Annotated in this window: 52 protein-coding genes and 1 pseudogene (2 of these 53 cut by a window edge); 13 read left to right on the top strand and 40 right to left on the bottom strand. The window is 46.9% G+C overall.

From position 1 onward, the window contains the following. From ACWJJ5_RS04050 to ACWJJ5_RS04090, 9 genes and pseudogenes are all read right to left on the bottom strand, one after another. A protein-coding gene (locus tag ACWJJ5_RS04050; protein ID WP_007407785.1) for a DEAD/DEAH box helicase crosses the window boundary here: on the bottom strand, positions 1-1,152 show its 5' portion. It extends 288 nt beyond the left edge of the window; the window shows 1,152 of its 1,440 coding nt (coding positions 1-1,152); it begins with the start codon at positions 1,150-1,152; its stop codon lies off the left edge, out of view. Positions 1,153-1,206: 54 nt separating this feature from the next. Beyond that, positions 1,207-1,581, bottom strand: a complete 375-nt coding sequence (locus tag ACWJJ5_RS04055; RefSeq protein ID WP_025853663.1) for a hypothetical protein — start codon at positions 1,579-1,581, stop codon at positions 1,207-1,209. A 57-nt stretch (positions 1,582-1,638) separates the two neighbouring features. Then, entirely contained in the window at positions 1,639-1,899 is a 261-nt protein-coding gene (locus ACWJJ5_RS04060) for a DNA-binding protein (RefSeq protein WP_454022212.1), read from the bottom strand. Between the two features lie 16 nt (positions 1,900-1,915). Then, positions 1,916-2,281, bottom strand: coding sequence for a YxiJ family protein (locus ACWJJ5_RS04065; protein WP_454022213.1), 366 nt, complete (start codon positions 2,279-2,281; stop codon positions 1,916-1,918). Next, positions 2,275-2,436, bottom strand: coding sequence for a hypothetical protein (locus ACWJJ5_RS04070; RefSeq protein ID WP_454022214.1), 162 nt, complete (start codon positions 2,434-2,436; stop codon positions 2,275-2,277). Before ACWJJ5_RS04070 ends, ACWJJ5_RS04065 begins: the two co-directional genes overlap by 7 nt. Before the next feature lie 102 nt (positions 2,437-2,538). Next, positions 2,539-3,366 (bottom strand): hypothetical protein, encoded by an 828-nt coding sequence (locus ACWJJ5_RS04075; protein WP_454022215.1) that lies wholly within the window; start codon positions 3,364-3,366, stop codon positions 2,539-2,541. A 42-nt stretch (positions 3,367-3,408) separates the two neighbouring features. Continuing rightward, positions 3,409-3,888, bottom strand: coding sequence for a hypothetical protein (locus tag ACWJJ5_RS04080; RefSeq protein WP_454022216.1), 480 nt, complete (start codon positions 3,886-3,888; stop codon positions 3,409-3,411). Positions 3,889-3,955: 67 nt separating this feature from the next. Next, a pseudogene (locus ACWJJ5_RS04085) lies at positions 3,956-4,150 on the bottom strand (YxiG family protein); the annotation flags it as partial. 20 nt (positions 4,151-4,170) lie between these two features. Then, positions 4,171-4,506 (bottom strand): PWWP domain-containing protein, encoded by a 336-nt coding sequence (locus ACWJJ5_RS04090; protein ID WP_164672389.1) that lies wholly within the window; start codon positions 4,504-4,506, stop codon positions 4,171-4,173. A gap of 367 nt (positions 4,507-4,873) precedes the next feature. Between ACWJJ5_RS04090 and ACWJJ5_RS04095 the strand changes: the two genes are divergently transcribed. Beyond that, on the top strand, positions 4,874-6,310 hold the full coding sequence (locus ACWJJ5_RS04095) for a hypothetical protein (protein WP_070082592.1): 1,437 nt from the start codon (positions 4,874-4,876) through the stop codon (positions 6,308-6,310). A 498-nt stretch (positions 6,311-6,808) separates the two neighbouring features. Here the strand turns inward: ACWJJ5_RS04095 and ACWJJ5_RS04100 are convergent, their stop codons facing one another. The 6 genes from ACWJJ5_RS04100 to ACWJJ5_RS04125 form a co-directional block, all read right to left on the bottom strand. Further along, positions 6,809-6,976, bottom strand: coding sequence for a hypothetical protein (locus ACWJJ5_RS04100; RefSeq protein ID WP_164672403.1), 168 nt, complete (start codon positions 6,974-6,976; stop codon positions 6,809-6,811). A gap of 144 nt (positions 6,977-7,120) precedes the next feature. Next, positions 7,121-7,585, bottom strand: a complete 465-nt coding sequence (locus tag ACWJJ5_RS04105; RefSeq protein WP_061581608.1) for a DUF2716 domain-containing protein — start codon at positions 7,583-7,585, stop codon at positions 7,121-7,123. Between the two features lie 8 nt (positions 7,586-7,593). Continuing rightward, on the bottom strand, positions 7,594-14,604 hold the full coding sequence (locus ACWJJ5_RS04110) for a DNRLRE domain-containing protein (protein WP_454022217.1): 7,011 nt from the start codon (positions 14,602-14,604) through the stop codon (positions 7,594-7,596). Between the two features lie 161 nt (positions 14,605-14,765). Further along, complete coding sequence (locus tag ACWJJ5_RS04115; RefSeq protein WP_454022218.1) at positions 14,766-15,830, bottom strand: polysaccharide lyase family 1 protein; 1,065 nt, start codon at positions 15,828-15,830, stop codon at positions 14,766-14,768. 141 nt (positions 15,831-15,971) lie between these two features. Next, complete coding sequence (locus ACWJJ5_RS04120) at positions 15,972-16,883, bottom strand: DMT family transporter (RefSeq protein WP_070082594.1); 912 nt, start codon at positions 16,881-16,883, stop codon at positions 15,972-15,974. Between the two features lie 148 nt (positions 16,884-17,031). Beyond that, the gene (locus ACWJJ5_RS04125) at positions 17,032-17,478 is read right to left on the bottom strand and encodes a universal stress protein (RefSeq protein WP_039253283.1); all 447 of its coding nucleotides are present in this window, start codon (positions 17,476-17,478) and stop codon (positions 17,032-17,034) included. Positions 17,479-17,729: 251 nt separating this feature from the next. Here ACWJJ5_RS04125 and ACWJJ5_RS04130 point away from each other — a divergent pair, with 251 nt between their 5' ends. After that, entirely contained in the window at positions 17,730-20,861 is a 3,132-nt protein-coding gene (locus ACWJJ5_RS04130; RefSeq protein WP_454022219.1) for a DUF3427 domain-containing protein, read from the top strand. Here the strand turns inward: ACWJJ5_RS04130 and ACWJJ5_RS04135 are convergent. Both ACWJJ5_RS04135 and ACWJJ5_RS04140 read right to left on the bottom strand, forming a co-directional pair. Further along, a complete protein-coding gene (locus ACWJJ5_RS04135; RefSeq protein WP_007407807.1) occupies positions 20,850-21,239 on the bottom strand; it encodes a (deoxy)nucleoside triphosphate pyrophosphohydrolase in 390 nt (129 codons plus the stop codon). The genes ACWJJ5_RS04130 and ACWJJ5_RS04135 overlap by 12 nt on opposite strands. A 184-nt stretch (positions 21,240-21,423) precedes the next feature. Continuing rightward, positions 21,424-22,836, bottom strand: a complete 1,413-nt coding sequence (locus tag ACWJJ5_RS04140; RefSeq protein WP_454022220.1) for a glycoside hydrolase family 43 protein — start codon at positions 22,834-22,836, stop codon at positions 21,424-21,426. Between the two features lie 241 nt (positions 22,837-23,077). On the opposite strand from ACWJJ5_RS04140, the gene hutP reads away from it, so the two are divergent. The 6 genes from hutP (at position 23,078) to ACWJJ5_RS04170 (ending at position 30,535) form a co-directional block, all read left to right on the top strand. After that, positions 23,078-23,524 carry a hut operon transcriptional regulator HutP gene (gene hutP / locus ACWJJ5_RS04145; RefSeq protein ID WP_004393292.1) on the top strand — a complete coding sequence of 149 codons (447 nt, stop codon included), beginning with the start codon at positions 23,078-23,080 and terminating at the stop codon, positions 23,522-23,524. A 112-nt stretch (positions 23,525-23,636) separates the two neighbouring features. Beyond that, positions 23,637-25,175: a histidine ammonia-lyase gene (gene hutH / locus ACWJJ5_RS04150; protein WP_198863412.1), complete on the top strand. Its 1,539-nt coding sequence runs from the start codon at positions 23,637-23,639 to the stop codon at positions 25,173-25,175. Beyond that, positions 25,172-26,836, top strand: a complete 1,665-nt coding sequence (gene hutU / locus ACWJJ5_RS04155; protein ID WP_102422090.1) for a urocanate hydratase — start codon at positions 25,172-25,174, stop codon at positions 26,834-26,836. The genes hutH and hutU overlap by 4 nt, the downstream gene beginning before the upstream one ends. A 1-nt stretch (position 26,837) precedes the next feature. After that, a complete protein-coding gene (gene hutI / locus ACWJJ5_RS04160; RefSeq protein WP_454022221.1) occupies positions 26,838-28,103 on the top strand; it encodes an imidazolonepropionase in 1,266 nt (421 codons plus the stop codon). Then, complete coding sequence (gene hutG, locus ACWJJ5_RS04165; RefSeq protein ID WP_173612905.1) at positions 28,096-29,046, top strand: formimidoylglutamase; 951 nt, start codon at positions 28,096-28,098, stop codon at positions 29,044-29,046. Before hutI ends, hutG begins: the two co-directional genes overlap by 8 nt. 70 nt (positions 29,047-29,116) lie before the next feature. After that, positions 29,117-30,535 (top strand): amino acid permease, encoded by a 1,419-nt coding sequence (locus ACWJJ5_RS04170; protein ID WP_004393284.1) that lies wholly within the window; start codon positions 29,117-29,119, stop codon positions 30,533-30,535. Positions 30,536-30,575: 40 nt separating this feature from the next. On the opposite strand, the gene ACWJJ5_RS04175 is transcribed toward ACWJJ5_RS04170, so the two are convergent. The 7 genes from ACWJJ5_RS04175 to ACWJJ5_RS04205 form a co-directional block, all read right to left on the bottom strand. Then, positions 30,576-31,877: a pyrimidine-nucleoside phosphorylase gene (locus ACWJJ5_RS04175; RefSeq protein WP_102422091.1), complete on the bottom strand. Its 1,302-nt coding sequence runs from the start codon at positions 31,875-31,877 to the stop codon at positions 30,576-30,578. 27 nt (positions 31,878-31,904) lie between these two features. Beyond that, complete coding sequence (locus tag ACWJJ5_RS04180) at positions 31,905-33,086, bottom strand: NupC/NupG family nucleoside CNT transporter (RefSeq protein WP_004393280.1); 1,182 nt, start codon at positions 33,084-33,086, stop codon at positions 31,905-31,907. A gap of 92 nt (positions 33,087-33,178) precedes the next feature. After that, positions 33,179-33,847 carry a deoxyribose-phosphate aldolase gene (deoC, locus tag ACWJJ5_RS04185; RefSeq protein ID WP_004393277.1) on the bottom strand — a complete coding sequence of 223 codons (669 nt, stop codon included), beginning with the start codon at positions 33,845-33,847 and terminating at the stop codon, positions 33,179-33,181. A 90-nt stretch (positions 33,848-33,937) separates the two neighbouring features. Further along, positions 33,938-34,879, bottom strand: a complete 942-nt coding sequence (locus ACWJJ5_RS04190) for a sugar-binding transcriptional regulator (protein ID WP_060673809.1) — start codon at positions 34,877-34,879, stop codon at positions 33,938-33,940. Positions 34,880-34,949: 70 nt separating this feature from the next. Then, positions 34,950-35,762 (bottom strand): sugar-phosphatase, encoded by an 813-nt coding sequence (gene yidA, locus ACWJJ5_RS04195; RefSeq protein ID WP_071392479.1) that lies wholly within the window; start codon positions 35,760-35,762, stop codon positions 34,950-34,952. A gap of 68 nt (positions 35,763-35,830) precedes the next feature. Continuing rightward, positions 35,831-36,355 (bottom strand): hypothetical protein, encoded by a 525-nt coding sequence (locus ACWJJ5_RS04200; RefSeq protein ID WP_014306122.1) that lies wholly within the window; start codon positions 36,353-36,355, stop codon positions 35,831-35,833. Continuing rightward, positions 36,345-36,764 carry a lipocalin family protein gene (locus ACWJJ5_RS04205; RefSeq protein ID WP_060673806.1) on the bottom strand — a complete coding sequence of 140 codons (420 nt, stop codon included), beginning with the start codon at positions 36,762-36,764 and terminating at the stop codon, positions 36,345-36,347. The genes ACWJJ5_RS04200 and ACWJJ5_RS04205 overlap by 11 nt, the downstream gene beginning before the upstream one ends. Positions 36,765-36,875: 111 nt before the next feature. On the opposite strand from ACWJJ5_RS04205, the gene ACWJJ5_RS04210 reads away from it, so the two are divergent. Together ACWJJ5_RS04210 and ACWJJ5_RS04215 are read left to right on the top strand one after the other, a co-directional pair. Next, entirely contained in the window at positions 36,876-37,262 is a 387-nt protein-coding gene (locus ACWJJ5_RS04210) for a hypothetical protein (RefSeq protein ID WP_004393267.1), read from the top strand. A gap of 160 nt (positions 37,263-37,422) precedes the next feature. Next, on the top strand, positions 37,423-37,785 hold the full coding sequence (locus ACWJJ5_RS04215; RefSeq protein WP_007407823.1) for a hypothetical protein: 363 nt from the start codon (positions 37,423-37,425) through the stop codon (positions 37,783-37,785). Positions 37,786-37,835: 50 nt separating this feature from the next. Here the strand turns inward: ACWJJ5_RS04215 and ACWJJ5_RS04220 are convergent, their stop codons facing one another. Further along, positions 37,836-38,228 (bottom strand): hypothetical protein, encoded by a 393-nt coding sequence (locus tag ACWJJ5_RS04220; RefSeq protein ID WP_060673802.1) that lies wholly within the window; start codon positions 38,226-38,228, stop codon positions 37,836-37,838. 129 nt (positions 38,229-38,357) lie between these two features. Here ACWJJ5_RS04220 and ACWJJ5_RS04225 point away from each other — a divergent pair, with 129 nt between their 5' ends. Then, a complete protein-coding gene (locus tag ACWJJ5_RS04225; RefSeq protein ID WP_065180350.1) occupies positions 38,358-39,320 on the top strand; it encodes an iron-hydroxamate ABC transporter substrate-binding protein in 963 nt (320 codons plus the stop codon). A 40-nt stretch (positions 39,321-39,360) separates the two neighbouring features. Here ACWJJ5_RS04225 and ACWJJ5_RS04230 read toward each other — a convergent pair whose 3' ends face one another. The 15 genes from ACWJJ5_RS04230 to iolA all read right to left on the bottom strand — a co-directional run bounded on the left by ACWJJ5_RS04230 (position 39,361) and on the right by iolA (position 55,531). Then, on the bottom strand, positions 39,361-39,708 hold the full coding sequence (locus tag ACWJJ5_RS04230; RefSeq protein ID WP_004393256.1) for a YxeA family protein: 348 nt from the start codon (positions 39,706-39,708) through the stop codon (positions 39,361-39,363). Between the two features lie 13 nt (positions 39,709-39,721). Continuing rightward, positions 39,722-41,590 (bottom strand): ABC transporter permease YxdM, encoded by a 1,869-nt coding sequence (yxdM, locus tag ACWJJ5_RS04235; protein ID WP_326360613.1) that lies wholly within the window; start codon positions 41,588-41,590, stop codon positions 39,722-39,724. Continuing rightward, positions 41,565-42,338 (bottom strand): ABC transporter ATP-binding protein YxdL, encoded by a 774-nt coding sequence (yxdL, locus tag ACWJJ5_RS04240; protein ID WP_071392484.1) that lies wholly within the window; start codon positions 42,336-42,338, stop codon positions 41,565-41,567. The genes yxdM and yxdL overlap by 26 nt, the downstream gene beginning before the upstream one ends. A gap of 144 nt (positions 42,339-42,482) precedes the next feature. Beyond that, positions 42,483-43,460 (bottom strand): two-component system sensor histidine kinase YxdK, encoded by a 978-nt coding sequence (gene yxdK / locus ACWJJ5_RS04245; RefSeq protein WP_326243694.1) that lies wholly within the window; start codon positions 43,458-43,460, stop codon positions 42,483-42,485. Beyond that, positions 43,457-44,146: a two-component system response regulator YxdJ gene (gene yxdJ / locus ACWJJ5_RS04250; RefSeq protein ID WP_004393241.1), complete on the bottom strand. Its 690-nt coding sequence runs from the start codon at positions 44,144-44,146 to the stop codon at positions 43,457-43,459. The genes yxdK and yxdJ overlap by 4 nt, the downstream gene beginning before the upstream one ends. A gap of 107 nt (positions 44,147-44,253) precedes the next feature. Continuing rightward, on the bottom strand, positions 44,254-45,126 hold the full coding sequence (gene iolJ / locus ACWJJ5_RS04255; RefSeq protein WP_454022222.1) for a 6-phospho-5-dehydro-2-deoxy-D-gluconate aldolase: 873 nt from the start codon (positions 45,124-45,126) through the stop codon (positions 44,254-44,256). A 2-nt stretch (positions 45,127-45,128) separates the two neighbouring features. Beyond that, positions 45,129-45,971 (bottom strand): 2-keto-myo-inositol isomerase, encoded by an 843-nt coding sequence (iolI, locus tag ACWJJ5_RS04260; protein ID WP_012118841.1) that lies wholly within the window; start codon positions 45,969-45,971, stop codon positions 45,129-45,131. Between the two features lie 87 nt (positions 45,972-46,058). After that, a complete protein-coding gene (locus tag ACWJJ5_RS04265) occupies positions 46,059-46,928 on the bottom strand; it encodes a sugar phosphate isomerase/epimerase family protein (RefSeq protein ID WP_146275897.1) in 870 nt (289 codons plus the stop codon). A 19-nt stretch (positions 46,929-46,947) separates the two neighbouring features. Beyond that, positions 46,948-47,982, bottom strand: a complete 1,035-nt coding sequence (locus ACWJJ5_RS04270) for a Gfo/Idh/MocA family protein (protein ID WP_077723071.1) — start codon at positions 47,980-47,982, stop codon at positions 46,948-46,950. Positions 47,983-48,004: 22 nt separating this feature from the next. Beyond that, positions 48,005-49,300, bottom strand: coding sequence for an MFS transporter (locus tag ACWJJ5_RS04275; RefSeq protein ID WP_454022223.1), 1,296 nt, complete (start codon positions 49,298-49,300; stop codon positions 48,005-48,007). Between the two features lie 12 nt (positions 49,301-49,312). Beyond that, entirely contained in the window at positions 49,313-50,209 is an 897-nt protein-coding gene (gene iolE, locus ACWJJ5_RS04280) for a myo-inosose-2 dehydratase (protein WP_146283919.1), read from the bottom strand. A gap of 15 nt (positions 50,210-50,224) precedes the next feature. Next, positions 50,225-52,138, bottom strand: coding sequence for a 3D-(3,5/4)-trihydroxycyclohexane-1,2-dione acylhydrolase (decyclizing) (gene iolD, locus ACWJJ5_RS04285; protein ID WP_014306130.1), 1,914 nt, complete (start codon positions 52,136-52,138; stop codon positions 50,225-50,227). A gap of 24 nt (positions 52,139-52,162) precedes the next feature. Next, entirely contained in the window at positions 52,163-53,155 is a 993-nt protein-coding gene (gene iolC / locus ACWJJ5_RS04290) for a 5-dehydro-2-deoxygluconokinase (protein ID WP_454022224.1), read from the bottom strand. A gap of 23 nt (positions 53,156-53,178) precedes the next feature. Beyond that, positions 53,179-53,994, bottom strand: coding sequence for a 5-deoxy-glucuronate isomerase (iolB, locus tag ACWJJ5_RS04295; protein ID WP_015387476.1), 816 nt, complete (start codon positions 53,992-53,994; stop codon positions 53,179-53,181). Between the two features lie 73 nt (positions 53,995-54,067). Next, entirely contained in the window at positions 54,068-55,531 is a 1,464-nt protein-coding gene (iolA, locus tag ACWJJ5_RS04300; protein ID WP_014306132.1) for a methylmalonate-semialdehyde dehydrogenase, read from the bottom strand. 444 nt (positions 55,532-55,975) lie between these two features. On the opposite strand from iolA, the gene ACWJJ5_RS04305 reads away from it, so the two are divergent. Continuing rightward, the gene (locus ACWJJ5_RS04305; protein ID WP_004393223.1) at positions 55,976-56,731 is read left to right on the top strand and encodes a DeoR/GlpR family DNA-binding transcription regulator; all 756 of its coding nucleotides are present in this window, start codon (positions 55,976-55,978) and stop codon (positions 56,729-56,731) included. 77 nt (positions 56,732-56,808) lie between these two features. After that, positions 56,809-57,671, top strand: the 5' portion of a protein-coding gene (locus ACWJJ5_RS04310) for an aldo/keto reductase (RefSeq protein WP_077723075.1). It continues 70 nt past the right edge of the window; only the first 863 of its 933 coding nucleotides appear in the window; the start codon lies at positions 56,809-56,811; the stop codon falls past the right edge of the window.

Raw genomic sequence — 57,671 nt, forward strand, 5'->3', positions numbered from 1 at the left:
TTTTTCCGCAAATGCCGCTTTCCGTTCCGCTGTTTCTTTTTCCGACGGCGCTTCCCGCTTTTGGATGCGGAAACCGATATATGTCTCAATGTCATTCAGAAACCGCGATTCAGACGGCGTCACAAACGTAACGGCCCGTCCGCGGTGTCCGGCGCGGCCCGTTCTGCCTGTGCGGTGCACATAGCTTTCTTTTTCAAGCGGAATATCATAATTGATGACGAGGCTGATGTTTTCGATATCAATTCCTCTGGCGGCAACGTCGGTCGCAATGAGATAGCGGAACTCGCCGCGCTTGAATTCATTCATGACGTCAAAGCGGTCTTCCTGCACCATGCCGCCGTGAATTTTATCGCAAGGGTAGCCCAGCCTGTCCAGCTCATCGGTTAACTGGATGACCCTTTCTTTTGTCCGGCAGAATATGATGCAGCTGTCCGGGTTTTCGGTGATCAGAACATCACGCAGCAAAGATGTTTTGTCCTCTTCTTCTGTTCTGGTGACAAAATGCTCGATGTCTTTTGTCGTCAGGCCTTCCGCTTTTACTTCAATCAATTCAGGGTCTTTCATATATGTGCGGCTCAGCTTCTCGACGTCATCCGGCAGCGTCGCTGAAAACAGCATGGTGACTCTGTTTTTCGGCAGATGCTGAATGATGGCTTCCACCTGTTCAATAAATCCCATATTCAGCATTTCATCCGCTTCGTCAATCACCACATACGCCAGCCGCTCAAGCGGCAGCGTCCCTTTTTCTATATGATCAAGCACACGCCCCGGTGTTCCGGCAACGACGTGGCTTTTTTGCTTCAGTTCGGTTTTCTGTTTGTCAAAAGAAGCTTTTCCGAAAACCGCCGTGGCTTTTATCCGTTTGAAACGGCCGATATTCGTGATATCTTCTTTAATCTGCGCCGCAAGCTCGCGGGTCGGCGTTAAAATCAGGGCCTGCGGTTTGTTTTCCTCCCACTCCGCAAGTTCGCAGATCGGAATGCCGAAAGCCGCGGTTTTGCCGCTGCCCGTCTGCGATTTGACGACGAGGTCTTTTTTTTGCAGCGCGGCGGGGATGACGCGCCGCTGCACTTCAGTCGGCTCGGTGTATTGCAAGCCATTCAGCGCCCGTCGGATCTCGGGGCTGATCGCATATTCATTAAACTCATTCATGACTAAACTCCTTCTCTGTCCGGCTCCCCTCATTATACGCGAAATGCCGCCGCTTTACCCTGACGTTTTGCCGGGCCGTTCGGGGGACTGCTTTTTCTTCATGTCGAGCACGACCCATTTGGCGCAATAAAAGCTCATGCTTCCTTCCCCGTCATTGACATAGTAGCGGATCGATTCCCAGCCGCCGTCGACCGGGCTGATATCCAGATGGATGTCGGTGATGCTTTCAAGATCATCCAGCCGGGCAGACCTCACATCCTCAAACCGCAGCACGGCATCATACTGTCCGTCAGTCAGCTTCAGCTCAAACACCGGGATTTTATCATAATACTCGTTATACCCGGTATAGAACGTAAACTCCGTCAATTCAAAACAACCCGGCGAATCCGGCCCCGGCAGAACTGCTTTCTCATGTTTGTGCCATTCCATTTTGCGCCTCCTTTTTTTCACCTGAATTGACATGTCTGACTCAAATGAATTTTTTTCTTACAAACCCCCATGAACTTCTTTATATTCCTGCATCCAATCTCTTAATTCTTCTAACGTATGCAGATACGCATCAGGCGAATCTTTCAGATCAAACCCGCTCAAATATACGAGCATCTCCCAAACGGTTTCGTCCTCAACCGCCGGATCACCTGCACTCACATACTCAGACGCCCAATCCGACACTTCTTCCCTCGCCGCTTGACCGTTCAGGATCAGACCAGCCTTCTTCAGACATTCTGCTCTTGTGGGTTCTTTCACGTCAGAAGCCTGCCTTTCATTTCTTGTTTAAAATGCTGACTAACCATTTTCTTGCCCGTTCATGCCGCCCGATTTCCCGGCTGAGCTCCGGATAATCCATTAAAGCGTTTTTCAGCTGCGCATATTGCGGATACAGCTCAAAAAAGGATTTATATAAGGCTTTACGCTGCCGTGCAGGCATTTGTTTATTCGCCAACACAAAATCTAAGCTGCCGCAGACAAGTGCGAAGTATTCATAAAAATCCCCAGCGCAGGCAGCACCCTCAAAGTCTTCTTCGAATCTCCCTGCATCTGAAGGCAGCGGCCCCTCTAATTCTTTTTTGTATAATTTCAGGTTTCGGATGACGTCATCATTTAAAGAATATCTGTTGGATTTTAACATCTCAGAATCACTCGAATATCACCTGATTCATCGATGATCGTAATCGAAAGCCCGCCATTCTGATGCCGTCCGAGATACAGACGCCCGCAGTTATCAAAATGACAAAACCATCCTTTTACTGATTCTTCGACTATCTTATTCATTTTTATTTTCATATAATTACCCCTTGAGTCTTGGATGGTATTTTATTTATATCGATCGTTCACTCTGTAAAATGATATGCAGATGGCTGAAAAAAGCCATCTGCATAGGATTGATCAATACTTTACCATATATAAATCGTTATCACTAAAGATAAAAATACGGTCCTGTACGGCTCTGTACGTTGTTTCTCCTTTTCTATCAATACCGTGTATCATGACGTCAGTCTCTGATAAGCCTTTGTGCTCTTCATGAAATGAAAATAGGGTATCCTCGTGACTCTGAATCAGAAGCACCCTTTTTTTCGAAACGGATAGCTGATCACAATAGGAGTATTGATCGCCGTCCAGCACATATTCTGCAACAGTACGAATTCTGTCCTGTTCAATCTGATAATGCCCGATGACACAGCGGTCCTCTCCCTCGAAACATACATACAAATCAGATTTGATCGATTGTACGGCATAGCATTCATGCATCATTTCTTTAAAATCGTCTTCAAAATAAAACGTTCTGTCTTCTGTATGAAAAGCAAATATCGCTTTTCCTTGAGGATTTCTCTCATCATACATACCCTCGTCCGTTAATCCGATCCATAATAAACCATCCTCACCCAGATGAAATACATTGGCGCTTAATAGAAAAGAACAAATCGGATTGATTTTATTACTGTTTATGCAGTATGCGGCTAATTGACACGTATGATTTTCCAGGTAAACGATCACGATTGTGTTATCATACGAATCAATGAGATAGAAATGGGCATCTTCAGAAAATCCGTGTAACTCTTTTTTGATTAAAAGAGAGCTGCCTTTCATAACCTCCAATATTACTTTGTGATCGTGCACCGACACAATAAATACCTGATCATCCCGACCCGCATTGAAATAGATGATGTGCTCTCTTTTATATGACCCAACCCGCTCCGCGGTAAGTTTCAACATCAGCAACACTCCATAGATTAAGAATCTGGAATTTATATCAAATTAATCAATGATATATAAATCTGCTGCATCAAATTCAAACCAAATGATTTTTTCATTATTTTCAGTAGTTACATCAACCTTTTGAGTGTTCAGGTTCATATAGGACTTATTTTTGGCAGGATTTGCCATTATAACAACAAAGTCATTGATCGATGCTAAAAAATATAATTCATCTAATAAGTGATCTGCCATCAATTCTTCTTTGGTTAGGGCACATTCAATATGAATGAACTTTTTCGATACAGTATTCATATTTATCATTTTCTTTTCAACCTTCTTCTTCCATTCTTCAATAAAAGAAGGTGATGCCATTACTTCTATCAGAACTGTTTCGAATTCTAAGTCATTCATTAATTGAGAAAAAGTATCTTTACTCACTAGATCACATGAATAAATCGAATTGTATTTAAGCGGATTAATCACATCCAGATTCCCTATAGCCCTCAATGATTCTTTTTGTAAATTTAAAGGAGTGTTCATGTTTGCCTCCGCGAACGATTTCGTTATGTAAGAAAAGAGAGGCTGGGAACCTCTCTTATTTGTTTATTTATGATTTTGAATGATACGCATAAAATGATTGGTCGTCAAAGCGAACTGTTTCAGCTTCTACAGCAATCAGCATTCTGTTCATGTCAATGAGAAAATTAGCATTTGATTGATACTCCGGAATTACAAGTTCCAGACAGACGTCTCCAATTTTGGCCATGCTGTCTCCTCGTTTTGGGTGAAAAGAGGCTGGGAACCTCTCTTCACATTAATAGACTAGGATTCATTTAACATTTCAATCATTTCTACCGCTTCTAAGTACAATTCATCAATTCTGTTTTGAATTTCTTTTGAGATTTCTTCATCACTTTCTAGATCTGATAAATATCCCGCTTTCCCCGAAAACAACCTTCTTTCACAAATCCATATATCTAGGTGGTCTACACAATAGCCGACTTCATTATCGTGAAAGCCTGCGCCGTCCACATAAGCTGCAGAAAAAAACACCAATGAATGATAGGTATTCTCAAAACAATCTGAGGGCTGTACCTCTTTTCCGATCTCCTTTTCGTCTCCGATTCTTCCAAAAGCAGCTTCAATTTTCAATCCCATTTTTCTAAACTTTTCTTGATTCTTATTTTGTTTAATGCGATTCGTTCAAATTGTTTTTCTATTTGTAGTATCTCTTTCTGTGTAATAGAATTCAGGTTGATTTTTTTCATGCTACGCCTCGTTCAGAATTCAAAACACTTACTACTGTCAGTTTCTGTACAGTAAGTATCCTCTAACATAATTGCAAGAATGTAAGGAATCAGTCTTTTAACATTCATAAATTTTTACGAAATGTAAGGGTTCTTTTGCTTGCTCTCTCCTCGTAAGAGTTTACAAAATTTATGTATGGCATAAATTTTACAAAGTCTCTTTTTAGAATTAGATATTATTGTACAATCTATTTATAAAAGATTAAAGGGGAATAACTATGTCCTTAAATGTAGTCAAAGAATTAAGAAGAATAGAAGATTCTATTGATGAATTCACAATTAACCTTAGCAATTCAGATTTTGTTGAATTAATAATAGGGTTCCGAATGTACAGATTAAAAGGTTATGACAAGCTGTATCTTAAACTGGGGAACGAACAAGGAAGTTGTAAAAACTCTACCGAAAAGATACCCTACCTAGAAAAATTCAAAATGATTTATCGATCTGAAATAAAAATCTGCAGGCGAATATTGAAAAACTTAGATAATGGATTAGTAAATATAATTTACCCCAAAGTGTATGAAGAGCTTTTAAAAGGAGTGATAGTAGATAGGGGTCTATATAATAACGAAGAGTCCGTATACGAAAATATAAAAAATTACTTGAAGATGATGATAACAAAAGAGTTAGAGGAGACAACTCAGTTATTATATAATGTGAAAAATTATCCAATTCAGTACACAAACATGTTTAGTACTTTTATTTGCCCAGAACAGGTTTATAGATATCCTAAAGAAACAATTATATACAAAGATGCATTCATTGCGACATATCAGTCACATTACGCTGTTTTTTCTAATGAAAGAACGACTGAATCTACAAAAAATACATTGTTAAATATTATTGCGTATCTAAGTGGACGTCCCTACTTTTACTTCACAGAAAACCCTGCTTTTAATAACAAGTTACTTAATTTATATGAACAATTTGATTTACTAGACATGCTTAGGTTAAGAAGGAAGAGCTTCCTTGAAGGTACAGAAGAAGAACCTTTACACCTTGAACTACCTATTTTAAAACAGGTAAAAGGCTACTCTACTGTCCGTTTCGAGGATTCTCTACATGAGTCATTATTTGAGTTATATCATGCATCTTTAAAGCAGTTTGAACCACTACCAAGATGTGTTTTTTTATTTAGAGTTTTTGAATATGGTGTGCAAAATCATTATAAACCTTTAATGAATCCATCAAACTATAAAGTAGAGGATGCAATTCATTATTATATAAATGAAGTTATGAAGCATAATTATAACCCTCTCTATTATATTGATTATGGTACATACATAGATGAAGAAAGCAAAAAAGTAATAAGAAAAAGAAAAGCTAAATATGTAAACCTTATAACAGAACTAAAGAAAGAATCAAAGAAAATAAAGAAAGAGTGGAACGAACATCCTTATCTAAAAAATAAAAGTCTAGGTGAGATAATCTACACTCACGGTCGAAATGCGGCTGCACATGGGGGAAGTGGTCGAGGAAATGCCAGGTATGATTATTCAACTAACTATAAGCTTTTAAACAACGTTAACATTTACTTAGAATTAATAGCAAGATACTTAATAGAACTCTTTAATCCTCAACTTAAAAATATAGTTGAAAGAAAAACTTGGCGTTATATAAAAGAAAACAGGAGTCGTGCTTTTTCTAACGATTGAACATACTTAGTAAGAAAAGGCACATTTTTTGTGCCTTTTCTTATATATCAAAAAAATCTTCTGCTTTTGAGTTAGGATCAATAGTTTTTAAGACATTCATTATTCTTTTTATAGTTTGTCGCGATTCCCTCAAGTTTTCCCTCTGGTATGTAATTGGAATCAATGAACACCTTAGTAATTGTATTTTTATTTAATCCAGTCTGACTGGATAATTTACTTTGACTATAACCTTTTTTATCTAAGAATCTTCCTCACTTACTTCTGCTTGGGATTTATTCTCGCCATGAGATTACCTTCTTTCTATGCAGGATAGACTTTTCTTTATTATACCTTAAATTGACATAACTTAAAAATATTTACATAAAATAGATTCTGCAGATGAATGTCCAAATATACCTAATGGGTTAGGGAATGTGCTTGCCCGTTTTCTCATCTGCCTCTGCTAATTCATCTTCTGATGCAAATGTATCGCCTTCACTCATGAGATATTTACCGTCTTCATATAAAACAAATTTTAATTGAGAATGACTGTTTTTCTCTATTATCTCTTGAGGCATCTTGGATATTACTTTCCAATCTCCTTGCAGAAAACCTGTGTGCTTTTTTCATACCGCTCATACCCTGAATATGATTGTGTTCCACTTCTTTTGCTTGAGCATAAGCCATCTTAACTACTTCTTTGACTTTCATAAACTGTATTTTTTGTCTTGATTAAGAAGCCCAATGGTGGTGATAAACCAAGTGGGCTTTTTGTGTTTGTCTAGGTCTACTTATTAAAAATCTTATTTTCTTTACTTTCGGATTAGAATATTATTTGTTTTCTCTAAAAATTGTCGGTTTATCACGTTCTATTTGATTTAGTAGTTTATCACCAAAAATGGTCATTGTTTGATGGCAAGGATCACCTAACACTCCCCACTTGAAATTCTTATGAAAAAAGAAATAGTAATCCCCATTTGGAAAAATCGGTACAGGCCACTCTCCGAATTCATCTAGCTGAAACTGTTCGTGGGGATGAAAAATATAAGATTCATGCTGCCAATCAAGTGCATACATTGTCTCCTGCTGAGTGGTGCATGCCTTGAAAGCTTTTAACATCTTTAACTCTAAATCATCTATCGCTTCTTCACTAATATTTACAGTAATATCGAAAACACTATAAGGTTTAGGAGGCTTTATTTTATAGATTCTACTACCTGGTTTCCATTTAATGATTCTATTAACTTTATTCCATATATAATCATTTGTTTCCTCATCTAATACATACCAACTCATAATTAGTGTCACCTTATTCTTCTAAAGGTTTTGTAATGATTTTTTGTATAATACATTCTTCCATTACTCCCATATACGATCCTTTCAGCTCCTCTATTAACCCCCTTTCTATATGGGTGAACATCATATTCTCTGTAACTATGTTTCTTAGGTAGTCTCCAATGACTCTTCTTTTTTGGTTTATTCCGATAAGACCTTCCACCTTTATACCCCTTTGGCGCGTTTCCTTTTTTATATACATGATGTGCTACCTTTCGAACATGAGCTGAGGCTTTATGCACTTTGTTAAGACGGTAAACACGATATGCAATTTTAACACCTTTATATGCAGCCCCTCCAATTAAACCAATAGCTGCAGCTTTAGCAACACCTCGCCAGCCCTTACCAGATTTATATGCTTTGTAAGCATCATAAGCCGCAAAGCCGGCGTTAATGGCTAGCCATACCCAATGCCCATCCGGATCGACGTTCATGACTGGGTTGTTGTTTCCGTATGCATACCCATTCTGATCCAGTGAATCGCCGTCACTTCCCGGGTCTGGATCGAGTGATAAGAATACGCCGTTTCTTGGTTCGTAGTAGCGGGCCATGAGATAGTACAAGCCGGTTTCTTCGTCGTATTGGTAGCCTGCGTAGCGGTAGCGGTTGTCTTTTACTTCGTCTCTTGCTTCGGTTTTTGTCGGATTTCCCCACGCATCGTACTGATATTTGGCAACGGTTTTTCCGGTGCTGTCTGAGATCGCGATGACGTCACCGTGTGCGTTGTAGTGATAGAAATATTTCTTGCCGTTCTCTGTATAGGATAACAGCTGGCCGCTGTCACCGTACGTGTATGATTTTGTGACGTTGTTGTCGGCGTCTGTTTCATACAGGACGTTCAAGCTGTCTCCGTCGTAGAAGTAGTTCGTGACGTTTCCGTTGACGGTTTTTTGGATTCTGTTTCCTTTTTCATCGTATTTGTATGTTGCGAACGGCTTGTCTTCGCCTTTTTTCGTGACGGCGGTCAGGTTGTCTTCCGCGTCCCACGTATATGTGTATTTGCCGTCAGATGTGCGGTTGCCGTTTTTATCATAGGATAGGTCTTCGTCATTCACCTTCGTCAGCTGGTTCATGATATTGAATGATGCGTTGACTGATTTGCTTGCGCCGTCCTTTGTGGTGGTGACGTTTGTCCGGTTGCCGAAGCCGTCGTACGTATATTGAATGACGGTGCCGTCTTCATGAGTTTCTTTGACGAGCTGGTTGAGCTTGCCGTATTCGTACTGCACCTTTCCGCCGGCTGAGCTGTCGATGACCGTGCGGTTGCCGTTGGCGTCGTATTCATAGCTTTCCCGGAAGATGCTGCCGCCGTTTTTCGCTCCGATATGAAGAGAGCTGACAAGATTCCGCTCATCATATGAGAAGCTCGTGCCGACTTCATTTCCGCTGATGAATGTCTGGACATTGCCGTTTTCATCATAATCAAATGTATAGGCTGAAGTGCCGTCTTTCATTTCAATCATTTGATCAAGTTTGTTGTACGTAAAGCTGTTTGTTCCTTTTTGGCCGCCGTGGCTCCATGAGAAAGTTTTCAGCTTATCCGAATCAGCCGGATACGTCCAGCTTTGGCTGCCGCCGCGGTCGGTTAATTCGGTCAGGCGGTTTTTGTTGTCAAAGGTGCGTTTTTTCGTTGTATTTTGTTCTTTGTTTGTGACTGACGTTTCATTGCCGTTTTTGTCATAGGTAAAGTTGTATTTTTCAGTGCCGTTATACGCTTTTGACTTAACCCGGTCGGTGCCGTCATAGGTCAGCGACACTTCATTGCCGTTGGCGGAAACGGTTTTCGTCAGGTTGCTGTTGGCGTCATATTCACTCTTCAGTACATTGCCGAGCGGGTCGGTTGTTTTGACGAGCTTGCCCATGACGTCATATTCATATTGATAGGTCTGGTCTGCGCCGGCCCGAATCGTTTTTGTCAGCTCATTTCCTTCCTTGTCATAGCTATGAAGGATGGATGTGCCGTTTGACAGGATCAGCTTTGTCAGCTGGTCGGCCTGATCGTATTCGTAGGCGGTTGTTTCGCCTTTCGCATCGGTTTCAGACATTTTCTTGCCAGTCTCGTCATATGAAGCAGTGCTTGCATACCCTAGTTCGTCTTCTTCTTTTGTGACGTAGTTTCCTTTTTCGTCATAGGTGTTTTTCGTCAGGATGCTTCCTTCGATTAAACGGATGTCATCAAACCACGCCGTTCCCGTTGCGCTTTTTTGAAACAGAATGCTGATTTCGATTTTATTGATCGGCTTTGTTTTCGGAATGACTGCCGCCGCCCGGTTCCATTCCTGTGTCCCCTGCGGGAATTTGGCGGTGTAGACGCCTGTCGTGCCGTCCGCATAAGTGACGTCAGCCTGAAGCGCGTAATCATTGTCGTTCGTTAATTTTACGCCGTCAGCCTTGGACATCCCTGTCAGCGTGATATATACCGGCTTATCGTCCGCGCTTTGGCCTAATGTAACGGTTTGTTTTGCGGCCGCATTGGCTTGTGATGCATTTGTGCGGGACGCTTTTAATGAGCTGTCATCATCGAAGCCTTCATCAAGGTCAGCGGCGGTTCCGCTTGTGCTCCATCCGTCTGTTTTGGCCGTGAAACTGCTGTTTTGAACCTGGTTATAGCTTGAAGAGACTTCGCCTTTTTCCAGCTGAACCTGATCAAACCACGCTTTTCCTTTGCCGTCCTTGTCTTTATGATCCACTTCCATATAGACGATGGCTTTTCCTGCATTGGCCGGTGTTGTAAAGGTAATCTGCCGTTTCGTCCAGTCATTCTTTCCGGCTAATGCGCCTGATTCATTGTGAATCCATTGAATGCGTTTTTGGTCTTTGTCACGCAGATCAATGTTGAAATACGCTCTCGCCTTTGTCAGATCCGTTTTGATCTGGCCGCTGAGTGTATACGTCGTATTCGGCTCAAGCTGCACTTCCTGCGTTGCGGACGCATGGCCGTGCTCTGTTCCGGCTGAAGCGGATTGTGAGGTGATCTCCAGTGCTTTTTGTCCGGACAGCGCGCCGCTTCTTGCTTTTACAGACGCGATGCTTCCGCTGTCTCTCGTAGCGGTGAGATTCCAGCCCAGCTTTGTTGCTTCAAAGCTGCCGTCTTTCAGCAGGCTTGCCGAAGCTGCCAGCTCTTTGCTTGATTGAATGAGATTACCGTATTTGTCATACACGGCGGCGGATGAGGATTTTCCGCTTTGATCCGTTTCAGAAACGGCATCCAGTCCGTCGTACGCAATATCAGTGATGTTCCCCTCGGTATCCTTCATTTTCGTTAAGTCATTGTTTTTGTTGTACTGATACGTTTCGGTGCCGTAGTTGTCTTTTACGGCTGTGACGTTGCCGTCTTTATCATATTGATAGCTTTCTGTCGCTTTGCCCGCATCCGCGTCGTTCGGATCGGTGTCCTGAATGACGTTGTTGCCTTCGTATACAGTGTTGGTCGTGATTTTCAGCCCTTCGGCATCATCGATCATCTGAATCGGGTTGCCCGCCTCATTATAGCCGTACTGCACTTTGCGGCCGTTCGGCTGCGTCATGAGCAGCGTTTTTTTGTCCGCGTCATAGCTGTAGTCGTACGTTTCTTTTTTCGCATTGACGGCTTTGGTCAGACGGTGGCCGCTGTATTGGTATTCAGTGAACAGCGGTTTGTCATCCGTGCTGTTTGCGGAATACTGCTTGACGAGGCGCCCTTCGGCATCATAGTCGTAGCTTGTGACGCTGCCGTCAGTATCCGTCACCTTTTTGAGAAGGTCTTTGTCATATGAATACGAAATCTTTTTGTTTTTCGGCCCTGTAAGAGATGTGACATGGCCGTTTTCATCATAGGTAAATGTCAGCTTGCGCCCTGATGCGTCTGTTATGGCGGTCAGCTGATTGCTGTCGTTATATCCGTATACGGTTGTGTTGTTGTGTCCGTCAACGACTTTTTGAAGCTTGCCGCCTTTTTTGCTGAAATAAGCGTTCGTCTGATCCTTTGTTTTTAATACAAATTGGTCGCTTGTTTCCGTCAATTCGAGATAAACGCCCGTAGGCGGCTGATACGTGCCGTCAGATTTTTTCGTGAAGACATGTGTTGTCGCGTCCTCATCAATATAAACGGCTCTGCCGTCTTCAGAAAGAATCGACGTTTCCGCATCGGCATACCAGCCTTGGCCGAACATATGGTCAGAGCTGTCAAGGCTGTTGAAGGTCCGGGAGAGTCCGAGCCCCGGTCCGCGTCCGTCGATTGACATATCTTCTTCATTGACGATGACATTTCCCGTCGCTCCGTTCAGCTGTCCGTCCGGAATGTCGATAATAGACCAGAATTCTTCCGTTCCGAGGAATTCCGCACCTTCATGGAAAACAGGGTTAAAAGGTGCCGTCGGTATGCTGTCACCGTTTGCGTCATAGGCGGTCAGCGTAAAGGAATAGTTCTTCTTCCCTTTGTAATTGCCGTTTGCGTTTTCGTAAACAGGTGAAGGGTCAAGCGCCAGTTCGCCGCCCTTTCCGTCCGTGTGAAGCTGGAATTTTCCCGCTTTCACTTCATCGGCTGACGGCCAGATGTGTTTGTTTTGGGTCGTCCAATGATCGGTATCCCCGACATCGAATGATTGATAGTCTTTTCCGTTGTAGATGTTGATTTTGTAGCCTTTGGCGTTTTTGACTTTATCCCATATGAGATTGACATAACCCGTTTGGCTCGATTTCGTGTTCGTATAGACGTAGCCTGTCAGATTTTTCGGCTTTGCGATATCAGGCAGCGCCGGGCTTGATTCCGGTGAGGCGATCGCTTCTCCGTCTTTGTTATAGGCAATGACTTTAAATCCGTAGGTTTTCCGATTCGCATCTCCGCCGGCGTTTTTATAAACGGGGCCCGGGTTAATCGGCAATTCCGCGCCTTTTTTGTCTTTCAGGTGAAGCGCATATTTTCCGGCGCTGATTTCCGCCTTTGTCGGCCAGATGTTTTGATTTTTTGTGGACCAGGATGTTTTATTTCCGAGGTCAAGCGTTTCAAAGCTTTTGCCGTTAAAGACTTGCATTTTATACCCGGCTGCGCCTGATACGGCTTTCCAGGAAAGATCAAACCAGCCTGTGGCGTTGTTGTTATTAAAGCCTTTCGTGCTTGGTTTCTGAACTCTGCCAATATTCGGAATGACGGGCTTGGCGGCCGCAGACATGGCGCCTTCTCCCTGGTCAAACACCGCGCTGACCGCGACCCAGTAATTTTTACTTGCCGGATAGCTGCCGCCGGAGTTTTTATAGACCGGCGAAGGATTAAGCGCTAATTCACTTCCGCCTTTTCCGTCTGTATGCAGCTTATATTTGCCGGAGTCGATTTCCGCTTTTGTCGGCCAGATGTTTTTTCCTTTTGTGCTCCAAGAAGTTGCATTGCCGACAGAAATGGCCTGATATTCTTTCCCGTTATAAAGCCACACTTTATAGCTTTTGGCGCCTTCAGCTTTTTTCCAGCTGATATTGAAAAATCCTGTCGAATCTCCGTTATGATACGCTTTGACAGACGGCGTGTCCGCCTTCGGAATCGTGTATGTCACTTCAATGTATGGTTTTTTAACAGAGTTTGCTGATGACATCAGCTTCTTCCAATATTCTTTTCCGTTGCCGTTTGCGTGAAGCTTAAAGCCGTAATTGGCGCCGCCGCTGTTCCACGACTTGACTGCGGATGTGACATCGAAGCTTGCCCATTGGCCTTTATAGACCTCGGCTTTGCCGATGTTTTTGGAGCCCGGCTTGTTTTTCCACGTGATCTTGGCATTGTCGTAATTGCTGTTTACGGTGTCGAGCCAAAGCCCCGTCGCCTTTGATCCGTAATAGGAGTGGACTGTGTATGCTTTAAGCGTCGCTTTTGTCACCGTCATGTTTTTGATCGGCTTTAGATTATCAAACTTCATAAATGCGTAGTTCGTTCCGGTTGTGCCGTCATAATATCCAGTTTTCAGCACGTACGCTTTCAATCCGGCATCCCATTTCTGCGATGCGGCAGAGTAGTTTGTCGTCGGGTACGCGCTCATGACAAAGGTATCGGATGACACAGATACTGATGTTGAAGGGTCAATAGATACCGGATAAACCCGCTTGGGATCTTTCAGCCATTTTTCATCGGCCGTTACATGGAGCAAGTAGCCTTCGCTGTTTTTTTCAAGTTTGAAGCTGACATCTTCTGACCTGTTGACTTCACCTGACTTTTCGTCGAGATCTGAGTCGGTCATAAAAGGCTTCGGCACGGTGTAGACGACATTGTCTTTGTCATCAGAAAACGCGATCGAGCCGTCTTCCTGTTCTTTAGCCTGAAGGTCGGTTTTGATTTGAAAGGTGAAGGAATTGTAGCCTTCATATTTGTGAAGCACAAGGTCTTCTTTTATGTTTTCGTTAAATGTGTAGGTTTGTAAATCAATAGCAGGAAACACTTGCTGATACGTAAGCTCGTTGCTGTCTTCCTTCACTTTTGCTGAGGCATCTGTCGGAGTGATTGCAGCCTGATCGGGGCCTTTTGCGCCGGTTAATGAGTATGTGAGCTTATGATCACCGTGTTCAAATGTAGCGTATAATCCGTTTTTCATTTGCTTCAGAAAATCGGAGTTCAGCACTGTATTTTCCGTCCCGACATCCTTTGAGCCGGTTTTCAATTCAGGAGAAATGTCTTCCCAGTCCGCATTGGCGGTTTCTTTCGTATGAATGGGGTCTGTGTAGATTTCCTGTTTGTATACACCCTCGCCCTCATAATAAAGTTTTGAATTCTCAGTTCTTTCAGACGTGATCTCACCGTCTTGATTGATATCTTTTTGATCAAATGGCATCTGCTCGGATGCTTTTTCCGCCGGAAGATCTTTTTCCGGGTCTGCTGCCGGAATGGCGGCGGTTTTCGCTTGATCTTGTTTTTCACGCGTTTCTGCCGCAAATACATCGGCAGGCGCAATGGAAATCATAAGCGTTGCCGCAAGAGTGCCGGCCAGCCATTTTTTCCACTTGTTCTTTTTTCCTATTTTCATAGGTTCTCCTCCTTCTTTTGTAATATAGGCTTAACAATAGTAATATTATTGAAATTGTTTATCAATATTTTCCTAGGTATTTAAGGTTATTTTAAGGATTATAGGAATTTTGAACCTTTTATTCATATAAAAAAACCGCCGGCTGCCGGCGGTTTTTCGTATTATGGATAGCGGAGATTTGTATTTTGCGCTCCCGCGTAGGATTGGGCGAAGTTTTTGGCGTCCTGGGCTGAAAACGTGCCGTAGCTGTAATTTGATCTCGGATTCCAGCCGGTGCGCGGTGATTTCGGGGCTTTGAGCGACGGGAATGAACCGATGTCGGTGAATTGGGCCGTCCCGTAGTCGTCTATCATTCCGCCTTTTTCATTTCCGTTACCGAAATAGTTGGCTTCTGAGAAGACAGTCGCGTTTGTATGAATGGTGAATCCTAAATTAAAATTGGTCACATAGTTGTTTTTTGCGTGAAAATAGCCGTATCTCATCAGGCCCGGTGAACGCACATAGACGTTATTAAAATAGTTGTTGGTGATCGTCATATGCGGATAGCCGATATAATTGCGTCCTTCGTTATCATCATTCGGATAACCGAGAATCAGGCCGTACAGATGGTCTGTGAATTTAGAGTTAGACAGTGTCACAAAATCCGCTTTGGCGCCGACATACAGAAGCTTTCCCAAATCGCTGTGGCTGGTCGGATTGTAGCTGTGTCCTTCAAACCACACGTGGTCAATCCAGTAATTCTGTCCGTTCGCTATGTACATCGGAATGTCGTTGTTGCCTGTAATGGCGGCATTATGGCTGATAATGAGATTTTTGAAAATCACATTGTTTGAGCCGGAGCCGGTGGTCAGATAGATGTTGGTCAGCCTGTGGCTGGTATAAGAGCCGACGATGGTTTTATTGGCGCCGACTGTCACAACGGCTTTACCCGGGGAAGAAATATCACTTGTGATGACGATGGTTTTGCGGTCCGTTCCGCCCGCATTGTTTTTCAGATCATTGAGATTGCTGACGTAGACGACGGGGCCGCCCTGGCCTCCCGATACGGCGGATTTTGCTTTTCCGTTATGATCCTTCGCATTGCCAGCGAATCCGGTAAGTCCCTGCATCACATCCGGATAAGCCGCTGCCGCTTCTGCCTGCTTGGATGCGGAACATACAATGGCCAGACAAAGCGCAAAGCCGAGTGCAGCCAAGAAAGCGAGATGACGCGTCTTCTTTTTCATGCCCTTCACTCCTTTAATCTCTTAAATTGTAAACACATGAAGTATTATACAATTACTATCCTATTTTTCCATGATCTGTTTGTCTGCTTTTTCGTTATGGCTGAAAAGCCCCAAAACAAAAAAAGCAGCCGATACGGCCGCCTATATACGGGTGCTGTCTGCCTGAGTTTCCGCCGGCACGGCTTTTTGCTTTCGAATCAAGGACAGCGCCATCCCCGCAAAAATCATCACAATCCCCAAAGATTGATAAAGGTCGGGGCGAAATCCCGTAAATACGGTGTCAAGCACAATCGCCACCGCCGGATCAAGAAATACGATGATTGAAATAAACCGGGTGGATAAAAACCGCAAGCTGTCAAAAAAGAGCAAATACACAATTCCCGTATGAATGATACCGGTTGACACAATCATGATCCAGTTCACATGCGACAAATCAGAAAAAGCGCCGAAACGGACGAACGGGAGAAGAATGATAACGCCCAACCCGGTCTGCAAACAGGTGACCGCATATGGACTGAGACTGTTGATGCCTTTCCCGGCCAGTGTCGTAAAGGCGTAAAAAAGGGCGGCCAGCACGGCCCAAATAATACCCGATCCCATCAGCTGAGAAAATGATGTACTTCCGTTGATGCCGGAAATCAGGGCGGTGCCCAGAAAACAAATCACGATGGAAGTGACGGACACAATATGCAGTTTCTCCCGGTATATAAGGCTCCCTAGAAGAAGGACGAGAACCGGAGCCAGATGATAAACGGAAATCGCTATCGTCACTGATGTCTCCTCAAATGATTTAAATAAAAACACCCAGTTCAGCACGAGAAAAAATCCGCAGGCCAGTGTCTGCAGCACCTCACGCCGGTTCCATTGTTCGGTGCGATACCGTCCGGAACCAAACCAGCAAACGCCCAGAAACAATGAGGCGCACAGACATCTCACAAAGACCAGTTCAATTGAAGGCACATTCGTATGTTCCGAGAAAAAGCCGATTGATCCGAAAATGACCATGGAAATGACCATTTTGATGACGGCATTTGATGTTTGTTCAGCTTGCATTGATTCGCTTCCCCCATATCATTGACTGTTTATTCAGACAAATACTAACAGCCATTTTACTTGATTCAGAGGAAGATTTCATCCTATTTTTCGAAAGACGGCGGTCTTTTCTCATTAAAAAAAGCCCCGCATCAGCAGGGTCTTCTGTTTAATGAACGATCAGTACAGGACAAGGAGACAATTGTGAGACCTTATGGCTCACGCTTCCGAGCATCATTTCTTTAAATCCGCTGATTCCGCGGCTTCCGACGACAATCAGATTGAAATGCTGTTCTTTCGCTATGTTTAAAATTTGATGCGCAGGTTCGCCTTGGACGTATAGGCTTTCCGCATTTACCCCGCTTTCAGCCGCTTTCTGCTTGGCCTCTTCCAGAATGGCCGCTCCTTTTTGCTCGACTTCATGTTTGATGTCTTCAATGAAGTTTTCCGGAACATAGACAATCCCTGTTAAGGCTGATGTGGAGACAACGGCTTCACGTCCCGCATAGAGAATGGTGAGTTCAGCCTGCTGTTCTTTCGCCAGATGGATCGCTGCGTCCAAAGCTTTGCTGCTCATGTCTGAACCGTCTACTGCTGCAAGAATTTTTTTAAACATATGAATCCCGCCTTTCTGCTTTTATTGTCCTCCTCTCTTTGCTGAATGTCAATTTTGCCGGCTTTCTCCGGAACATTGCGCTTACAGACTTTCTCCGTTTGTGGCGATGACGTCTTTATACCAAACCAAACTACCTCAGCGTTATTTTTTAAGCGCTTAATAAATAGGACTTTATTCTCTTCTTTTTCAGTATTACCTATTGGTAAAAGTAGTGATAAAATGGAATTATTGATATAAAAAAGGAGATTATGATGAGAAATCATAGAGGCTTCCATGAGGAAATTCAGCAACAACAAAAACTTTATCCAACATCACATCGCATTCAACCGGTCAGCCCAAAAGAATATGCAGAGGTTTTGACTTTACATACGGCAAAACAACTGAGCGAGACATTTCAAACACTTGTGGATCAAGATCAATATGAACAAGCGATTCAGCTGAGCGAGAAGGTTGCCTCTCAGCTTGGACAACATACGAATTTTTCATTACCACTTTCCACAGTGCTTTTTAGTTTAAATGAAATGGAACTTCCTATTTCAGAGGAATTTTCTCTACATCGTCTGAAACTGCTAGGAAATCATCAAACTCATGATAACTTTTTCAAAGCATTAAAACACGAAATGTTAACGGCGGATCGGGTAGACTTTATGGTTAGTTTTACAAGGTGGTCTGGTGTTCAGCTTTTGATCCCTCCGCTTCAGGAGCTTGCTAAAAGACATGTCCCTGTACGCATCATTACATCTACCTATATGGGTATTACAGAACCGAAGGCGTTAAGACATCTTCTTCAATTTGAAAATGTTGAGTTGAGAATTGTAAATGAATATAAAAAATCTTTCCATACGAAAGCATACTTATTTGAACGCTGTTCTGGACAGCATAGTGTCATTGTAGGATCTTCAAATCTATCACAAGCTGCCCTTACGACTGGGTATGAGTTAAATGTGAGACTACCTGAAACCAGATATCTCCCCGTTTATCAACAAACAAAAGATTTGTTTGACACTGTTTGGAATGAAAAGACACAGCCTGTTGACGAACAATTTTTACAAGCCTATGAGGAATTCCAAGCTGGAAGCCAAAAGGTAAGTGCTTCCTTTGCTGCTCAAAACTCTCTTTACAAAACGAAAATGTCCCCGAATTCCATGCAAAAGGAAGCATTACGAAACCTTAAAAAAACAAGAAACGAAGGGGAGACAAAAGCAGTCATCATCGCCGCCACTGGAACCGGAAAAACATTTTTAGCAGCATTTGATTTTGAGCAATTTAAACCAAATAAATATCTTTTTCTTGCCCACCGGGAAGAGTTACTTTCAAAAGCAATCGAAACATTCAAGAAAGTCACAAATAATCATGAAGATTTTGGCTTATTGACTGGCACGAAAAAAGAAAGAGATAAGCGTTTTTTATTTAGCACTGTACAAACGTTACATAAAAAAGATACTTTGGAATCTTTTTCAACAGATGAGTTTGACTACATTGTGATTGATGAATTCCATCATGCAGAAGCATCTACCTATCAAGCTGTATTAAACTACTTTACACCAAAGTTTTTATTAGGTTTAACCGCAACACCAGAGCGTCTTGACGGTAAAGATGTGCTTCAGATTTGTGATCATAATGTTGTTTACGAAATTAGACTCCGCGATGCCCTAAAGGCAGAGCTACTTGCGCCCTTTCACTATTTTGGAATTTCAGATCATACTGTAGATTACGAAAAAGTAAAAGTGAAAAATGGACTGTACGAAGAGAAATCGCTAGTCGATCATTTAAAAACGCATAAACGAGTAGAATATATCATCAAGATGATCAACATGTATGGATTCCACGGCGAGAAAATGGTTGGCTTAGGTTTCTGTACAAACGTCGAACACGCAATATACATGAGTGATGAATTTAATAAATTGGGCTTTTATACAACTTACTTAACAGGAAATGATTCTCCTGCAAAAAGACAAGAGGTCATTCGTCAATTGGAGGATCCGCACCACAGTTTAGAACTTATATTTACAGTAGATATTTTCAACGAAGGAATAGATATTCCAAAGCTCAATCTACTATTGTTCCTTAGACCAACAGAATCACCAACGATTTTCATTCAGCAATTAGGACGGGGACTTAGAAAAACTGACGACAAAGAGTTTGTAACGATACTGGATTTTATCGGAAACTATCAAAAGTCATTCGTTATTCCACTCGCACTATCTGGACAAACAAGCCAAAAATCTTTTGATAAAGATTCCCTCCGAGTGGCCGTGACGCATGAGTTTTCAGATTTACCTGGAGGATCTTATGTTGACCTTTCAGCCGTAACGAAGAAAGAAATTTTAAATAAGATCGATCATATTAAACTAAATTCAGATGCCATGCTGAAAACGTTATATAAGCAATTTAAACAAGAGCTAGGGCGCTCTCCAGAATTAATTGATTTTCTATACTCTGAACAGGCACCTGGGCTTACCTTTTTTATAAAGAAATACAAATCGTGGGTACAGACCAAAAAGAAAATGGACGATTTGAATGTTACAGATGAAGGGATTCTCAATAACCCCTTGGTTGTAGGGATAGTAGCAAAATTAGAACAGCAATTACCTATTAAATGGCCTTATGAATGGTTAATTTTACAGAGCGGTTTTCACAAAAATATCATCACAATAGAAGATGTAAAAGAATCGTTAGAAAAACAGTTTCATATTCAAACCACAACAGATACACATGATGACCTCATTCAGCGAGCAATGGAGCGTTTAACGAAATCAGATCAAAAACAGAATTGGCGCTTTGGTACATTACAAGGTGATACATTCAAGTTAGATCCAGAAGTAAGCGAGATTTTAACCGATCCATTATTCGGACCGTATATTAAGGAGCGCGTCCACTATGGACTGATTGAATTTAGACGCATGAACAATATAGAAGCCCTTGCTTCAAAAGAGATTAAGCTAACATTGTATCAGACCTATACAAGAAATGAGCTCATTTATCTTTTTCAGTCAACTGATCAGGAAGGGACTTGGCGAGAGGGTGTACGTAGAGTTAAAAATCACTATTTAATCTTTATCAATTTGAATAAGTCAGAAAAAGTAGACGATCATTTGCTATATAAAGATTATTTTATTGATCCTAGCCATTTTCACTGGCAAAGTCAAAACCAAACCTCACATACATCAAGCGTAGGGCAAAACTTTATTCACCATAAGGAAAAAGGATATCATATTCATTTATTTGTGAGGAAATTCACTGAAATGCACAACATCACTTTACCATTTATTTATTTAGGAGAAGCGGATTACGTATCAAGCCACGGAGACAAGCCAATGAATGTCAAATGGAAGCTCCATCAGCCTGTCCCAGAAAACTTGTATGTGGATTTAACGAATTAAAGCAGATACGGTCGGAAGATCAGCGGGTGCCCACTCTAGTGATTCTAGCTCACGAATAGGCACCCATCTGAATTCCGCATGCTCTTTTGCTACCGGCTTCCCTGATACAATCTTCGCTTTTATTGAAATTAAATTGACGATGACCTTCTCATATTCATGATGAATATCAGCTATCACATCGCCCGCAACAATTTTACAATCAAGTTCCTCTTCAATTTCTCTTACAAGTGCTTCCCGAGCATTCTCCCCTTCTTCAAGCTTTCCACCAGGAAACTCCCACAGATTAGGAAGAGACATTGTTGGAGAACGTAGAGCGCATAGAATTTCATTGTTTTCATTTTGTATAACTGCGGCGGCTACTTTTATTGTTTTTTTCAAAATTAAACTTCCTTTCGTTTTTTCTTAGGTATGTATTCATATTTTTATTATCAATTTTATACTGTTCACTGTAAACGATAGAGGTTGAGTCCATCATAATTCAAATGGTTTATTAAAAGCAACAGAAGGTCATTCTCCTAATTAGCAAGAAAAAAGCACCCTCCAAACTGGAGTAGGTGCTTTTTCACTTCACACCCCAAACAGCCTCCCCATCACCGCTCAGCACACTAAACGTTACAACTTCTTTCTCTCTCGCTGAGTCCCATTCTTTCAGGAAGACGCCGTCATAATTTGTGCCATTCAGGTTGATTCGGGCTTTGCTGCTGTCCGTTATTGTCCAGGTTCCGGTCATTTCCCCGGAAATGGTGCCGTCGTTGTTAAGCCAGATGTTTTTTGGGGTTTTGATCGTAGCTGTAATGTCTTTTCCGTGCTGGATGAGTTTGTAGGCTCCGGATCCGGATGCGGCGGCTGCCGATATGTGTGTATCCGGTTCTTCCGCGTAGCGGTACGGCGCTGCAACGGGCCATCCGTCTTTGTTCATGTACAGCCGATGCACTCTGACTTCGTGCTCTTCTCCTCTGTTCGGGAAACGGGTGTGGAAAATGAGGTATGATCGTTTCGTTTTCCCGTCGTAAAACACGGAGTTGTGTCCCGGTGAGACGTAGCCCGTGCCTTTTTCAGATTGTGAGGCGAAGCTGTAGCCGCCCATGAGTTTAACCCCGTACGGTTCAATTGCTCTGTCATCGAAGAAACTGCCGTCTTTTCCTTTAGCATCAAGCATGTTATGACCTGCGGCGTCATAGTACGGACCGTCCGGATTTTTGGAGCGCGCCACACGCATATTGTAACCGCCGGCTGTGTCAAGTCCGCCGAATGACAGATACAGATAGTAATATTTCGTTTCCGGATTGTAGCTGATGTACGGGCCTTCGATTCTGCTGTGATTTCCGCCGAGCAGTTTTTTTCCGTATCCTTGGTTCGGGAGCGGGAAACCGGTTTTCGGATTCATTTCCAGTATGAAAATTCCGCCGGAGTAAGAGCCGTACACCATCCAGAGCTTGCCTTTATGGTCAAAAAACGTTTGCGGATCTACGACGTTCGGGTGAACGTTTGCATTATAAGTGGTGCCGTCTTCGCTTTTTCCTTCCATGCCTGATTTCAAAAAGATGCCTTTGTTTTTGTAGGGTCCTTCGATTTTGTCACTCACGGCGACACCGAGAGCGGATCGCGGCGAGTCTCCTTTACAGGCGTTATAGTACATGTAATATTTCCCGTCAGCCAGCTGAGCCACATCCGGCGCCCACAGCGTATCAGACTGGGCCCAGTCGAATGTCTCTTTTAATTCGGAGTAGACGTTCGGGATCAGGGGATTATTGGGATTGACGCTTGAAGACAGTTGCTGCCACTGCATCAGGTTTTTCGACTTGGCGGAAGCCAAATGCGAGCCGAATACATAGTATGTATCGCCTGTTTTGATGACGGACGGATCATGCACGCTGACCTCTGAAAACACCGGATGCTGGGCTTTTGCCTGCGGCAGAGTGAACCCGATAACCGCTGCTGAGACCAGACACACACGAAAGAAACTGGTTTTCATTTTCTGAAATCTCCTCGCTCTCTTCTTTTCTTAAAACGCTTTCAAGACAACGCTCCATTTTATGACGCGGATGGCGGAAATATGTGATCAACAGCGCCAGCTTCCCGATGTACCGCTTTACTTCGATAGCAATCTGATTTGTTAAAGACTGGAAAAAAAGTTTTGACTTCTGATTCGCAAACACTTAATATAAAAAACAGTTACTAGTTATCAGAATATTTAAGAATTGAGTGAAGCATATATGACCTTACACAAAGACCGCCGCATCGGGCGATTGTCCGTCCTTCTTCTGCTTCATGAGACTGAAGAAAACCAGCAGATCAGCCGGCTGGAACGGGACGGCTGGAAAGTCTGTCTCGGCAGGGTGGGTTCAATGGATGCGCATAAGGTGGTAGCTGCAATTGAAACCGCTTCCAAAAAGAGCGGCGTCATTCAATCTGAGGGTTATCGCGAATCACATGCGCTGTATCATGCCACAATGGAAGCTTTGCACGGAGTGACGCGGGGCGAAATGCTGCTTGGCTCGCTGCTTCGTACCGTGGGCCTGAAGTTTGCCGTCTTGCGGGGAAATCCGTATGAAAGCGAGGCGGAAGGCGATTGGATCGCCGTTTCCCTTTACGGCACGATCGGAGCTCCGATTAAGGGGCTTGAGCACGAAACATTCGGAGTCGGAATTAATCACATATGAATCAGCCCATAGATATCAGATGATAGGGGGCTATGCGTGAAACATCATTTTCATGGCATAGCTCCTTTTTGTATGGGCGCTTTACCAAAGTAAAGAAAAAGGGGTTGAAATGATGGTAACGTTAGACGGTTCCTCACTGACAACCGCAGATGCCCAGCGTGTGCTGTTTGATTTTGAAGAGGTTCAAGCATCTGCCGAAAGCATGGAACGTGTGAAAAAAAGCAGGGCGGCGGTTGAACGGATCGTTCAAGAAGAGAAGACCATTTACGGGATTACGACGGGGTTCGGCAAGTTCAGCGATGTGCTGATTCAAAAAGAAGACGCCGCGGATCTGCAGCTGAATCTGATTCTTTCTCACGCGTGCGGCGTCGGTGATCCGTTTCCGGAATCTGTATCGCGGGCCATGCTGCTTTTGCGCGCCAATGCCCTGTTGAAAGGCTTTTCCGGCGTGCGGACTGAGCTGATTGATCAACTGCTCGCGTATCTCAATCATCGCATTCACCCGGTCATCCCGCAGCAAGGGTCACTGGGGGCGAGCGGAGATTTGGCGCCGCTTTCTCATCTCGCACTGGCGCTTATCGGGCAAGGCGAAGTCTTTTACGAAGGGGCCCGGATGCCGGCAGCTCATGCTTTGGAAAAGACAAACCTTCAGCCGGCCATCCTGACCTCTAAGGAAGGGCTCGCGCTGATCAACGGAACGCAGGCCATGACCGCGATGGGACTGATCGCTTACCTCGAGGCCGAAAAGCTGGCCTATCAGTCGGAACGGATCGCGAGCTTAACGATCGAAGGCCTTCAGGGCATTATCGATGCGTTCGACGAGGACATTCATGCCGCCCGCGGATATCAGGAACAGATGGATGTCGCAGAGCGAATCCGCTATTACTTGTCAGACAGCAAGCTGACGACCGTCCAAGGGGAGCTGCGTGTCCAGGACGCCTATTCGATCCGCTGTATCCCTCAGGTCCACGGCGCATCATGGCAGACATTAGCGTATGTAAAAGAAAAATTAGAAATTGAGATGAATGCCGCGACAGATAACCCGCTCATTTTCGAAGACGGCGCCAAAATCATCTCAGGCGGAAACTTTCACGGACAGCCGATCGCCTTTGCCATGGATTTTCTCAAAGTGGCGGCGGCCGAGCTTGCGAATATTTCTGAACGCCGTATTGAACGGCTTGTGAATCCGCAGCTGAATGACCTGCCGCCCTTTCTGAGCCCTCAGCCCGGCTTACAATCCGGAGCGATGATCATGCAATATGCGGCGGCCTCCCTCGTGTCAGAAAATAAAACCCTGGCCCATCCCGCCAGTGTCGATTCCATTCCTTCATCGGCAAACCAGGAGGATCACGTCAGCATGGGAACCATCGCCTCAAGGCACGCCTACCAGATCATCGCGAATACGAGACGGGTGCTTGCCGTTGAAGCCATTTGCGCGCTGCAGGCTGTGGAATACCGGGGTGCGGAACATTGCGCCTCGTACACAAAACAGCTCTATCTCGAAATGAGAAACATCGTGCCGTCCATACAAGAAGACCGCGTGTTTTCTTATGACATCGAGCATCTGAGTGACTGGCTGAAGAAGGAGTCTTTTCTGCCGAATGAGCATCACCGAAAACTGATGACCAATGAAGGGGGACTTACAAGATGACTGATGTAAAGAAATCAATCCGCGCCGGCCGCGGCACCGAACTTGAATGCTTAGGATGGGAGCAGGAAGCCGTGCTCCGCATGCTCCGAAACAACCTTGACCCGGAGGTTGCCGAAAAGCCGGAGGATCTGATCGTATACGGCGGCATAGGCAAGGCCGCGCGAAACTGGGAAGCTTTTCACGCGATTGAGCGCTCCCTCAAAACGTTAAAAGATGATGAAACACTGCTGATCCAATCCGGAAAACCGGTCGGACTGTTCCGCACGCACAGCCGCGCGCCCCGCGTCCTGCTGGCTAATTCGGTTCTCGTGCCGAAATGGGCGGATTGGGAGCATTTCCATGACCTTGAGAAAAAAGGACTGATGATGTACGGGCAAATGACGGCCGGCAGCTGGATTTATATCGGTTCACAAGGTATTTTGCAAGGCACCTATGAAACCTTTGCGGAGCTTGCGAGACAGCATTTCGGCGGCAGTCTGAAAGGAACCCTTACGCTGACGGCCGGACTTGGCGGAATGGGAGGCGCCCAGCCGCTGTCCGTCACGATGAATGATGGCGTCGTCATCGCCGTTGAAGCGGATGAAACACGGATTGATAAACGGATAGAAACAAACTATTGCGACCGGAAAACCGCATCAATTGACGAAGCGCTGCGCTGGGCCGAAACAGCCAGACAAGCCGGAGAACCTTTATCGATCGGCCTTCTCGGCAATGCGGCAGAGGTGCATCATGAGCTTTTGAACCGCGGCGTCCATATTGACATCGTGACCGATCAGACTTCCGCTCACGACCCGATGATCGGCTATATTCCGGCAGGATACTCACTTGAGGAGGCCGACCGCCTGCGCCGGGATCAGCCTGATTTATACGTAAGGCTTTCCAAGCAGAGTATGAAAAAGCATGTGGAAGCCATGCTCGCCTTCAAGAAAAAAGGTGCCGTCGTCTTTGATTACGGCAACAATATCCGCCAGGCTGCCAAAGATGAGGGGCTCGCCGATGCTTTTGATTTTCCGGGATTCGTTCCGGCCTACATCCGGCCTTTATTTTGTGAAGGAAAAGGGCCGTTCCGCTGGGCCGCGCTGTCCGGTGACCCTGAAGATATATACCGCACGGACGCTTTATTAAAAGAGCTGTTTCCAGAAAATCAAGCCCTTCACCGCTGGATTGACATGGCGCAGAAAAAAGTCACGTTCCAAGGCCTGCCGTCCCGTATTTGCTGGCTCGGCTACGGTGAACGGGAAAAGATGGGGCTCGCCATCAATGAATTGGTCAGAAACGGCGAGCTGAAAGCCCCGATCGTCATCGGAAGAGACCATTTAGACTGCGGATCTGTCGCCTCTCCGAATCGGGAAACAGAAGCGATGAAAGACGGAAGCGACGCGGTCGGCGATTGGGCGGTGCTGAACGCGCTGATCAACACGGCCTCAGGCGCAAGCTGGGTTTCTTTTCACCACGGCGGGGGCGTCGGCATGGGGTATTCCCTTCACGCGGGAATGGTCGCGGTCGCTGACGGCAGCATCCTTGCGGAACAACGGCTTTCCCGCGTTCTGACAAGCGATCCGGGAATGGGCATCATCCGCCATGCGGACGCAGGTTATGAAAAAGCGGTTCAAGTCGCCGAGGAACAAGACATTATGATACCGATGAAAAAGGAGCGGTAACATGCCGAAACAAATAGATACCATACTCACCAACATCGGCCAGCTGCTGACGATGGAATCCGGCGGCCCCCGATCCGGCGGGAGCATGCAGGATCTTCATGTCACGGAAAATGCCGTCATCGGCGTTCACGACGGGCGCATTGTTTTTGCCGGACATCAAGGAGCGGAGAAAGGATACGAGGCAAGAGACATTATCGACTGCGGGGGACGGCTCGTCACCCCCGGCCTCGTCGATCCCCATACCCATCTTGTATTCGGAGGGTCCCGCGAAAAAGAACTGAATTTAAAAATTCAGGGCATGTCTTATTTGGATATTCTGGCGCAAGGCGGCGGTATTTTGTCAACGGTCAAAGACACGAAAGCCGCTTCCGAAGAAGAACTGATTGAAAAAGGGCTTTTTCACCTCGGACGCATGCTGTCATACGGCATCACAACCGCGGAAGTAAAAAGCGGGTACGGACTCGACAAAGACACGGAGCTGAAACAGCTGACCGCGGCGAAAAAACTGGGTGAGCGCCAGCCGGTCGACCTTGTCACGACCTTTATGGGAGCACACGCCATTCCGCCTGAGTACCGGAACAGCCCTGACGAATTTCTGAATCGCATGCTGCAGCTTTTGCCTGACATAAAAGAAAAAGGCCTTGCGCAATTTGCCGATATTTTCACAGAAACAGGCGTCTTTACCGTCAGCCAGTCACGGGACTACCTGAAAAAGGCGGCTGAAGCTGGTTTCGGCCTGAAAATCCATGCTGATGAGATTGACCCGCTCGGCGGCGCGGAATTGGCGGCAGAGCTGCATGCTGTTTCTGCCGATCATTTGGTGGGGGCGTCTGATGCAGGCATCGAAAAGCTTGCGGAGGCCGGAACGATCGCCGTCCTGCTGCCGGGCACGACTTTCTATCTCGGAAAACACACTTATGCGAGAGCCCGGGAGATGATTGATGCGGGCGTACGGGTCAGTTTGGCGACTGACTTCAACCCGGGCAGCTCACCGACGGAAAATCTCCAGCTCATTATGTCAATTGCCGCGCTTCATTTAAAAATGACTGCAGAAGAAATCTGGCACGCTGTCACCGTTAACGCAGCGTATGCGATCGGAAAAGGCGAAGAGGCCGGACAAATTAAAGCCGGACGGGCGGCTGACATTGTCATTTGGGAAGCGCCGAATTACATGTATATCCCGTATCATTACGGCGTCAATCATGTCCGCCGTGTTATCAAGAACGGGAAGACGGTCGTTTCAAGGGAGGGAGCCGCTCTTGGATAAGTATCCGTTTCTGCAAAAAGCCGGCTCCCTCTTCAACGACCGCCATGTGACAAGGATCGGCGATGTGACGGAAGCGTGGGCGGGACAAACGATCAAAGGGCCGGCTTTGATCGGCGTTCCGCTTTCTAAGTCGTCAATCAGCCATTCCGGCGCCTGCTTTGCACCCGGTGCGATCCGCCGGGCGCTCGGCGGCATTTCCGCATATTCCGCGGAGCTGCGGGAGCATGTCATTGACCATCTGTACGATATCGGCGATATTCAGATTCACGTCACGGATGTCGTCAAATCTCACGAACACATTTATCGGACCATTTATGATATTCTGACGGACCAGCCTGACTGGGTGCCCGTCATTCTCGGCGGCGACAACTCCATCAGTTATTCCACCATTAAAGCCATTGCGGAAACGAAAGGAACAACGGCCGTCTTTCAATTCGACGCCCACCACGACGTCCGCAACACAGAAGACGGAGGGCCGACAAACGGTACGCCATTCCGCCGTCTGTTAGATGAAAACATCATAAGCGGACAAAACCTGATTCAGCTTGGAATCAGGGAGTTCAGCAACAGCTTGGCATATGAACAATATGTAAAAGAACGTCAGGCAGACGTGCATACAATGGAGATGATCCGGGAGAAAGGGCTCCTCCGAACGATACAAGACACTTTACCGGCCGTTCAAAAAAGAGCCGACGCCATTTTTATTTCGGTTGATATGGATGTGCTGGATCAAGCTCATGCGCCCGGCTGTCCTGCGATCGGCCCCGGAGGCCTGTATACCGAGGAACTGCTTCAGGCGGTCAGGTATTTAGCCCAGGAGGCTGACATCTCGGGTATTGAGATCGTTGAGGTTGATCCGACACTTGATTTTCGAGATATGACAAGCAGGGCAGCCGCACACGTCATTTTACATGCATTGAAGGGATTTAAATTGTCACGTTAAAGTCAAACCCGGCACGCGTGCTCTCGGCTGCCGGAAGATTCTCATGCCACGCAAAAAGGGGGAGATCACGATGGATGTTGATCAAGGCGGCAATCAACTAAAGCGCACGATGAAAAGCAGGCACTTATTTATGATTTCATTGGGAGGGGTCATCGGCACGGGGCTGTTTTTGAGCACAGGGTATACATTGAGCCAGGCCGGGCCGGGCGGGACGATCGCCGCTTACCTGATCGGCGGCTTGATGATGTATCTTGTCATGCAGTGTCTCGGAGAATTGTCAGTAGCCATGCCTGTGACCGGTTCATTTCAAACGTATGCGACAACGTTTATCGGGCCGTCCACGGGTTTTATGGTCGGTATCATGTATTGGGTGAATTGGGTGGTGACGGTAGGATCGGAGTTTACAGCTTCCGGTATCCTCATGCAGCGCTGGTTTCCCCACAGCAGCGTCTGGATGTGGAGCGCGATTTTCGCGGCTCTCCTTTTTGCCGCCAATGCATTCTCCGTTAAATTGTTTGCAGAAACAGAGTTTTGGTTTTCCAGCGTCAAAATCGTCACCATCCTTTTATTTATCATCTTAGGCGGCGCCGCGATGTTCGGTTTGATTTCATTGCACGGTTCGGGTGAAGCTCCGATGCTGTCGAATTTCACCTCACACGGCGGACTGTTTCCGAACGGCTTTCTTGCGGTTTTCATCGCAATGATTTCCGTAAGCTTTGCCTTTTCAGGGACGGAGCTGATCGGAATTACAGCGGGTGAAACCGCCAATCCGGCAAAAGATATTCCGCGTTCGATCCGAAATGTCGCCTGGAGAACGGTCATCTTTTTTATCGGCGCCATTTTTGTGCTGTCCGGACTGATCTCCTGGAAGGAAGCCGGTGTGATTGAAAGTCCGTTTGTCGCGGTCTTTTCCCAGATCGGTATCCCATACGCCGCAGATATCATGAACTTCGTGATTTTAACGGCTTTGCTTTCGGTCGCCAACTCCGGACTGTATGCTTCCACCCGGATGCTGTGGTCTCTTGCGAATGAAAACATGATCAGCGCCCGGTTCAAAAAAGTCACGCCGAAAGGCATTCCGCTGAATGCCCTGCTCGCCAGCATGGCCGTTTCCTGCATATCCTTGATCTCAAGCATCGCCGCCCCGGGCACGGTCTACGTAGTGCTCGTGGCAATAGCCGGATTTGCCGGCGTCGTGGTGTGGATGAGCATCGCCCTGTCTCAGCTGTTATTTCGAAAACATTATGTGAAAAACGGCGGACGCGTCGCGGATCTGACCTTCCGCACACCGTTATACCCTCTCGTTCCGATCGCCGCTGTGATCTTATGTTTCGCTTCATGCGTAGGCCTTGCATTTGATCCCAATCAAAGAATCGCCCTCTTCTGCGGAATTCCTTGTATGATCCTGTGCTATCTCATTCGTTTTTTGAGAAAGAAACAGCCGAAACAATCCGTCCGTGACATTCATTTGGATAAAACCATGCCATAAAAAAAAGGCGCATACTGATGAGGTATGTGCCTTTCTTCTGTTATTCCGTAATCAGCGTATGAATCAGTTTCGGCGCTGCCGCTTTTTCTGAGATGCGGATGTTGTCATAGACTTTGGCGGTCACGTCGTCAACGTTTTCGCGGTTGGCGTAAAGGGTGACGAGCGGCTCGCCTTTTTCAACTTTGTCACCGACTTTTTTGCGGAGCATAATACCGACGGCTAGGTCGATTTCGTCCTCTTTTGTCGCACGTCCCGCGCCTAACAGCATCGCTGCGACACCGATTTCGTCAGCGACGATTTCTGAAACGACACCCGCTTCTTTTGCCGGAACGTCAATTTTGTACGCCGCCTGCGGAAGTTTGGACGGTTCGTCAACGACGGAAGCGTCTCCTCCCTGATTGCTCAGGAACTCTTTGAACTTTTCAAGCGCTTTGCCGTTTTTCATGACTTCCTGAAGCTTCGTTCTCGCTTCTTCCAATGTCTCAGCTTTTTTCGCCAATACGACCATTTGGCTGCCGAGCGTGAGGACGAGTTCGTTTAAGTCTTCAGGCCCTTCCCCTCTTAATGTATCAATGGCTTCTTGTACTTCCAGGGCATTCCCGATCGCAAAACCGAGCGGCTGCGACATGTCAGAAATCACGGCCATCGTCTGGCGGCCGACGTTGTTTCCGATGCGGACCATTGCTTTGGCGAGGTTCACGGCGTCTTCATCCGTTTTCATAAACGCGCCGGCTCCCGTTTTGACGTCAAGCACGATGGCATCTGCTCCGGCGGCGATTTTTTTACTCATAATTGAGCTTGCGATCAGCGGGATGGAATTCACCGTACCCGTTACATCACGCAGCGCATACAGCTTTTTATCGGCAGGGGTCAAGTTCCCGCTTTGTCCGATGACGGCTACCTTGTCGCGGTTCACAAGCTTGATGAATTCATCTTTTGACAATTCCACGTGGAAGCCTTCGATCGCTTCCAGCTTATCAATGGTTCCCCCCGTATGCCCAAGGCCGCGGCCGGACATTTTAGCGACGGGAACGCCGAGCGCCGCGACGAGCGGAGCGAGTACGAGAGTTGTCGTGTCGCCGACCCCGCCCGTAGAGTGCTTGTCGACCTTAATGCCTTCAATGGCGGAGAGATCAATCGTTTCCCCTGAATTGACCATCGCCATTGTCAGATCGGCGCGCTCCTGATCCGTCATATCCTGAAAGTAAATCGCCATAGCAAGGGCGCTTGCCTGGTAATCAGGGATGCTTCCGTCCGTGTATCCTTTTACGAAAAATTGAATTTCTTCTGTTGTCAGTTCTTTTCCATTTTGTTTTTTTACAATAAGATCTACCATTCTCATGATCTATCACCTGTCCTTCATTTATGTTCAGTGAATCAATCCGACGATCGCCGCTGTCAGGAAGCTGACGAGCGTTGCGCCGTACAGCAGCTTCAGCCCGAACCGCGCGACGACGTTTCCTTGTTTTTCATGCAGCCCTTTCACCGCACCGGTAATGATCCCGATAGAGGAGAAATTCGCGAATGAGACAAGGAATACAGATACCACTGCCTGTGTATGCGCGCTGAAATGGAAATCGCCGGATGAGAGCGTCTGCATCGCCACAAATTCATTCGATACCATTTTCGTCGCCATAATGCTTCCGGCGCTCACCGCTTCATTCCACGGAATACCGGTTAAAAACGCAAACGGCGCGAATACATATCCGAGCAGCGCCTGGAATGTAATGCCGAAAACCGCGTTAAAAACGCCGTTGACCAGGGCAATGAGTGCGACAAATCCGATCAGCATCGCCGCTACGACAACGGCGACTCTGAATCCATCCATTATATACTCACCGAGCACTTCAAAAAAGGATTGCTTTTCTTCTTCAGGAACGACGATCAAATCCTCTTCTTTGCTGACGGTGTACGGGTTGATGATAGAAGCGATGATAAATCCGCCGAATAAGTTCAGCACAAGCGCCGTCACGACGTATTCAGGCTTCAGCATCATCATGTAAGAACCGACGATCGACATTGAGACCGTCGACATTGCGGACGCGCAAAGCGTGTATAAGCGCTGTTCAGTAAGATAACCGAGCTGTTTTTTCAAACTGATAAAGACTTCTGATTGCCCTAAAATCGCGGATGCGACAGCGTTGTAAGATTCGATTTTCCCCATTCCGTTCACCTTGCTTAACGCAAGTCCGATATACTTCGTGATAAAGGGGAGGACCTTCCAATGCTGCAGAATTCCGATTAAAGCGGATATAAAGACGATCGGCAGAAGCACGCTCATGAAGAACGTCGTCTGTTTCGCATTCACAAGCCCGCCGAATACAAAGTTAATCCCTTCTGATGCATATTCCAGCAAGTAGTTAAATCCTTTTGCAAAACCGCCGACAAGAAAATTCCCGATACCGGTGTTGAGGAGAATATAACCGAGAATCAGCTGCAGCACGAGCATGACGGCGATCGGCCGGATTCTGATTCTTTTTTTGCCGTTGCTGGCAAGCCAGGCAAGACCTAAAAACACAATGATTCCGATAATTCCGATGAGATACTTCATATGTGTTCTCCTTTTATTTGTATTCGCTTACAATTTTTTATGCATCAACAAAGAAAGAGGATGGCAGAAGCTTTCGGCTTCCGCACTGCTGATTAATAGTCGCTGCTGCCGCTGTCTCCGCCGCTCACGATAGAGACGCCCGCACTTGCGCCGATCCGGCTCGCGCCCGCTGCGATCATGCTGTCAACATCAGCTTTTGTTCTGATGCCGCCTGATGCTTTGACCCCGATGTCCGGTCCGACTGTTTTTCTCATAAGAGCGATATCTTCAGCCGTTGCCCCGCCTGTAGAAAAACCGGTAGACGTTTTGACGAAATCGGCGCCTGCGGATACCGCTAAGCGGCACGCGCGCTCTTTTTCTTCATCTGTCAAAAGGCATGTTTCGATGATCACTTTGACGAGCGCTTTTTTATCAGCTGCTTCAACTACCGCGCGGATATCAGCTTCAACCGCTTCATCATCGCCGTCTTTTAATGCGCCGATATTGATGACCATGTCCACCTCAGTGGCTCCTTTTGAGATGGCATCCTTCGTTTCAAATGCTTTTGTTTCCGATGTCGTTGCGCCGAGAGGAAATCCGATAACGGTGCAAACGTCAACTCCCGTGCCTTTCAGTTCCTCCGCTGCGAGTTTGACCCAAGTCGGGTTCACACAAACGGAAGCGAATTTATATTCTTTTGCTTCTTTTATCAGTTGTAAAATATCCGCTTTTTGTGTATGCGGTTTCAAAGCAGTATGGTCTATTTGACTTGCAATTGACATTGTATGCACTTCCTTTTTCCTAGGATACGTTTAGAATAACCGAATTTTGAACATATGTAAATTGGTAATTGAAATTATGTTCATGAATTGTCACAATTCTTGAATGAGTTTTTTGGCCGTATGCTGATCGGTAATCAAAACGTTGGCGTACTTTCCTTTCAGGGCACCGTGAATGGCCTTGCATTTTCTGCTGCCGCCCGCCACCAGAATCGAACGCTCTTTCATTTTCAAGTCGCTGAGCTCGACTCCGATCGTCCTGCCGTTAATGCTGCTGCTGCAAATCCTGCCTGCCTCGTCAAAAAAGCGCGAACAAATATCGCCGACTCCGCGTGCTTTCAGCAATTGTTTCTCTTCTTCCCGGAAATAGCCGAGTCTGAAAAGCAGCGCCTCATCCCGGACGGTTCCGACCGTAAACAGGGCGATATTGGCTTGTCTGCCCATTTCAATGATCCGCTTAATATGTCTGTCCCGCTCGACCATCTGTTTCACATCGGCGCTGTCAAATATAACCGGCAGCGGCAAATACCTCGGCATGGTCTGAAATGCTTCGGCGAACAGCTGAATCGTTTCTGACGAATACGTATTGACATTGGAATGACTGATGCCGCCTTTCAGCTGCACGACTTCAACGCTCTTTACCTGCTTCGGCTCCATGCGGCTTGCGATCTGGTACATCGTCGTCCCCCAGCTTACGCCGAGTATATCGCCGTCCTTTACGGTTTTATGCATATAGTCTGCGCCATAGCGGCTTAAGTAATGTGTAATGGCCTGGTAATCGTCGCTTGGAGAAAAGACGACGTGCGCCTCAAGGAGCCCGTATTTTTCTTCCAGCTTTGCGCCGAGTTCGTCCAGATCCTCAAACGGGTCCATGACGCGAATTTGAACATACCCTTTTTCCTTTGCGTACTGAAGCAGCCTTGAAACGGTGGGGCGTGACAGATTAAGCCGTTCGGCGATCTGCTGCTGGCTGTAATCTGATTGATAATATAGTTTTGCCGCTTCTATGCTGAGCTGCTGTTTTTCACGATCCATGTCGCGCCTCCCCTCTCCGCTTATCATATCACCAAAACACGCGGTAAAAAAGCACCCTCTGATGGGGTGCCTATTTTTTCAGCACAAGCTCCTGAATCGCATGCGCCACGCCGTGTTCGTTATTTGATTTCGTTTCAAAATCAGCAATCTCCCTTACTTCCGGGATGGCATTGGCCATTGCCACACCGCAGCCGGCCCACTGAATCATGGACATGTCGTTGCCGTTATCGCCGATTGCCATGACGTCTTTCTGTTCAATGCCGAGTTTTTCGGCCAGCAGCTTGACCGCGTTTCCTTTACTGACTTTCGGATGAAGAATCTCATGGAAGAATGGCGCGCTTTTGACCATTGTGTATGTTTCCCTGAATGATTCCGGAATGGAAGCGATCGCTTTCTCCAGCTTGTCCGGATCGTCAATGAACATGACTTTCGGAATCAGAATATCCTTCGGCACTTCATCGATCGTGCGGAAATGAAGCGGCACTTTCGTGATATATGATTCGTAAACCGTGTATTCACTGATATCCCGGTTCGGCGTGTACAGATTGGCTGTGTCAAAGTAATGCATCGGGGTATCCAGCTGTAAGCTCAGCTCGTAAAGCGACTCCAAATCTTCAAAGCCTAATGACTGCTCGGCCACGACACCGTTTGTATACGTATTTTGGACGAGTGCGCCGTTATAGGCAATCACAAAGTCGCCTTCTTCCTGTAAATTCAGCTCTTCCAAATACCGACGCACGCCGCCGATCGGCCGTCCCGTGCACAGGACGATATTGACCCCTTCCGCTTTGGCGGCATCAAGCGCCCCGCGGACTTCAGCCGTCACTTCATGATGATCGTTTAATAGTGTTCCGTCCATATCTATTGCGATTAACTTGTACATCCTGCATCTCCTTTGTATCCTTTTCTGCTTATGCTTTCATCATATCGTTTTTTCGTTTCAATGAAAAATCAAACGGACAAGTTTCTCCGCCTTCTCTTCGTATACCGGGCCTGCCTCCGGATGCGGGGCCGTCTTTTCCCCTTGTCAGCTTGTTCGCCGCCGTCATCTGTTTTCTGCTTCAAGAGCATCAGCCCCGCCGCAAAGAAAGGGACGGCCGCTATGTCCAGAAGGGCAAGCTTTATTCCCATCGCTGCGGGAAAGTATGCCCATAATGAACGGCTGTTCCGCCTGATCATGATATAAGAAACGATTTCCAGCAGGATAAACAGAGCGTTCACCCATAAGTAAATGAGCATCGCCGCAAACAGAAACAGCAGGAGCGTATTCCGCAGCGTGCCGGAAAACAGAAGAGCGCGCATCATATCAAAGAATGAAAAAGACTGCATGCTGCCGTTGACGACATTGGGATTATAAATGGTAAAACGCCCGAACTGATCAAAAAGCATAAAAAATAACCATAACAGTGAAAACCATTGAATGATATGTACGATGACACCCGTCAAAACGAGTCTGTCGGCAGCCTTATTTCTCATGTGCATCCTCCCCGCCGGTTTTTATTCTTGTCATTGTTTTTGTTTCTCCGTATATCTTCCAAATGAGCGTATCGTTTTTTCCTCTTTTCAACGTGCTTTTGACGGGGTGCGGATGTCCGAGGTATTCAATCTCGATCGTTCCGTCCGTGTTTTGTGAGATCACCTTGTAAACATCTGAGGGCATGGGAACCTCGCCGCGGCCTTTAATGACCTGCTTTGTCAGCACGCTGTCTTTCGTAAACGTAACGGTTTCAGATCTGACCCCGTCCATCGGGCCCGGTTTCAGCCCCGCATCCCATGTCCCGTAATAAAAAGGGGGTTCGTCTGCTTTCTTTTGCGAGCAGCCTGTTATCATGACGCATCCGATAACAAGAACCGTCATGATGAAAATCCGTATGTTCCGCAACATGATCACCTTCTTTTGAAGCTTTTTTTACGCCTGTAAGTTAGGCGGATGCCGTGGCACTGTGCAATTGACTACATAGTGTATAAAGACTTCACTAGATAAGGAGAATGATGAATGAACCCATATCAGTACTACACCCCATCTGCCTATTTCCCTCAGCAGCAGGAATACGAAGTGAGCCCCGTTGAGTATGAGCCGTATCAGCAGCAGGAAAGCTATTATTATGCGCCCCCTCAGTCTGAAGAGCGGCAGCCGACGGCTTTAGAACGGAGAGTCGCCCAGCTTGAAAGACAAAACGCCCAGCAAACGAGAGAGCTCACCCGCCTCTCACAAGAAGACCAGCGCCAAAACCGGGAAATCACGCGTATGAATGAGCAGATCAGACGGCTGAGCCAGTCCATTGAAATCCATACCCGCCGCTTAAACCGTTTGAATCAGCGCCTGCGCGCAGTCGAAAACAGACTCAATATTCCTTTTCACGCTACAGAAGGCGGCTTCTGAGAAAAAGGGCTGGAATACAAAGCTCGACAGGCCATCCCGAGCCTTGTATTCCGCTCTGTACATAACAGGTAAATATTTGAATCCCCTTCTTGCATGAATGCCTCTCCTATTCTTTCACATGATAAATGTGTAAAATCAATCACTTCAGGAGGTCTTCATGATGTATCAAAACCAATACAGCGGAAATCAGCTGCAGCAATGCCGCCAAACAGCACAGCAGCTTATTCAGCAGACACAGCAAAGCAGTCAGCAGTACAAGCAAATGCTCCAGCAGGAACAGCAAAACATTCAAATGCTTCAGCAGATGCTTAACCATGAACAGCATGCCGTTCATACCATTCAGCAAGCGCTGCAGGGACATGAAGCGGCCATTCAGAAATGCCAGCAAATCGTGAATGTGTGCAATCAGCTTCAGCAGGAAGTAAGCGGACACATGCCTGCACCGATGGCAAACGCTAATGTTTCTTCATTCCCGCAAACACAGCATCACACACCGTTTCAGCAGCATTCATACCAGCAATAGGCCGCTCATGCAAATGACAAAGCGCGAGATACCGGCTTTGTCATTTGTTTTTATCTCTGTTTTGTCAGATCAATGCGTTGAGCGGGTTTTCCGCCGAATTTTTCCTCCGCCTCATGCCTTACCGCTTCAAACGCTCTTGCTTCGACGTTTTGTTTAAACACATCAAGCTGTATTAAATAAGCCGCCCGCACTTTCAGCCCGTGGATGATGGAGATGACCCATAAAGGCAGCACGATATACACGCCCGGCGTGCTCGGCAGCACAAAAGCAATTGCTAAAATAATAAAATAGATAAGTCCGTATTTCAGCCATTTTTTGTTCTTGGCCCGGTAGCCGATATAGAAAAAGGCCAAGAAAGCGGTCAGCGCAAACGGCGCGAAAGTCAGCAGCAGCCACCAGCTGTGCAGCACTTCCCACCAAGTCCCTCTTTTCGTAATCAACATTCATTCCTCCTCCTTTACTACTATAACATGGATAATCAAGGAAGGTTTTCTATAAAAAACATAGACGGAATGACGTCTTCCTGCTATATTAATAATGATAATCATTATCACTGAAATAGGGGGATCATTATGAAGAAACAATCATGGCTGATCGGCCTGGCACTTCTGCTTGTTTTCGCATTAAGCGCTTGCAGCGGCGCGAAGGAAAACAACGGATCGGCATCAGGCAAAGGAAAGACAGACATGCGTACATATGAATCAACAAAAGGAAATATTGACATACCCGCACATCCGAAACGGATCGTCACTGACTTTTATGCAGGTGAGCTGCTGTCCGTTGACGCAAATGTCGTCGGGGCGGGCTCATGGGCTTTCAAAAATCCGTTTATCAAAAAACAGCTGAAAAACACCACGGACATCGGCAATCCCGTCAATGTGGAGAAAGTGATGCAGCTGAAGCCTGATTTAATCGTGCTGATGAAGGATGACCAATACGAGAAACTATCGAAAATCGCACCGACGATTGTCATTCCTTTTAACACCGCAAAGAATACGAAAGATACGGTCAGCCTATTCGGCGACATTGCCGGGGCGAAGGATAAAGCCAAAAGCTTTATGGCAGACTTCAACAAAAAGGCCGAAGCCGATCAAAAGCGCCTCAAAAACGTGATCGGCAAAGACGAGACAGTCGGCCTTTATGAAACGACGGATAAAGGCGAAATCTGGATTTTCAATGACAATTCCGGCCGCGGCGGCCAAGCCGTTTATAACGCGCTCGGATTGAAAGCGCCGGCCAAAATCGAAAAAGACATCATGAAAACGGGCGCCATGAAACAGGTTTCCCAAGAGGTCATTCCCCAATATGCGGCTGATTATATGTTCATTACCGATTACAATCCGAATGGAGAAAGCAAAACATTTGAGCGTCTGAAAGATTCATCCGTTTGGAAAAATCTCGATGCCGTAAAGAACAATCGTGTCTTTATCAACGATTTCAACACCTTCTATCCGTATGACCCGATTGCCGTCAGCAAACAGATGGATATCATCACCGACATGCTGATCAAACGGGCTGAAGAAAATAAAAAATAAAAAAAGCGGCACAGTCATGACACTGTGCCGTTTTTCATGTTCACTTTAATTTTGACTGTACGGAGCCCGGCATATCTTCAAATCTGACTTCTTCCCAGGTCTCGACATACTTTCCTTTCGCCTTCACCTTCAAATACGCGTTCTTCCGAAGGTCTTTCCCGGCGAAAAAGGTCACTTCTTCTTTTTTCCCGGATGCGTTATATCCGTCTAATGTATACTCAGTACCGCCCGGGCTAAGATGTTTGCCATCTCGATCAATCTGTACATAAACATCTTGCTGGTGAATAAACGGATTAAATCTGTCTGTAACATCATTATGAAAAAAGAGAAGTCCGTATATGACGGCAGCGGCCGCCAAGACGGCCAGGATTGCCAATGCTTTTTTCATCTGTGCACTCCCCTTACTTGTTCATTTTTTTCAAATAGCTTGTCCGCACCGCGAGGAAGAACAGAAGCTGAAAGATGAAAAACCCTCCGATGGTCAGACTGAGCGGCCCCGCTACATCGGAATAGCCTTCCACCGCCAATGTTCTCAAAGCAAACAGCGTATGCATGACGGCAATGACGAAAGGAAAGAAAAAGAGAATCGCCAATTGTATCGTCACGCTTTGTGCCATTTCACGCTCACTCAGACCGATTTTGGCCAATGAACGGTAGCGCTCCCGGTCCTCATCTAAATCGGTGAACAGCCTGAAATATAAGAAACTCGCTGCCGCGACAAAGAAAACGATCGCGATAAACAGGCCGATGAATAAACTCAGGCTCGGCAGCTGCACCGTATCATAGTACGTCCCGGCTTTTGCCATAAAATCAGAATGCACGTCGATATAGTTGCCGTAAATCTCATTTTTCAAGGATTGGCTGATCCCAAGACTGTCTTTCCAATGATCATAGCTGTAGCCGTATAATGACGCTTTCTCACCGAGTGATTTCAGCTGATCAAAGGTTTGATCGTTCACCGCGATGATGGCATTCAGTGAAATCAGCGGTTTTTTGACTTCTTTTACCGTCAGTTTTTGGTCAGACGGCTTGCCTTTTTGGTTCAGCAGCTTCAGCTGATCCGGCGCGTCGTTTTTGAAATTGCGGTCATACGTGCCCGGGAAATAGACAGCCTCATTATGTTTCAGCCTGTTCAGCTTGACATGGAAGTATGTTGACACATCCGATTCGCTGATCATGTAAACAGGCGGAACAGTACCTCCTTCCTGATAGCGGACATAGGAAACATTTATTTTGTCTTTCTTATACGTAAAGCCGTGTGTTTTCAGTTCATGATCAATATCTTTCAAATGAGTCTGTTCTTTCGGGTTATTGCTGAAAGATAAATACTCCATCTCATAGGCGGACTCTTCCGCCCCGACGGTCGATTTGTACATCGCGAGCACGCCCGTCGCCGTAAAGGCAACCGCGGAAATAATGCTGACGATAAAGAACAGGCGGGCGTTGTCTTTTAAACGATAAACAAGATCAGAAACCCAAATGACGTTTTTCCCGCGCAGATAAAAGGTTTTCCACTTCTTCAGCGCGCGCAGAATCCAGATGCTGCTTTGGCTGAAAAAGAAATACGTGCCGATGACGGTAAGCAGTAAAATGATGAACGGCTCGGTCCCGTGGACATTGCCTTTCAGAACCATGCCGTACCCGCCGCACAGGCAGGCGATGCCGAATAAGGACAGAAGCACGGACGGCTTCGGCTCCGGCTTGATCTTGTCAGTGCCCTTTATTAATTTGATCACCGTATTTGATCTGACAAAAAGGATCGTGAACTGCGATAAAAGGAAAAATAAGAGCAGAAATCCGCCGGCCGTAATGCCAAGCGCTTTCCAAGGCATGTACAGAGGCAGCGCGTCCATTTCTAAAATATAAGCGCCGACTGTAAAGAACGTTTTCGAAAAAATGAAGCCTCCGATAATCCCGGCTGCGATCGACATGACGCCGATGATCATGTTTTCCGCCGTAATGAGCTTTCTCAGCTGCACCGGCGTAATACCCTGCATCAGCAGAATACCGAATTCTTTATTTCTCGATTTCAAAAATGCGTTAACCGAATACAGAACAAATAAGAAAGAAAAAACAAAGATCATCCATTCCGCGGCGGTTAAGCCTTTTCTGGCGATGTTATTCAGGTAGCCTTCCTTTAACGCCGGATGAAACAGGAACATCGCAAAGGTAAAGAAAATCAAAACGGAAAAGGCGCTGCTTAAAAAGAATGCAAGATAGGCCCTTTTGTTTCTCGTGACGTTTTTATAAGCGAACTGAAGAAAGGTCATTTGCGTTTCCCCCCAGCATAGACAGCACATCAAGAATCTGCTCATAAAAGACTTGGCGGTTTTCCCCGCGGTAAATCTCATTAAACAGTTCGCCGTCTTTTATAAAGATGACGCGGCGGCAGTAGCTTGCCGCAACCGGATCGTGGGTCACCATCAAAGCCGTGACATGATCATCCTGATTCAGGCTCTGCATCGTTTCCATGACATCTTTTGACGCTTTGGAATCAAGGTTTCCCGTCGGTTCATCGGCCAGAATAAGTGACGGCTTATGAATGACCGCTCTTGCGATGGCGGCCCGCTGGCGCTGTCCGCCGGATACTTCAAACGTCCGTTTGCTGAGCAGGTCTTCGATTCCGAGCTTTTTCGCAATGCCGTGCAGTTTTTCTTCCATTACGGACGGCGCTTCTTTTTCAAGCGTTAACGGCAGCATGATATTTTCACCGATTGTCAGCGTGTCCAGAAGGTTGAAATCCTGAAACACAAATCCGAGCTGCTTGCGGCGGAAATGAGCGAGCTTTGTCCGCTTGAGCCGGTGCGGGTTTTCTCCGTGAATCAGGATATCGCCTGAATCCGGCCGGTCGATCGTTGAAATGATATTCAAAAGTGTTGTTTTTCCGGAGCCGGACGGTCCCATCACCGCCGTGAACCCGCCTTCTTCTATTGAAAATGAAATTTGTTTTAAAGCTTGATAGGATACTTGTCCTTTATAGGTTTTATTTATATGTTTGACTTCAAGCATATTCGCCATGAGAATCCTCCTTATGGTTTTATTCTTGTTGATCTGGGCTGCTTTCATGTAGTGCCGGGGCATTCAGCATAAAAAATCCCCTTGACGTAAATCCATGTTATCAAGGGGAAACAGAATGAGCTATGTTGTTTTCTTAACGCAGTCTTACATTTTTGTAAGAAATGAAAATCGGACCGATGTCCCTTCACCGGGGGACGAGCTGATGTCCACCGTATGATTGAGCTTGCCCGTAATTTCTTTGACGAGATGGAGGCCGATTCCCGTAGATTCTTGGAAACGCCGCCCGTTTTCGCCGGTGTAATAAGGGTCAAACACCCGCTTGATATCTTGCGAGGGAATGCCGACACCGTAATCTTTGACTTCAAGCACCGTCCTGTCTTCATCGCGGAAGACATTCAGCTCCAGTCTGTCACTCTTGCCCGCTGAATACTTGACCGCATTTGTGACCACTTGGCCGATCGCAAATTTGAGCCATTTGGCATCGGTGTAAATCTGATGATCATCGCGAATATCCATTTTCGGATAGACGCGGTACTGAATAAAAAATCGTTTATAGCTTTGAATGACCGATTGGAGAAGCTCTGATAAGGAAACCGCTTCGACTTTAAAATCCCGCTCAAACAGGTCAAGCCTTGATGAATAAAGAAGCGTCTCCAGCCCGAATTCAATCTGCCGGACCTCTTTTTTGATTTGTTCAAAGACGGGCTCATCCTCTTCCTGAATGATTAAATTAATGACCGACAGCGGCGTTTTTACTTGGTGCACCCATTGATTCATATACGTCACCCGCGCGTCGAGTTTGGCTTCGGTTTCATGGAGCTTCTGGTGCTGCAGCCGGGTCAGCTCCATCTGCTTCTCATACAGCTCTGAACAGAACACTGAAGAACCGAGATACGGGATGTCCGTCCCTTCCTGCTCCGAGCTGAGCCAATGATACACACCGCGGTCTTTGTACCAGCGATAGGCGAGATACCCCGCCAAAATAAGAAGCTGCACGCCCAATATGTAAAACAGGTGGGAAAAAGAATGAAGACCCGCAAACCAGTAATAAAAGAAGACAAACAGCCCTTGAAGGAGAAAAAGCAGAATCAGCACGGCATGAGACCGGAAAAACAGCTTCATGACAGCGCCCTCAGCTGGTAGCCTTCGCCCCGCACCGATTCAATGGAAACAGGCGCATTCAGCTCCCGCAGTTTTTTTCTGAGCCGCGTGATATACACGTTAAGCGTATTATCATCGACGAAAATGTCGGTGTCCCACGTTTTTTCCATGAGCCGGTCCCGACCCGTCACCTTTTCTCCCCGCTCCAGCAGCACTTCCAAAAGCTTGCTTTCTTTTTTAGAAAGCTCGCTTTTTTCGTCCTGAAAGCGCAGTTCAAACCGTTCCACAAAGAGCTGCACACCGGCATATTCAACCACTTTCTCTCCCTGCTTGGCGGCGTACTCTCCGTATGCCCTGCGGATCTGGCTTTTGATTTTCGCCAGCACAATATCATAAGAAAACGGTTTTTCGATATAATCATCTCCGCCGTTTTCAATCGCCATCACCTGATCCATTTCCCCGCTTCTGGCTGAGATGAAAATGATCGGGCTTGTAGAATGCTGGCGGATCTGGCGGCACCAATAATAGCCGTCATAAGACGGCAGGTTGATATCAAGCAGCACCACATCAGGCTTTTCCCGCAAAAAGACATCAAGAACAGCCGTGAAATCCGCAGCGGCCACGGTTTGATATCCGTATTTTTCAAGGTAATTCTGCAATAGTCCGCGAATGTCTTCACTATCTTCCACAATCATGATTTTATTCAAACTGAACCACTCCCGTTTCTTACGCTGCTGCCATCATCATAATCGTTTCGGGCGTACGGACGCAACACCGCACAAAAAAACCGCCATCTTGGCGGTTTCCGTTTTCATCAGCCGACCTGCTGTTTTACGGCTTTACCGGCTGATCCGAACTCTCTCATTTTGCTTCGCACCGTCTCTTCCACGGCTTCAATGCCGGGTGTCATGTAGCCGCGCGGTTCGTACAGATCGCCGTTTTCCTGAAACATGCGTCGTGTTTCGTCTGTCCAGGCTACCATACATTCCGTGTTGATATTGATTTTCGCGTGGCCGAGCGTGATGGCTTTTTTGATCTGATCCTGCGGAATCCCGGATGCTCCGTGGAGAACGAGGGGAATATCAGTCATGCGGGAGATAGCCGCCATTTCTTTAAATCCGAGATTGGGCTCGCCCTGATATTTGCCGTGGACGGAGCCGAGGGCGGCGGCCAGAGCGTCGATATTGGTTTCTTTCACGATCCGTTTACATTCCATGATATCGGCATAACAGACCCCGCCGACAAGTCCGTCTTCCATTCCGCCGACCGTGCCGACTTCGGCTTCTACTGAGACGCCGTGCTTTGCGGCATAATCGGCGACTTCTTTTGTCATCGCGATGTTCTCATCAATCGGATGATGGGAGCCGTCAATCATCACTGAGCTGAATCCGGCGTCAATGGCCTGTCTGCAGCGTTCCGCACTGCTTCCGTGATCAAGATGGAGCACGACGGGAACGGTAATCGCCATTTCTTCCATTAACGCGCCGACCATGGCGGCAATCGTTTTAAACCCGCCTAAATAGTCGACCAGACGATCGGAAGCCGCGGCGATGACCGGCGATTGCTCTTTTTGCGCCGCTTGCAGAATCGCCTTCGTCCATTGGAGGCCGTTGATATTAAACTGACCGACTGCATAATGCTCCCGTTTCGCTTCTGCAAGAAGATGTTTCATGGTGACAAAAGCCATGTTCACGCCTCCTTCATGAAGTATTTTGATACGACGGCTTCCGTTGTTTCCTTTGCCGTTTTGATCGTTTCCTCCGCAGTCAGCTTATAATATTCAGGTCTGAACAGCTCTACGGAGACAACATCATTGAATCCGATTTCTTTTAACGCTGACAGATGGGCGTCTAAGTCAATCGCACCCTGCCCAGGCCAGACGCGGTCTTCATCCGTTAAAAAGCCGATCGGAAAGTCTTCTGTATCGTCGATATGATAGATGAAAATTTTCTTTCCGTCCGCCTGCTTCAAGCTCTCAATATTGGAGCCCATCGCGTGGAAATGGAAGCTGTCAAACACCAGTCCGACATTATCGCGGCCGACAGCGTTCACGATGTCATACGCCTGTTCAAATGTATTGACCGTGCATTGCGGGTGGCCGACAAATTCAAGGGCAATGTTTACGCCGTACGGCTCCGCGATGTCCGAAAGCTCAGTCAGCACCTCTGCGCTGCTCTTTTTGATTTCTTCTTTCAAGATTTTCCGCTCTGTCACAAGCGGCACGGCCACCACATATTTCACGCCGAGCGTCCTGCAGGTTTCCATCATGCTTTTGAATTCCGAAATGATCTCCCTATAGCCCTTCTCATCACGGTTGTTGAAGAAAACCAGTGCGTTCAGGGCAAGCGGTTTAATGTGATGGGTTCGAAAATATTCCGCCAGATCGGCCAGTGAATGGTCTTTTAAGTATTCCGGCAGCTTATCCATTGTGCGGATTTCAATATAATCATAGCCGTGCTTTTCGCACAGTTCTAAATCCTGTTTCAGGTTTGAATTCTCCAGCGTAGTCGCTTCATTAAAGCAAAGTTTCATGTCAGCCTCTCCCATCCGCATTTTCGATATGAAGGGAGTCCGGCTGGAGGGCATTTTTACTCCGATCCGCCGAACTCCATACTCAGCTTATGCCATACCCAGTTCTTCTTTTAATTTCTTAAGCATGATCCGGCTTGATTCATCCGCTCTTTCGCCGACCCAAGCAAACACGGCGTTCGTTGCAATTCCGTCGAATTTCATCTCTCTCATCTTTCTGAAAATCGTCTCAAAATCGACCTCGCCTTGCCCGATATCCAAATGCTGGTGCACCGTTACTTTCGCGTCAGGCGGATTGACGATGTAACGCAGGCCGTGCGCCGCTTTATGATTAAAAGTATCTGCAAATAAAACATGCGTGAGGCGGTCGCCGGCTTCATCAAACATGGTTTCGATATCGCCTTTGCCGTCATCATAGAAGAACGTATGCGCAGTCGAGTAGACAAGGTTGATCCAATCCTTATCGAGCGCGCGGATCATATCCATCGCACCTTTGTGCGTTTCGATAAAATCGTATGGATGGGCTTGAAGGTTGAGTTTAACGCCTTCTTTTTCAAAGACGGGCAGCAGCTCATCCATGGATTTGATGAATTTTTCTTCACTTGTCAACGGATCATACTTTGAACCGCTGAATTCACTGTTCATCAAATCCACTTCAAGTTCAACCGCAATTTCGATCGCCCGTTTCCAGTTGCGCACGGCGGCCTGGCGGCGGTCTTCATCAGGACCCGCCCAGTGGTAAAGCGGAAGAAGAGAGGACAGCTTCACACCTGTATCCTTTAAAAGGCGCTTCAATTGTTTGATTTTTGCTGAATCGACTTTCGGATATTTGTAGAAAGGACAAAAATCCTCACGCGGGGACAGTTCGATATATTCGTATCCGAGTTCCGCCGTTTTATAGACCATTTCCTCTAACGTTAAATCATCGCGGTACATGGATGGATCTAAGGCCAGTCTCATTGCTTTCACTCCAAATCTATTATTTGTTCACAGTCGTAAATGATTGATAGAATGCCGGTTTCTCTTGCAACACCACTGGCTCTTTCTGTCCGGATTCCTGAGCTTTTACGCACGCGTCTGTTGTCACCGCGGCAATATAACCGTCCCATGCCGTCGGACCGCTGACTTCGCCTTTTTTCCGGATCGAATCAATGAAGTCCTGAATTTCCACATCATACGCAGCCACAAATCGACGCTGCCAGTCCATCAGAATATCGGTGCTGAATTTTCCTTCTTTTCTCAAGCTGATGCTTGACGGTTCCGGAAGCTTAATGACGCCGTCTTCCCCGACGATTTCACATTGAATGTCATAGCCGTATTTACAGTTCACATAGATTTCTGCATTGATGACGATGCCGCCTTTTGTTTCGATGATGACCATCTGCGGATCTTTCAGATGCGGCAGCGCATTTTTTGATTTCTTCGGATAGATGACCTGTACGAATTCATAGTCGTCATTGACAAGCCAGTGGAGGACATCAATTTCATGAACGAGCGTATCGACGACGGCCATGTCCGTTGAATAATTCGATGCGACTGTCGGGTTGCGGTGCGCACAGTGAATCATCAGCGGCTCGCCGACCGCACGGTTGTCGATCGCTTCTTTCAGCTGAACGTAACCGCTGTCATATCTGCGCATGAAACCTACCTGCACCAATCGTTTTCCCGTCTTCATTTCTTCCTCGACAATGCGCATACAGCCTTCTGCCGTTGTCGCAAGCGGCTTTTCACAAAACACGTGCTTGCCGTGCTGAATCGCTTTCAAAACGCTGGACTCGTGAGCCGGGCCCCAGCTTGTCACTAAGACAGCATCCACATTTTCAGCAGCGAGGAGGCTGTCGTCATCAGGATAAACGGAGGCGTTCAAATTGAAATGCTGAACGGTCTGCTGCGCGGCCTCCTCATTCACATCTGTGACAGCGGTAATTTCCGCTCCGGACAGCTTATTTGTGATGCGGTTGATGTGCTCTTTTCCGATAGCACCGGTTCCGATAACACCTATACGTAAATTCATTGATCGCCACTCCTTCTGATAATCAAATAATGGTTCTCGTCTTTTTTTTCCCGCTGCCGTCCTGAGGAGCACCGTACAGTTCCTCCTGTATCTGTTCAAGCGACTTGCCGGACGTATTCGGTGCGAAAACAAGCCCGATGATCATACTGGCCGTCACACATATGAGCAGAATACCGGCCATAAAACCGATGCCGAATTGTGACATGATGACCGGCACAAATAAACTCCAAATGCCGATTGAAATACGGACGAGAAAGAACATGAGCCCTTGTGCTGACGCTCTGTGTTCTGTCGGGAACAGCTCGCTTGCCCACAGCTGGTAGTTCGCCTGCTGGCCGGCTCCGTTATTGATGCCGATCGCTAAAACAAACAAAAGCAGCATCGGGAGCCCCTGAAACGGCAGCAAAAACAGCGACCAGCCGACAACAGCCATAAAGGCGCAGATTCCGAACACCGTTTTCCGATATTGATCTGCAAAAGGCATGAAGATACAGGCGACGCCGAGACCGGTGAAGATAAACAGGGCCATCTGCAGAATGTTGGCCGTATTTGCGGATACGCCGCCGACCTGCTGGTAGATGTACGGCATAAAGAATCCCATGACGCCCGCGGCGAGATTCCATACGAGAAACACACCCATTAAAAACAAAATGTTCTTGAAAAATTTCGGCTGAAGCAAGTCAAAATAAGATGTTTTTTTCACGGCGGCAGGGCGCTCTTCACTGTTTTTCCAGGCATCCGACTCAGGTAAACGCTTTCTTATCACATATGTGATCAGGGCGATCACCAATAGATGCGCAAAGACAATTTTATTTCCTAAAAGCCCGAGGTCACCGACCAAAACGGATAACAGCAGGACCACAACGGCTCCTGCGGCCCACGCCACCTGCGCCACTCCGCAATGCCTCGCCCGGTTTTTTTCGGGGGCGTTTTCCGCGATAATGGTCCATGAAGCCGTAATATCCGCGCCTACAGAAATCCCGATAATCATGTATCCGCATAACAGCATGGGAAAGTTGAATCCAAACAAAACCAAACAAATTCCTAAAGCGTAGACGAGCATACTGTTTGTATATACAGCTTTTCGGCCGACCTTATCAGCCAAATACCCGCCGAGCAGCGCTCCGATGGCCGCTGATATCGCGTTTGCGCTGAAGGCGCCGAGCAATCCGATCTGACTGTCGGACAGCTTCAAATAGCTGACCCACATAGATAAACCCGCTGATCCTGCCACGATGGAACCTGCATCAATGTAATTTGCTAATGCTGCGGCGATGGTCCTTTTGCTGAAAGCTGATTCCGCCTTGGCACTATTCATATAAGTCCCCCTCTAATTTGCAGGATCAAGCAGTTCACTGTCGATGTACTTTCTCGCAATCAGCGCGTACTCAAGCGGATTGGCGACTGCCGGGTCTTGTTCGGCTTCAATGACGATCCAGCCTGAATAATCATGACGGACGAGCGTTTGGTACACTTCGGTAAAATCGATGCATCCGTCTCCGGGAACCGTAAAAATGCCCTGTAAAAATGACTGCCTGAATGACTTTCCTTCCTGTCTGCACCGCTCCATAATGTCAAACCGCGCGTCCTTGAAATGAACGTGTCTGATCCGATCTATATGCTTGTTGAGAATCGTCATATAGTCTCCGTCCGAGATATAGGCATGGCCGGTATCATAAAGTAAATGGACATACCGCGGGTCCGTTCCATCCATCAGCCGGTCAACTTCTTCCGCCGTCTGGACGCCTGTGCCGAGATGATGATGAAACGTGAGATCCAGCCCGTATTCGTCAGCGATTTTCCCGAGACGGTTCAAGCCTTGGCACAGTGTATCCCATTCTTCATCTGAGAAGTGCGGTTTTTTCTTAAATACATCAATGTCCAAGCCTTGGACACTGTACGTCTGTTCAGAAACGATGGCGGCATCCGCTCCGACTTTCTGCAAATAATCACAGTGTTCTGTAAATTGTTCAGCCGTTTTTTCAATACCGTCTTGAATGATAAAGCTGCTGAACCATTTCCCCGCAATCCGCAAGTTCCGGAGAGCCAGCTCCTTATTGAGGACGGAGGGTTCAGGGAAAAACCCTCCCACTTCCGTACCTTGAAAACCGGCGACAACAATATCGCTTAACAAATGCTGCAGCGTATTCCCGGCTCCAATCTCCGGCATATCGTCATTGCGCCACCCAATGGGAGCGATGCCCCACAGAATATTTTGTTTGCCCATCGTGATGCCTCCCCTCTAGTACTGCTTCGCAGACTTCAGCTTCATCTCTTTCGCTTCGTATGCGCGCTGAACGCTTTCCTGCTCCGACACTTCCGCCACGCCGACATGCCACCAGCTGTCATAGCCGTCCGTCATCGTTTTCGGCAGAACCTTCATTTCAATTAAAGTGGATACCTCTTGCGTTTTCGCATCTTCAAGCGCCGCTTTCAGTTCTTCAACCGTATTGGCTCTGTAAGTTTTAGCGCCGTAGCCCTCTGCCACCTTCGCGTAATCAACGTTTAAAATCTGATTGTCCTCTGTGCGGAACTCGCAGAAATAACTGCCGCTCCCGTGATCCATCTGCAGGTTGTTGATACAGCCGAACCCGGAGTTGTCAAAGAGCAGGACATTGATTTTTTTATTATATTGAAGCGCGGTAATCAGCTCTGAGTGCAGCATCAGAAAGCTTCCGTCGCCGACGAGTGAATAGACTTCTTTGTCGGGATGAGCCAGCTTGAGGCCGAGCGTGCCCGATACTTCATATCCCATGCAGGAATAGCCATACTCCAGATGGTACGTATTCGGGACGTTGGAATGCCACAGCCGCTGCAGATCCCCCGGAAGAGATCCCGCCGAACTGATGACGACGCTGTCTTCAGGAATCGTGTCATTGATGGTCAACAGCGCAGTTGTTTGCGGCAGCTCAGTCTCGAGCGCGTCGGCATACTCGTTTAACACGTCCTGTGAGAAATGGTTTTTAATTTCCGGCTTGAACGCGTCACGTGTAAAAGTGACCTTGCCGAGCCGGTCCCGTTCAGCCAGCCATTCATCTTTCCAGTCTTTAATCGCCGTGCCGAATGCACTTTTATATCCGTCTAATAAGCCGTGCAGCCTGCCGAGCGTCACTTTCGCATCGGCTACGACCTGAAACGCGTCAAGTTTGTATGCCTGCATGCGGCTGACATTGATATTCAAAAATTTTGCTTTGTCAAAATCAAACGCCGTTTTCGAGGATGTCGCAAAGTCCGTGTACCGTGTGCCGACACCGATGATCAGATCAGCCTGGCGGGCGGCTTTGTTTGCGGCGAGTGTGCCCGTGATGCCCATGCCGCCCAGATTGTTGGCAAAATCGGCTTCAACCGTTGACTTGCCGGCCTGCGTTTCGACAAGCGGAATGCCGTATGTTTCAGAAAGCGCGATTAATTCCTCACGCGCGCCGGAGTACTTCGCGCCGCCGCCCACTAAAATGACGGGACGGCTGCTCTCCTTAATTCTCTCCGCAGCGCCTTTCAGCTCACGCTCGCTCGGCTGCATCCGATCAATGTAATGAACACGTTTTTCAAAGAAGCTTTCATCAAAATCAAATGCTTCTCCCTCTACATCCTGAGAAATGCAGATGGTCGCCGGGCCCGCTTTTGCCGGATCTGTCATCACTTCAAATGCCCGGATTAAGCTGCTCATCAGCTGCTCGGGGCGGGTGATGCGGTCCCAATAGCGGGACACGGGCTTTAACGCATCGTTTGTCGTGACGGCGGCGCTGTATTCCTGCTCCACCTGCTGAAGCACCGGGTCAGGCTGCCTCGTCGCAAAGGTATCGGCCGGAAGCAGCAGCACCGGGATATGATTGGCCAGCGCCGTACCCGCGGCAGCCGTCAAGTTAGCGGCACCCGGACCGACCGATGTCGATACCGCGTAAATTTTTCTTCTCAGCATCTGCTTGCTGTATGCCATCGCGGCATGCGCCATGCCTTGTTCGTTTTTGCCTTGATAGACTTTCAGGTGCCCGGCGTCCTGCTCAAGCGCCTGCCCGATCCCCAACACATTTCCATGGCCGAAAATCGTGAAGATGCCCTCAACGAACGGCTCTTCTTTTCCGTCAACATGAATGTACTGCCGGTTCAAGAATTGAATCAGCGCTTGTGCTGTCGTTAAGCGAATTGTCTTACCCACAAACGATCCCACCTTTTATACGTTCTATTTACCGTTAAGACTGTGCTGCGCTTCAATCAGTTCGATGATTTCACCGGCAGCCGGCATTGCTTCTGAGGAGCTGTGTTTGCTGACGACGATGGAAGCGGAAGCGCTCCCGTATTTTAACGACGTTTCAATATCCCGGCCGCTGACCAGTCCGTAGATGAAAGCTGACGCATAGGAATCACCCGCTCCGAAGGTCTTCAGCACCTTTGTTTTATAGGCGTGCGCCCGGAAAACTTCTCCCGATCTGCTGTATGCGTATGATCCGTCAACGCCGTGCTTAATGACGACAAGGTCGGCGGAGTGCGCAAACAAATGGCGGACGGTTTCATCGTTATTTCCGCCGCTGCGGTTTTCCATTACGTCAAATTCGTCACGCGTACCGATGACGATATCGGATTGTTCCGCCACCAGCGTGTAGTACACGGCTGTTTCTTCTGCCGATTGCCATGTATACGGACGGTAGTCGAGCTCAAACACGACTTTTACGCCATGTTTTTTTGCGATTTGCACCGCTTTTAAGATGGCTTCGCGCGACGGACTTTTCGCAAGCGCCGTACCTGATACGAGCAGCATTTTCGCGTTTGCGATGTAGCCTTCATTGACTTCGGACGGCTCTAGATACAAATCCGCCACGTCATCCCGGTACATCAGAATGCTGCACTCTTCGGGACTGAGAATTTCCGTAAAAGCGAGCCCCGCTTTGCGCCCTTCTCTGTCAACGGTCATTTGTGACGTATCAACGCCCTTTTCCTGCATATAAGAAACGATAAATCTGCCGTGCTGGTCATCCGGGATTTTGCCGATAAAACCGGCTTTTAATCCGAGCTTGGCGCTGCCGATCGCAATATTTGCCGGGGAGCCGCCGACATATTTAGAAAACGTCATCGTTTCTTCCATCGGCCGATTGTATTCCGCCGCGTTCAAATCAATACACGCGCGTCCGATCGCGACAATATCAAACTCTTTTTCTTCATTAAACGTATATTTCATCGTTATCTGCCACTCCTCACTTGTCAGCGTTCCAGAATCCATTCATGGGCCGGATCATTATGAAACTTCCATTTTCGTGTCGGTCCCGCCATTACATTCAGGTAGTAAGAGGTATACCCGTCCGGAACACCAACCGGGTGATAGCCCGCCGGCACGATGACAACGTTTTCATTTTCTGCGGTCATCGTCTCGTCAATCGAGCGGTCGTCCGTGTACACACGCTGGAAGACAAATCCCTGCGGCGGGTCCGTTTCATGGTAATAGGTTTCTTCTAAAAAGGATTCAGCCGGCAGATTGTCTTGGTCATGTTTATGAGGCGGGTAGCTCGACCAGTTGCCGCTGTCCGTGTAAACTTCAACAACGAGAAGGCTGTTTGCCGATGGATCTGAATCGGGGAGAATGTTATGAACGGTTCGTTTGTTTGCCAGCTTGCCGCGATGTTCCACACCGTTGTCTTCCGCTTTAATCAGCTTTGTCGGAAGCTGGTGTTCGGACGGAGAGTAGCACAGCGCGACCCTCGCCCCGCTGACGGCTGTGATTCCAAAAGAGCGGTCATTGGACACATAAACGCTGTCCGTCGGTTTTCTATCAAATACGCTTTCACGGGTGCCGATGCTTTCAAATGTCTGATCATAATCAGTGACGGTAACTTTTCCCGTTACCGCAACGATGCAGCACTCCGTCTTTTTCAAATCTTCTGTATAGGTTGAGCCGGGAGCGAGATCAACGACTTTAAATCCGACGTATTTGAGGTCTGAATTGGCTGAAGTGACGTCATGTATGATGGTCACGCCTTGAGAAATTTCATCGGCCTGCGGTTTGCGCAGCAAATGACTCATGTTTATTCCTCCTTAATGGATGGTAAAAGAAAACCCGGACGGAATCACAAAGCCGTCCGGGCCGGCTGTCTGATCAATTGAAGTCAGGAGACGGGTATCGTGCCGTCACGACTTTTTTACGTGTATAGAAGTCGACGCTGTCTTTTCCGTTTGCGTGCAATGTGCCGAAGAAAGAAGACTTCCAGCCCGAGAACGGGAAGAATGCCATCGGCGCCGGGACGCCAAGGTTGATCCCGAGCATTCCCGCGTCAATATTCTCACGGAAGTAGCGGATCGCGTTCGCATTTGACGTGAACAGGCAGGCGCCGTTCGCAAATTCAGACTGGTTGGCGATGTCAACCGCTTCTTTTAAATTTTTCACACGCATGACCGACAGAACAGGCGCAAAGATTTCATCTTTCCAGATCGTCATATCCGTCGTCACGTTGTCAAAAATCGTCGGTCCGACGAAATAGCCGTCTTCCGTTACATGTTCACGGCCGTCACAAAGCAGTTTCGCTCCTTCTTCGATGCCTTTTTCAATATAGCTGTGCGTACGGTTTTTGTTGTCCTCGCGGATGACCGGGCCCAAGAACACGCCGTCATCCAGTCCGTTTCCGATCTTGATGTCTGCGGCCTTTTCCTGTAATTTCGCCATAAACTCATCGGCGATTCCCTCTTCAACCGTCACGACCGCGCATGCCATGCAGCGCTCTCCTGCCGAACCGAATGCCGCGCCGATAATGTTTGTGACCGTATCTTCAAGGTGGGCGTCATTTAACACGATCGTATGGTTTTTCGCGCCCGTTAACGCCTGCACGCGTTTCAAATGTTCGCTGCCTTTTTTGAAAACATACTCGCCGACAGGTTTTGAACCGACGAATGAGATGGCTTTAATCTCCGGATGCTCAAGAATGCCGTTTACGACGTCATGCGCGCCGTGCACGACATTGAAGACACCCTTCGGCAGACCGGCCTGTTCAAACAGCTCTGCCAGTTTTTCCGTTAACAGCGGCGTGCGCTCAGACGGCTTCAGAATGAAAGTGTTTCCTAATGAAATCGCCATCGGAAACATCCAGCACGGAACCATCATCGGGAAGTTGAACGGTGCGATGCCGCCGACCACCCCGATCGGATAGCGGTAATTCGCCGCCTCTACATCTGTGGCGATAGAGGCAAGTGAATCGCCCATCATGAGTGACGGCGCGCCCGCTGCGAATTCGACGTTTTCAATTCCGCGTCCCACTTCACCGAGTGCTTCTGTCGTGTTTTTACCGTTTTCCAAAGTGATCAGACGGGCAAGCTCTTCTTTGTTCTGCTGGAGAAGCTGCTGATAGTTAAATAGAATTCTCGCACGGCGCGGCACTGCCGTCTTCGACCATGTTTTAAACGCTTCTGACGCTGAGCGGACGGCGTATTCCACATCCTCCCGCGTAGAAATCGGAACCTGGCACATCACTTCTTTTGTAGCCGGATTGACAACGTCTTCATATTGATCTGTCTTACTTTCAACCCATTCACCATTGATGTAGTTTTTCAGTTTTCTGATCTCTGCCATTCTCATTGCCTCCTTAAATAGTAAACATCCTGTTCAGCTGGATAATAACGGATGAATATATTCATCTTTTACATATAAAAGACATGAATTAAACGCTTACAAATGCTAAAATGATGGTGACTCCCAATCTTTCCATGTAAAAGTTGGTCATGTGCCGGATAAAGCAAACGGTTACATCTTTCACTTTTGATTTTACAGGTTATATTTTGGTCATTTCTTGGTTACATTGTAAGCCCAACACACCTTCAAGTCAATCTAAAAAATCAAAATTTTTTCATTATTTTTATCGTACTTTTTTTGAGCGGGAAAACAGGAACTTGGAGAACCGTGTCGAATCGTACGGTGGGAACCCTCTTTTTTATCATTTGTTAAGTAACTATTGATTAACTCTTGGTGTTTATTATATATTTTAATTACTTTAAGAATTCTAGAAGGAGTTTTTTTATGAAACTGATGCGGATTCAGGAGATGGAAGAATACATTCTCAAACACGGAGCCACTTCGCTGGATGAGCTGTGCGAGGTATTCAACGTCTCTAAAAACACGGTCAGACGCGATATTAATAAGCTTGCGGAAAAAGGGGTGATCAAAAAGGTGTACGGCGGCGTGACGTCAGCAGAAAAATCTGTGCTCGTCCCTTTTGAGAACCGCACCATTCAACATCAGGACGAAAAAATCAAAATCGCCCGCTATGCGTCGCGGTTTATCGAGGATCACGATCTTGTATTTATTGATTCCGGCACGACGACCAAATCGATGCTGGAGACGCTTGATCCGGATAAGAATGTAACGGTGTTGACGAACAGCCTTGATATTATTAACGCCGCTTCATCCATGAAAAATATCGACCTGATCATCATCGGCAATAACTACAAGCGGAAGACAAGGTCGTTTGTCGGCATTGATGATCCGAGCACCCTCAATAAATACAACATTAACAAGGCGTTCATGTCCGCTACCGGGACAACGATCACCCACGGCCTGACGAATTCCGATTTACTGGAATACGAGGTGAAAAAGAAAATTTCCGAAAAGGCGAACGAAGTGTATCTGCTCGCGGATCATTCCAAATTCGGCAAATCCACGCTTTTGACATACGCGCCTTTCGACCGGCTTCACAGCATTGTCACTTCTCAGCAGCTCGATGAGGAATATACGAAGTATTGCCAAGAGCACCAAATCGACATTCACTTGGCATAGCGTTATAGTTAATAGAGAACGCTGCCGTATTTTTCCGGCAGGCGCTATGATATCCAATTTTTTCAGGGGGCGAAAACATGAGCAAAGTAACAATCGGCAAAACTGACCTAAAGGTATTTCCGATCGGTTTGGGAACAAATGCGGTCGGCGGACACAATCTCTATCCGAATCTGAATGAAGAAACGGGAAAAGAATTGGTCCGGGAAGCGATTAAAAGCGGCGTTACCATGTTAGATACTGCCTATATTTACGGTGTGGGCCGTTCTGAAGAATTGATCGGCGAGGTGCTGAAAGAATATAACCGCGAGGATGTCTTCATCGCCACAAAAGCCGCTCACAGAAAAGAAGGCGATGACTTTGTTTTCGACAACTCACCGGCCTTTTTGAAACAATCAGTCGAAGACAGCCTGAAACGCCTGCAGACTGATTACATCGATTTATTCTACATCCATTTCCCGGATGAGCACACGCCGAAGGACGAAGCCGTTCAAGCATTGAATGAGCTGAAAAAAGAAGGAAAAATCCGTTCCATCGGCGTATCCAATTTCTCTTTGGAGCAGCTGAAAGAAGCCAATAAAGACGGCTTAGTCGACGTGGTTCAAGGAGAATACAACCTGCTGAACCGTGAGGCGGAAAAGACTTTCTTCCCTTATACGACAGAACACGGCATCTCATTCATTCCGTACTTCCCGCTCGTATCCGGACTGCTGGCCGGCAAATACGACGAGAACACAACCTTCCCAGAAGGCGACCTGCGCAATGATCAGGCGCATTTCCAAGGGGAGCAGTTTAAAGAAAACATCAAAAAAGTCAACCAGCTCAAACCGATTGCCGAAAAGCACAATGCCGATACGGCGCATATCGTGCTTGCCTGGTACTTGGCGAGACCTGAAATCGATATCCTGATTCCGGGCGCCAAACGCGCGGATCAATTAAAAGA

It is taken from the genome of Bacillus sp. JK74 (assembly GCF_053663395.1).

Excerpts from the sequence above, each read along its gene's own strand:
- iolJ (WP_454022222.1), bottom strand. The coding sequence starts at position 45,126 with ATGGCTTTTGTCACCATGAAACATCTTCTTGCAGAAGCGAAACGGGAG.
- ACWJJ5_RS04120 (WP_070082594.1), bottom strand. The coding sequence starts at position 16,883 with ATGCAAGCTGAACAAACATCAAATGCCGTCATCAAAATGGTCATTTCC.
- yidA (WP_071392479.1), bottom strand. The coding sequence starts at position 35,762 with ATGTACAAGTTAATCGCAATAGATATGGACGGAACACTATTAAACGAT.
- hutU (WP_102422090.1), top strand. The coding sequence starts at position 25,172 with ATGACTGATGTAAAGAAATCAATCCGCGCCGGCCGCGGCACCGAACTT.
- yxdK (WP_326243694.1), bottom strand. The coding sequence starts at position 43,460 with ATGAAGCTGTTTTTCCGGTCTCATGCCGTGCTGATTCTGCTTTTTCTC.
- ACWJJ5_RS04225 (WP_065180350.1), top strand. The coding sequence starts at position 38,358 with ATGAAGAAACAATCATGGCTGATCGGCCTGGCACTTCTGCTTGTTTTC.
- ACWJJ5_RS04270 (WP_077723071.1), bottom strand. The coding sequence starts at position 47,982 with ATGAATTTACGTATAGGTGTTATCGGAACCGGTGCTATCGGAAAAGAG.
- ACWJJ5_RS04230 (WP_004393256.1), bottom strand. The coding sequence starts at position 39,708 with ATGAAAAAAGCATTGGCAATCCTGGCCGTCTTGGCGGCCGCTGCCGTC.
- ACWJJ5_RS04265 (WP_146275897.1), bottom strand. The coding sequence starts at position 46,928 with ATGAGACTGGCCTTAGATCCATCCATGTACCGCGATGATTTAACGTTA.
- iolB (WP_015387476.1), bottom strand. The coding sequence starts at position 53,994 with ATGAGTCATTTGCTGCGCAAACCGCAGGCCGATGAAATTTCTCAAGGC.
- ACWJJ5_RS04130 (WP_454022219.1), top strand. The coding sequence starts at position 17,730 with ATGAGAAATCATAGAGGCTTCCATGAGGAAATTCAGCAACAACAAAAA.
- ACWJJ5_RS04220 (WP_060673802.1), bottom strand. The coding sequence starts at position 38,228 with ATGTTGATTACGAAAAGAGGGACTTGGTGGGAAGTGCTGCACAGCTGG.
- ACWJJ5_RS04095 (WP_070082592.1), top strand. The coding sequence starts at position 4,874 with ATGTCCTTAAATGTAGTCAAAGAATTAAGAAGAATAGAAGATTCTATT.
- ACWJJ5_RS04090 (WP_164672389.1), bottom strand. The coding sequence starts at position 4,506 with ATGGGATTGAAAATTGAAGCTGCTTTTGGAAGAATCGGAGACGAAAAG.
- iolA (WP_014306132.1), bottom strand. The coding sequence starts at position 55,531 with ATGGCAGAGATCAGAAAACTGAAAAACTACATCAATGGTGAATGGGTT.
- ACWJJ5_RS04190 (WP_060673809.1), bottom strand. The coding sequence starts at position 34,879 with ATGGATCGTGAAAAACAGCAGCTCAGCATAGAAGCGGCAAAACTATAT.
- hutH (WP_198863412.1), top strand. The coding sequence starts at position 23,637 with ATGGTAACGTTAGACGGTTCCTCACTGACAACCGCAGATGCCCAGCGT.
- ACWJJ5_RS04080 (WP_454022216.1), bottom strand. The coding sequence starts at position 3,888 with ATGAACACTCCTTTAAATTTACAAAAAGAATCATTGAGGGCTATAGGG.
- ACWJJ5_RS04110 (WP_454022217.1), bottom strand. The coding sequence starts at position 14,604 with ATGAAAATAGGAAAAAAGAACAAGTGGAAAAAATGGCTGGCCGGCACT.
- ACWJJ5_RS04210 (WP_004393267.1), top strand. The coding sequence starts at position 36,876 with ATGAACCCATATCAGTACTACACCCCATCTGCCTATTTCCCTCAGCAG.
- ACWJJ5_RS04180 (WP_004393280.1), bottom strand. The coding sequence starts at position 33,086 with ATGAAGTATCTCATCGGAATTATCGGAATCATTGTGTTTTTAGGTCTT.
- yxdM (WP_326360613.1), bottom strand. The coding sequence starts at position 41,590 with ATGACCTTTCTTCAGTTCGCTTATAAAAACGTCACGAGAAACAAAAGG.
- ACWJJ5_RS04075 (WP_454022215.1), bottom strand. The coding sequence starts at position 3,366 with ATGTTGAAACTTACCGCGGAGCGGGTTGGGTCATATAAAAGAGAGCAC.
- ACWJJ5_RS04170 (WP_004393284.1), top strand. The coding sequence starts at position 29,117 with ATGGATGTTGATCAAGGCGGCAATCAACTAAAGCGCACGATGAAAAGC.
- ACWJJ5_RS04140 (WP_454022220.1), bottom strand. The coding sequence starts at position 22,836 with ATGAAAACCAGTTTCTTTCGTGTGTGTCTGGTCTCAGCAGCGGTTATC.
- ACWJJ5_RS04115 (WP_454022218.1), bottom strand. The coding sequence starts at position 15,830 with ATGAAAAAGAAGACGCGTCATCTCGCTTTCTTGGCTGCACTCGGCTTT.
- hutI (WP_454022221.1), top strand. The coding sequence starts at position 26,838 with ATGCCGAAACAAATAGATACCATACTCACCAACATCGGCCAGCTGCTG.
- ACWJJ5_RS04305 (WP_004393223.1), top strand. The coding sequence starts at position 55,976 with ATGAAACTGATGCGGATTCAGGAGATGGAAGAATACATTCTCAAACAC.
- ACWJJ5_RS04100 (WP_164672403.1), bottom strand. The coding sequence starts at position 6,976 with ATGGCTTATGCTCAAGCAAAAGAAGTGGAACACAATCATATTCAGGGT.
- ACWJJ5_RS04125 (WP_039253283.1), bottom strand. The coding sequence starts at position 17,478 with ATGTTTAAAAAAATTCTTGCAGCAGTAGACGGTTCAGACATGAGCAGC.
- ACWJJ5_RS04175 (WP_102422091.1), bottom strand. The coding sequence starts at position 31,877 with ATGAGAATGGTAGATCTTATTGTAAAAAAACAAAATGGAAAAGAACTG.
- yxdL (WP_071392484.1), bottom strand. The coding sequence starts at position 42,338 with ATGGCGAATATGCTTGAAGTCAAACATATAAATAAAACCTATAAAGGA.
- ACWJJ5_RS04215 (WP_007407823.1), top strand. The coding sequence starts at position 37,423 with ATGTATCAAAACCAATACAGCGGAAATCAGCTGCAGCAATGCCGCCAA.
- iolC (WP_454022224.1), bottom strand. The coding sequence starts at position 53,155 with ATGAAATATACGTTTAATGAAGAAAAAGAGTTTGATATTGTCGCGATC.
- iolI (WP_012118841.1), bottom strand. The coding sequence starts at position 45,971 with ATGAAACTTTGCTTTAATGAAGCGACTACGCTGGAGAATTCAAACCTG.
- ACWJJ5_RS04070 (WP_454022214.1), bottom strand. The coding sequence starts at position 2,436 with ATGAAAATAAAAATGAATAAGATAGTCGAAGAATCAGTAAAAGGATGG.
- ACWJJ5_RS04205 (WP_060673806.1), bottom strand. The coding sequence starts at position 36,764 with ATGTTGCGGAACATACGGATTTTCATCATGACGGTTCTTGTTATCGGA.
- iolE (WP_146283919.1), bottom strand. The coding sequence starts at position 50,209 with ATGGGCAAACAAAATATTCTGTGGGGCATCGCTCCCATTGGGTGGCGC.
- hutP (WP_004393292.1), top strand. The coding sequence starts at position 23,078 with ATGACCTTACACAAAGACCGCCGCATCGGGCGATTGTCCGTCCTTCTT.
- ACWJJ5_RS04055 (WP_025853663.1), bottom strand. The coding sequence starts at position 1,581 with ATGGAATGGCACAAACATGAGAAAGCAGTTCTGCCGGGGCCGGATTCG.
- ACWJJ5_RS04200 (WP_014306122.1), bottom strand. The coding sequence starts at position 36,355 with ATGAGAAATAAGGCTGCCGACAGACTCGTTTTGACGGGTGTCATCGTA.
- ACWJJ5_RS04105 (WP_061581608.1), bottom strand. The coding sequence starts at position 7,585 with ATGAGTTGGTATGTATTAGATGAGGAAACAAATGATTATATATGGAAT.
- deoC (WP_004393277.1), bottom strand. The coding sequence starts at position 33,847 with ATGTCAATTGCAAGTCAAATAGACCATACTGCTTTGAAACCGCATACA.
- ACWJJ5_RS04065 (WP_454022213.1), bottom strand. The coding sequence starts at position 2,281 with ATGTTAAAATCCAACAGATATTCTTTAAATGATGACGTCATCCGAAAC.
- ACWJJ5_RS04275 (WP_454022223.1), bottom strand. The coding sequence starts at position 49,300 with ATGAATAGTGCCAAGGCGGAATCAGCTTTCAGCAAAAGGACCATCGCC.